The following is a 57454-nucleotide window of genomic DNA, read 5'->3' as shown; positions in this document are numbered from 1 at the left end:
CGAAAACCCGGCGTAGTTTAGGCTCGAGTCTTCGTAGCGTTTGAACTTGTACACCGCATCATTCATCAGACTACTGTTGAAGACATCAAGACTGACCAAAAGCTCGAAATCCTCAACGTTTAACCCGGTCACTTTCTTGAACAAACCTGGTTCAAGTTGTGTGATGACGTCTTTCAGACTGCGCTCACGATAGTCAGTCAGATACATGAAGACGGGGATACGTGTCGCGAATTTAATCAATTTTTCCTGTATCTGTTTCCGCAGGCTTTTGAACTCTTTTTCATCATCGGAGAGCTGCTTTTTCTCTTTTTTTGTAAGATCGCGGTCACTCGCCTCCTTCTTGGCCTTCTTTATGCTTTCGGACTTGTTGATGATTGTTTCAATCTCACTGTTCAGAGACCGAAAGCCCTCGATCCTCATCAGGGCTTCCATAGCCTTTTCGTTTTGCATCAAACGGGACAAGGTACCATTATCGACATTGACCAAGAGCGCGCTTTCCCAACGTCGCGCCAGCAGCGTTGCCGAGGTTCCACTCATTGCAATGTCCAAGATTGCGGTGGCATCGAGCTGCTTCATCGAGCTGCCGTCGTATGCCAGAACCGGCAGAAAGTTGATGAATTCCTCGACCTTTTTCTCTGGATTGCTCTCGCCTACGTTCAATCGGCAGCTATAGTCCGCGATTTGAGATAAAGCGCGATTTGGCGCGAAATCAAATACATAGCATTCTTTCTTGATAATTTCTTGTTGGTTTGGGGAGTTGCCATCTGGGTTCTTAATGGCCCATGGCGTTTGCACACGGAAAGCCGCTTGAAAGTAGGTCTCAGGGCTAGACGAGTTGCGGAGCATGAAGATACCAGTCCAGGGTTTAACTGATACACCAGTGGTAAGCTTTCCGCAGGACAACGTGATGCTTTTGCCCTCAAGCGGATCTTGCATCGCGGCCAAGACGGGGTCGAGTGCTTTCACGCCCATTCCAGCGCCGTTTCCGGCAGCGACAACAACTTTATAGTCGTGATAAAAGGTGTTTTGCCGTTCTTCCAATAGGTTCTTCATGGCCTGACATGATGCGACTGTAGGCAAGAACCAAAACGTGTGATTCAAAACACTTAGCAAGCGTCCATCTGAAAACGGAAGCGGTGGCTTCTTGCCACCCAGCTTTAAGCTGTCAGTTGCGGTCGGAAGATGCGCACCTCGGATCAAATCCAGCCACTTTTGAACTTCATCCTTGTACTTGAAGATAGCACTTGGCCCAGTACCGCTGACGGCGAAGAATGCGTTCAGATCAAAGCCATCAAACTCGCCTCCAGCTGCAACCGCTGAAATGTCGTCAGGCAGCTGATATGTCATCAAGACCATACGCGGCAGGGCAGCGTAGGGGTTGTCTGGCCCCTTCCATTCTGTCTTGGCCCTTTGTTCATCCGAGTACGTCCAGTTGTAAATCTGCTCCTCGATGAACTCACCAGATTCGATTGCCCGAAATGGGGTGCCTGAGAGGTAAAGGTAGGCGTCTGTGGTAATGGGCAGATTGCCTTGATCGAAGTAGTCGATGGCTTCGCCAATTTGTTCTTTCCGCTCTCGCGAGCCCTCACTTTCGAACAGCTCCTTTGCGTTCTCGCGCCATGCGCCATAGTGGTACTCGTCGAAGATCACGCAGTCCCAGTTGGTCGTGTGGACCCATTCATTCTTGGGTTTGATACCCCCCGCGCTGTTCTTGCCGAGGTAGTCCTGAAACGAACCAAAGCACACAAATGGTTGGCTTGTATTGATCTCTTCGAACGGGATGCCGTTGCGTGAGGTGAACTGCCAACCGTCGAAGTCGACGTGAGAAAGTAGATCTTCTTCCCAAGCGTTCTGGACTGCAGGCTTGAAGGTAAGAACAAGGATCTTCGACCAGCCCATCTTCTTGGCAAGCTGGTATGAGGCAAAAGTCTTCCCGAACCGCATCTTGGCGTTCCATAGGAAGTGTGGGGTGTCGCGCGGATTCTCCTGTTTATAGGATGAGAAGTAGGCAATCGTTTTGTCCACGGCGGCCAACTGTTCGGGTCGCATGGCGAAGTTGAGGTCGCGCGCAATAAATTTTTCTTCGCCGTTGGCGATGGAAATGACCGCGGCGGCAACGTCTTTAACCGTACACTTGAACCATTCGCCATCTGGGTTGTGAAAGCCCGCCTTCTTCAAAAACCGATGCACATCTTTGTCCGTAAAGGCGCTGCCATCGTTCCGCATAGCAGTGTCTTCAAAGACGATCTTGTAAGGAGACTTCCCTGGCCGCTTGGTAGGATATTGTTGGGCCACTCGATCCGCGACTTCCTTTGTGGTGAAGCCAATTTTCAGCAATCCGTCATAGGTCGGGTTGCTGTCAGTGTAGGCGTAAATCTTCGGCTGAACATCTGCCTTTTCTGGGAAAAGTTGGTCGGCCATCAAGAGCCGCCCATTGGCTTGACCATTGCTTCAATGAAGTCAATTTCTGCCTTCTCTAGCTTGTATCGCCGATAGAGGTCTTGGTCCGTCCATTCTCTATCTAACGGGACTAGCGGTACGAAAGCATAGACGTCTCTAGAGGCATGCTGTGCAGCTTTGCGCAGTGACACAAAAAACCTTGCGAAACGTGTTCTTAGATAGCTCGCGCAGTGTTCCGCCTCTGCACGGTTATCAAATCTTCCCGCAACGACATAGGTCTCAGTGCAAATTTCGCCGGGACCTGAAATGATTGGATTGCTCAGGAATTTTGTCTCAACTGCTGCGCTAGTTCCTTGAACCGCGCTCATCAGAACTTTCCAGTCATCTATCCAATCAGAATTCTGTGAAATCTCCTCGCGCTCCAACCAAGAAATACGCTGTGACCCATGAAGCTTAATTGGGTTTTTCAGCTTGTCTGGAGCAGATTTTCCATGAAAGTTTGTACGAAAGCCGAATGGCTTTGAGCTGGAAACTTGCGTCTCAAAGGTTTTTTCCGGTTTTCCGCGCTCCCTGTATGCGCGAACCTTGTTGAGGATTGAAACTGCTTCATTGCGGCGCACCAAGACGTCGTATTCGTTCAAGAATCTTTCTACCGGCTCCCCGAGCGGTTCCCCATCCCACATGGTCTGAACTTGGCATCTTCCGTCGTAGTTCTTTTCCCACAAGAAGTAGCAAATTCCGCCGCGAATTTTCACGCCGGGGAAAGCATCATAGAGTTTGGGATAGTCTACAATTTTTCGAATTCGCCGATCCCCTAGCATATCTGCTCTGAAGCCGTCCAAGCCCTTTCCGCCGGAGTACCAGCGGGCTGGGATTACCATCGATAAGTACGAAGGATTGAGTTTCTTGGCCTGCTCTACAAACTTATGATAGATTGGACTGGCGCTAGCTCCATGCCCGCCATCAGACAATTGGTAGGGTGGATTGCCTATGATCACGTCAAATTTCACGTCAAATATTTCCTCAGGTTTGTCATGATGCACAAGCAGATAAGCGTAGTTTTCAAGCTCACTTGAACGTTCATATTCCTTTTGCGAAGCGCTGCAGTATGTACATTTGCCCTTCTTCCAGGTGTGTGTTCGGTTTTCGTAAACAACATTTCCAGTGTCATCGTCGAAGGCCGAGCAAATGGAGTATTGGCCGTCTGCCAACTTCGAGCAATATAGGCTGCGTCTTGCCAGCAGAGCTGTCAATTCTGTCAGAGCGATGCCGAAAATCTGCTTTGAGAGGATGTGGTCCAGACGCTCTTGATCGTCAGGGATCGAGTCTTTCAATCCAACATTCAAGCGTTTGGCAATTTCCCTGAGAAAAACACCGGTCTTGGTGAAAGGGTCAAGGAAAGTTGCATTAGGGTTTGACCATAGAGACGGGGGCAGCTCATCAAGCATTCGGTTTACGAACGAAGGCGGAGTGAAGACCTCATCGTTGCTCAGGTTCGCCAAACAAGTCAGTACATCAGGGTTGTGGCTTTGAGAAAGGATCAATCAACGATCTCCAAAAAATCAATCAATGGGTAGTCTTTGATAGGCTTGGGAATGAATGCCTCATCCCCTAAGTCTGAGAACAAGTTGGCTTCTTCCATCGGCTGGTACGCCAGTAGGTTCGCTAGCGTATATTCGCGGCGCTTGATCTTCCGGCCATTCACTGCTGTCCATTCTGTGAAAACGATCGGCGCACCGCTCCCGTCTGATTTCAGTAGTGAAAGAGCGTCGCCCCAAAGGATGTTCTTTCCAAGGATGACTTGGGCGCTCCTTAAGCACTCAGGCTTAATTTTGTCTGCAAAGCATTCTCGGTAGCAGACTTCAAATATCCCAAACAACCGAGACCGGCACTCTTCGACATTGTCGCTGAGGATATCGACCCCATAGACGCTCGATATGGCTATGATCGCGTTGCGTTCGAAGTCGAACTGGACTCTACCGTACCGCTGTTTGACGACCTCCAGTTTGCGCTCCAAAACAGGCGCCAGAAAATTACCGTCCCCGCAAGCTGGCTCGAGGAAGCGTGAGTCAATGCGTAGCGTTTCGTGCTCAACAAGGTCCAGCATCGCGTTCACTTCGCGACTGGCCGTAAACACCTCGCCGTGGTCTGCTACTCTTCCCTTGTTTTTTATCTGGTTTGTCATCTGATCGAGCCGTTCTGCGCTTCAATCGAAAGCTCGCTAACTGCTTTTAGCTGGCGGAAAAACCTTTGTTCAATGAAAGTCTCGAATGTGTGGTTTTGCAGAAATTTCTCGCTTTCCTGCACTGGCTTATCCATGTGTTTCTCAACAAATGCAGATCCACCACCGATGACGACCCCAGGTATCAACCAAAGGAATGACTTGAGCGTGAAATGTTCTGGCCACAGGCTCAGATAGAGCAAGGGCACCACTAGAAAGAGTATGCTTACAAGAACTATGTAGCGTACGGGCTTCAACTTGCGCGACACAGAATCCGAGAGTTCGATATGGTCCGCTTGTATCTCCTTTTCCCACTCGATGTATTCGTCTTCCAGCTGACCGCGCAGGTAATGGCCACAACGGCAAAAATCGCGAGTTAGATATTCAACGTCACCGCACTCATCGCAGCTCATAGCGTTGATGTTGCTTGCAATTGGGCGTGACCTTCTTGGCTTCGACATAGCAATGGCCGGGGTCAACCTGTGCTCTTCAAGAAATTGATCTAACTTCTCTGAGACTGAGACCGTTCGCGGTTTTAGCACATGAATATTTGTTGAAAAATCAGTGTCAGTCATTATGCAACCAATCCCAATATGCTATCGATCCGCCTTGTGTCCGGCGCGTGATTTTCACCAACCAACGCGTCCGTGTTGAGAAATTCTGCAAACAGGAAATCAATGGCGTCCCACCTCTTTTCGGGCGTTACTGCCAATCTGCGTTCGCTAATGCGGTGTTCAACCGCGAGGCCAATCTTTCGGTAGGCTTGTGTCACCTCATCGTGGCGTCTGCTTTTGCCAGTTTCGGTGTCACCTTCCAGCATCCAGAGAGGGTCAACATCGAACTCTTGGAATATCTTTAGAAGCAGCGAGCCTGTCAGATCCCGCTGACCACGCTCATAGTATTGATAAGCGCTACGGCTGATCTCGAGTCTCTGCGCCATCTCCTCCTGGGAGAGGTGCGCTTGGCTTCTTACCGCCGAAAGACGGTCTCCTAGGCCCATGATAGTCATGCACAACCCTCTTAATGGTTGCATTGACCACAATGCTGGTTATATCTGTAAGAGATAACCACAAATAGTGGCGATGCGTTTGTTTGATCCACCTTCAGCGTACTTTTGTTTGATCCTGAAGGCAAAACAGAATCTTTCGCTTCGTTTTGTGGTCAACATGAACATGAGGTGAAGCATGACCAAACTTCTCGAAACACCCAAAGAGCTAGCAGAGCGAGTTGGCATTCCGGTGACCAACGTTCGTTATCTGATCCGCGAAGACATGTTGGACCACATCTACACGGCACCGGGAAAACGTAACCCGAAGATTCCGAGCGGAGCGTGGGAAAAGTATGTTGCCCTCTTCACCGTTAAGGCCGAGCCCAAATGCGCAAGCAGTGGCAGGAAGGGATGAAGGTAATGCAAAATGTTGAACACGCTGACAGCTCGCAAATCCTCGGGCTTGGAAAGACGCCCGCTCAATGGGTCGAAGTCATGGCGGGCTTAGGCATCGAGATTTCCGAGCGGACGCTTCGCGAACGAGCGAATGATACAGGCGCATTTTATCGGCTTGGGCGGACCATGCTGATCACACCCGCGCAGATCGACACGATTTTTGAAGGAGGTCAGTCATGCCGCTCCAAATCTACAAGAGGGGTCGCTTCTACTGGGCTAAGGGTTGGGTCGAGTACAACGGCAGGCGGATCGCAGGCCCATACCGGCGAAGCACTAAGGCATCTACAGAGGCGGGCGCACGGGACTGGGTAGCGATTGAAACTGAAATGCAGATACGTCGACATGTTGTCGGCGACGAGATCAGCAAAACCTTTTCTGACGCGATCCTGCTCTACAACGCCTCCAAAGAAGACGCTGAGCGACTCATTCCAATTGTTAAAGAGATTGGGGCCATGCCGCTGACGGCCATCACAGGCGCTTTGTTGAAGGGGTTTGGGCCAGAATGGAAGCCGATGGCATCGACCGATACTTGGTGGAGGGAAATTATTGTTCCAGCAAGCGCTGTCATCAATAATGCACACCAGTTGTTGGGGACGCCTCTGATCCGCGTAAAGCCCTATGATAAATTTGAACGTATTTCGCAGGACAAACTGCGCGACAAGCCGAGCCGCGTTGAGCGTACCCCGGCGGACAAGGAGTGGATCGAGGCGTTCTGTAGCGCAGCTGATCCATACAACGCGGCGCTGGTTCGGTTTATGTTCGAGACGGCGGCGCGGATCGATCAGGCTGTTTCGTTAGAGCCTCATGATCTGCGGCCCGCCGAGAACAAGGTAAGGGTAAAGGCCCAGAAGGGACACCCCGAGAGCTGGATCACGGTATCGCCAGAGATGATGGACGAACTGCTGGCCTTGCCACCAAAGCGACCCAAGAACCGCAAGACCGGTAAATTCATGAAGCCGCGCGTTTTTGGCTATGGCAGCTCGACCGGGTACAACACACGCTGGAAGACAATCTGTAAGCGTGCAGGCATCCAATATCTTTCCGCGCACCAAGCAGGGCGTCATGGGTTCTTCACTGAATTAGTTGTCCGGCAGGGTGTCGATCCCGTAACTGCGGCCAAAGCTGGTCGCTGGGCTGACCCCAATTTGCCGATGCGTATTTATGCCCATGCGGAGACGGATGAGGCCGATGTCAGGGCCCGTTTTCGTACAAACCATGTACAGGAAGACCCTGTACAAACACCCAAGCAGCAGAAATCAAAGAAGGAATAATGCTATGAACGGTTCCCTCCTAAGGGGCAGGTTGCTGGTTCGAACCCAGCCGGGATCACCATCTAAAACATGACAGGCAGATGGAAAACGCAAAACCCCGCGCAAGGCGTCGGGGTGCAGTTGTGGTTAGAAATCAACGCTTCGCAGGCGGTTGGTTTGGCGGTCTGCGATGCGTTGGAAAAACCAGTGTAATTTTCATTTTTATCTAAGCCGTTGATAAAAATGGTGAGCCCGTCCGGGTTCGAACCGGAGACCTACTGATTAAAAGTCAGTTGCTCTACCAACTGAGCTACAGGCCCACTAGGCGGCTTACTAGAAAGGTGGGGCGGTGGGGTCAAGCCCTTAACGTACGAAATATTCCGCACATGCTGGATAAGTTTCATTCGCCGCGTTATATGCGCCAAATGTACAGCGATATGACCAACGGTTTGCCCTTTATGAAAATGCATGGGCTGGGAAACGACTTTGTCGTGCTGGACGCACGCGAATCTGTCGTGCCGGCCGCACGCGAATCTGTCGTGCCGGCCGCGCGAGGGGATTTGTTTCAGGTGACCCCCGCTTTGGCCCAGGCGGTCGGGCATCGCCATTTTGGCGTGGGGTTTGACCAACTGGCCGTGATCAGCAACGGGACAGGCGATGCGCATCTGACGTTCTATAACTCTGACGGGTCCCTGTCGGCAGCTTGTGGAAATGCGACCCGCTGCATTGCGCGGTTCCTGATGGACGAAACCGGCAAGTCATCGCTGCACCTGACCACCGATCGCGGTGATCTGGCGGCGCTGGACATGGGCAACGGGCTGACATCGGTCAATATGGGCCAGCCGCAGCTTGAGTGGCAGGACATCCCCCTGGCCCACGCAATGGATACATTGGAATTGCCCATCGACGGCGCACCTACAGCCACCGGAATGGGTAATCCGCATTGCACGTTTTTTGTCGAAGACGTGGCCGCTGTCGATCTGGAACAGTTCGGCCCCGGCACTGAACATCACCCGCTATACCCCGAACGTACCAATGTTCAGGTTGCACAGGTCATTGGCACCGATCACATCCGTATGCGCGTCTGGGAACGTGGTGTGGGCGTCACCCTTGCCTCCGGGTCGTCCAGTTGCGCCACGGCCGTTGCAGCGGCCCGTAGGGGCCTGACAGGGCGCAAGGTGCGCATCGACCTTGACGGGGGTACGTTGCAGATCGACTGGCGCGAGGATGGCGTCTGGATGACCGGACCGACCGCGCATGTTTTCAGCGGCGTGCTGACCCCTGAATTTCTGGATAGCGTAAAATGACCGCGCCGATCTTTTCAAACCACGGCTGCCGCCTGAATGCCTATGAGACCGAGGCGATGAAAGATCTTGCCCAACAGGCAGGGCTGCAAAACGCCGTGATCGTGAACACCTGCGCCGTCACCGCCGAAGCGGTGCGCAAGGCGCGCCAGGACATCCGCAAACTGCGCAAGGCCAATCCGAATGCACGGTTGATCGTGACCGGATGCGCCGCGCAGACCGAACCCGACACATTTGCCAAGATGGCCGAGGTCGACGCCGTCATCGGCAATACCGAAAAAATGGTCGGGGCGACGTGGCAAGGGCTGGCCGCCGATTTCATTGGCGAATCCGAGGCCGTGCAGGTCGATGACATTATGTCGGTCACGGAAACGGCCGGTCACCTGATTGACGGGTTTGGCACGCGCAGCCGGGCCTATGTTCAGGTCCAGAACGGCTGCGACCATCGCTGTACGTTCTGCATCATCCCCTTTGGGCGCGGTAATTCACGGTCTGTGCCAGCCGGTGTGGTGGTGGACCAGATCAAGCGGCTGGTCGACAAGGGCTTTAACGAGGTCGTGCTGACCGGCGTTGACCTGACCAGTTGGGGCGCTGATCTGCCGTCAGAACCAAAACTGGGGGATCTGGTCATGCGCATTTTGCGATTGGTCCCTGATTTGCCACGTTTGCGGATCAGCTCCATTGATTCGATCGAGGTGGACGAAAACCTGATGCAGGCCATCGCCACCGAGCCGCGTTTGATGCCGCATCTGCATCTCAGCCTCCAACACGGGGATGACATGATCCTTAAGCGGATGAAGCGGCGGCATCTGCGCGACGACGCGATCCGCTTTGCCGAAGACGCGCGCAAACTGCGGCCCGACATGACCTTTGGGGCGGATATTATCGCGGGTTTCCCGACCGAAACCGATGCGATGTTCGAAAATTCCCTAAAGCTGGTGGATGAATGCGACCTGACGTGGCTGCATGTCTTTCCCTATTCGGCCCGACAAGGGACGCCTGCGGCACGTATGCCCGCCGTCAATGGTGCCGTGATCAAGGTGCGCGCAGCACAGTTGCGGGATGCCGGAGACCGTCAGGTCGCCAAGCATCTGAACGCGCAAAAGGGCCGGGTTCATCGGATATTGCTGGAAAGCCCGACAATGGGGCGCACGGAACAGTTTACCGAAACCCGTTTTGCCGCCCCCCAGACCGAAGGCAGCATCGTCGAGGCAGAAATTCTGGGCCATTCCGGGTCGCATTTGCTGGTCCGCTAACCGTTTACATTGGTTGGCGGCTTTCACCCCGCGATTGCCTTTCTGCTTGAGTTTCTAGATGGTTACCGAAACTCGGACCTTTTGCAGGAATTGGAACACCACGATTGCCCCATGCCACCTCAAAAGACCTGGCGACATTGATCGAGAACGGCTTTCTGTCCAACGCCTCAGAGGCGCTGAAGGAACTGATGATCGAATTGGCCTCCGAGCAATCATTGACCAAAGGGGAAATCCTCTTTGCGCAGGACGACCCGGGTGAAACGCTCTTTGCCATCGGCAGCGGATCGTTAGAATTCAGCGTGTTGTCATCGGACGGGCGCAGGTTGATCCTGGATGTCATGCACGAAGGTGCCATTTTCGGCGAAATCGCCTTGTTTGATCCCGGCCCAAGGACGGCCACGGTTACGGCCACCGAAAACGCGACCGTCTGGGGGATCAAGAACAGGGATGTCCTGGCGGCGCTGAACAAGCGGCCCGAACTGGGCGTTGATATGATCCAGCTTGCCGGGCGGCGTATGCGGTGGATGGGGCAACAATTGCGGGATCAGGTGTTTTTGCCACTGCCCGCGCGGCTGGCGCAAAAGATACTGTATCTTTCGTCAAATGGCGGGACGCAAACGCACACGATCAAGCTCTCACAGGCAGAACTGGCGGAATTTGTAGGGGCCACGCGTGAATCCGTATCGAAAACGCTGGCAGTGTGGAAACGCAATGGTGTGATCGATCTGGGGCGCGGGTCTTTGCGCATTCTCGAGCAAGAAAATCTCAGAAAAATGGCATATTCTGAACTAATTTGACTCATATGTGACCAAGATCACAGACCCTTGAGCGCCACTTAACTACTTCTAAATACATTGAAGACATCGGGCCGACGACAACAGTCATTCTTCTAGTCAGGATGATGTCTGTCCGTTTTAGAGGCATAGAGGGACAGAGTCGGTCGAGGTAGTTACCCACCTTAGCCATTGGCATTCAATTAATCTGGATGCTTGCTCTTCTCTCTCTTTAACCACCAAATTGTTTGTATTCTTCATGGAGTCTCCCACTTCGCACAAACAAAAAAGCCTTCTGGATCATTACAATCCAGAAGGCTTTATTTGTTGGTAAGCAAAGACTGAGAAATCAGTCTTCCTTGTGTTTAATCGGAGCCCAGAGACGCTTGTTTGTGAGGTACAACAGGACCGACAGAAGCGTCAGAAAGATCACGCCTGCGAAACCTGCCTGTTTGCGTGCCATCATCTTTGGCTCGGCTGTCCACATCAGGAAGGCTGCAACATCCATTGCCTCGTGGTGCAGATCGGCTTCGTGACCGTCCGAATACTCGACATCATCGCCATAAAGCGGCTGCGACATCGAAATCCAGCTGCCCTCGACCATGGAATGGCCATGCTCGTCTTTGCACGAATCAGGGATACCGCCATTTGGGAACGCTTTGTTATAAGACCCCGGGAAATCCTCGGGCGCGCATTCTGGCGCTTCTTCGTAACCAACCATCAGGGACGCGATGTATTCCGGTCCGCCGATGCCTTTGACGAACTGGTTGATCCCCAAACCGTAAGGGCCGTGGAAACCAGCGCGCTTCTTGGCCATCAGGCTAAGGTCGGGCGCGTTCTCAAGTGCTGAAGCGGGGAAGTGGTCAACCGGAGTTGCCGGACGGAAATCGTCAAGCTCGCCGTCGAATACTTCGTAGCGTTCCGAATAGGCCCGTACCTGGTCTTCTGGCAGCTGTGGGCCGCCATCATCACCCAAGGTGCGCAACGGCACGAATTTCAGACCGTGGCACGCCGCACAGACTTCGGTGTAGATATGAAGACCACGCTGAAGCTGGTTGGTGTCGTAGGCCCCAAACGGGCCTTCGAAAGAGAAGTCGAAGTCTTCGACATGCGCTGCACCACCCGCCGCATAAGCGGCAGACCCAGTAAGGCCCAGGGCGACAACAGCCGATATGAGAATTTTCTTGATCATTGTCATGGTCCTTACTCTGCTGGGTTGACCAGCGTCTTGGTGCCGCCAGTTTTCGCGTCATAGTGCGACGAAAAATCGGCTTCGATGGTGTCGGGCTGCGCCAATGGTTTCTCGATCACGCCAAGCAGCGGCATGATGATCAGGAAGTAGCCGAACCAATAGGCAGAAGCGATCAACGAAAAGCTTGCGTAGGGTTCTTCGGCAGGCATGGCACCCAGCCACATCAGCGCAAAGAAGTCGACGACCAGCAGGGCAAACCACCACTTGAACATCGGACGATACCGGCCCGAGCGAACGCTTGATGTGTCCAGCCAAGGTACCAATGCCATCACGATAATCGCACCGAACATTGCCAACACACCAAAGAACTTGGCGTCGATGATACCGCCGGTCACGAAGGACGCGATCTGAACAACCCAGACTTCGGCAGTAAAGGCGCGCAAGATTGCGTAGAACGGCAGGAAGTACCATTCAGGAACGATATGCGCAGGTGTCGAAAGCGGGTTCGCTTCGATGTAGTTGTCGGGGTGACCAAGGTAGTTTGGCATAAAGCCGACGATGGCAAAGAAGATAACCAGGATCACGGCCAGCGCGAACAGGTCTTTCATCACGAAGTAGGGCCAGAAGGGCAGTGTGTCTTTCTCTGCTTCTTCTTTCGAACCACGACGGACTTCAACACCGGTTGGGTTGTTGTTGCCTGTGGTGTGGAACGCCCAGATATGAACGATGACCAGACCCGCGATGACAAACGGGAACAGATAGTGAAGGCTGAAGAAACGGTTCAGCGTTGCGTTATCAACCGCTGGACCACCCAAAAGCAGGGTTTGGATCGCTTCGCCGACGAAGGGCACAGCGCCGAACAGGCCGGTGATAACAGTCGCACCCCAGAAGGACATCTGACCCCATGGAAGCACGTAGCCCATGAACGCAGTACCCATCATCAACAGATAGATCAGCATGCCGATGATCCACGTCACTTCGCGTGGTGCCTTGTATGAACCGTAGTACAGGCCGCGGAAAATGTGGGCATATACAGCAATAAAGAACAGCGAAGCGCCGTTTGCGTGCATGTAGCGCAGCATATAGCCGCCGTTCACGTCACGCATGATGTGTTCAACCGAGGCAAACGCCCGATCGACATGCGGTGTGTAGTGCATCGCCAGAACGATACCGGTAATGATTTGCAGCGCCAGACAGAATGTCAGAACGATGCCCCAGATCCACATCCAGTTCAGGTTCTTGGGTGTCGGGATCATCAATGTGTTATACAGCAGCCCAACAATCGGCAGGCGGCGGTCTAGCCACTTTTCGCCGTTTGATTTTGGCTCGTAATGGTCGTGAGGAATTCCAGCCATTCTAGTTCTCCCTTAACCCAGTTTAATCGTGGTTTCGTCCACGAATTCTGCAATTGGCACCGGCAGGTTGCGTGGTGCTGGCCCTTTGCGGATACGACCCGCGGTGTCATAGTGCGATCCGTGGCACGGGCAGAACCAGCCGCCAAACTCACCGGCGTCGCCCAAAGGCACACAGCCAAGGTGCGTACATACGCCCATCATGACCAGCCAGTCTTCCTTGCCAACCATTGCGCGGTTTTCATCGGTTGCGGGTGCATCCGCTGCGATGTTCGCGTTTTCTGCGCCCTGATCTGGCAGGTCGGACATTTCGACCGCACGACCTTTGGCGATTTCGTCTTCGGTGCGGCGGCGGATAAAGACAGGCTTGCCCAACCACTTGACCGTCAACTGTGTGCCCGGCTCAACCTCGGAAACATCAACGCGAATGGAAGACAAGGCCTTCACATCAGCGGATGGGTTCATTTGATTGACCAAAGGCCAAACAGCCGCGCCAACGGCGACCGCACCTGTACCTGCCGTGGCGTAGTAGAGGAAATCCCTCCGGGTGCCTGCGTGATCTTCTGCTTGGGACACGGGTTAACTCCAAATCGAGGGCCAAAAAGGCCATTAATCCAAGGGGTGGCGAAAACACGCCACCCGCAGTTCTATTGTTTACTAGCCTTATGGACTGCGCACGTCCAGATGCCTTTGACGTGCAAACAGTCGCAGGTAGGGGTTCAATGGTATTTAAACCCAGAAATTTTGTTAATTTATGCAGCCGGCGGGACGGTTGCCTGCATTGAAGGGCGCGAATCAAAAGTTTTCGCCCAGTTCGCCAGCGCATCATTCCCTTTGCGCCAGTTTCGCGCATCGTGTCGGAAATCCAGATAGCCAAGCGCACAAGCCACCGCAATCTGACCCATATCCAGCGGGCCGGACAACTGACTGACCCAGCGGGTGTTCAAGGCCGCAACCGCGCGTTCGATCTTGCCCCACTGGCCTTCGATCCATTCCGGCATCTGTTTGTCTACGGGGCGCATCCGCAGTTCGTAAACCATCGACAACGCGGCATCCAGAATGCCATCCGCGGTCGCCTCAAGCGTCAGGGTATCCCAGCGGCGCGCGCCTGTCGGGTACAGTTTGTTACCTGCCCGATCATCCAGATAGGCGCAGATCACACGGCTGTCATACAGCGTCGGCCCCTCGTTGCGTTCAAGCGCCGGCACTTTGGTCAGCGGGTTTTTCGACAACAATGCCGCATCCGGTGCCAAAGGTGTGGTCGCCATCGTTTCGAGGGTCACATCGTCGATCTGACCGGTTTCGTGCAGCAAAACCATCACTTTGCGAACATAGGGCGAGGTCGGGGAATAATAGAGCTTCATCGTTGTCTCCTCCAAGAGTTGCGCCGACTATCACGGGCAAAGCCATCTGGCGCAATCTCTTGTTTGTCAGCCTCCGATCGCGTCACGCATCATTTCGGCGATGAGAACCGTTTCGGACCCAAATCCATGCGCTGCAACTCCCTCCGCTGCCGCAAGACGCACCTCATCGGTTTTGTTCTGGGACAGTTTCCAGGTGCCATCCACGCCGGTGATCGTCATGCGGCACGGCACAATCATCCGCATCAGCTTGGCCATCGTCTCGTCTTGCATCTTGCCGGTCGTCCAGGGCTTCTTGGGCAGCAGCCTGCCCTCGTAAGCTGCCGACTGACGGTCCAGCAGGTCCAGCAGTTCATCTGCGGGCCGCAATTCCAGAACCCCGGTCAAATGCACCGCGACGTAATTCCAGGTCGGCACTTGATCATCGACCCCGTACCAGTCGGGCGAGATATATGTATCGCCCCCGACAACGGCCAACTTTACCTTGACCGGTTCGGCCAGCGCCCGCGCGATCGGATTTGACCGCACCAGATGCAGGTCAGCGATATCACCCGCATCGTTCAGCAGAAACGGCACATGTGACATCAGCGGACCCGCCTCCGCATTGGCGACAAGCACGCCGAACCCCCGCTCGCGGGCAAAGGCGATGTTTTTGGCGGTGTCGGCATCATGGTAAATCGGGTTGGGGTGCATCGTAGCGAGCCTTTCCATCTAAATCACTTTTGGTATTGCAGACCCGCCCCCACCTTGGCAACTTGTGCATATTCTCAGGGCGGGGTGCAATTCCCCACCGGCGGTATGTGGCCTTGCGCCACCAGCCCGCGAGCGCGACTGCCCCGAAAGGTGCGGTTGGTCAGCAGATCTGGTGAGATGCCAGAGCCGACGGTCATAGTCCGGATGAAAGAGAATGCGTTTGTGCGGACCCAAACCGGGGCCGTTCGCAACCGTGATCGCCTTGGGTGACTTGTGTCGCTGACGAAATAAAGGAGATCACTATGACACACACCCGCTACGCCTTTATCAAAGCCCGTTGGCATGCCGATATCGTTGATCGTGCCTATGACGGGTTTTCCGAAACCATCCCGGCTGCCCAGATCGACGTGGTCGATGTGCCCGGCGCGTTCGAGATGCCCTTGATGGCGCAAACGCTTGCAAAATCAGGGAAATACGATGCCATCATCTGCGCGGCATTTGTCGTGGATGGCGGCATCTATCGTCACGATTTTGTCGCTTCAGCCGTTGTCGATGGCCTGATGCGTGTGGGGCTGGACACCGGCGTGCCGGTTCTGTCCGTATCCCTGACACCGCATCACTATCAGGAAACCGACCACCACAACGCCATCTATCGCGCGCATTTCGTGGAAAAGGGCCGCGAGGCCGCTTCTGCAGCGCTAGGCGTTGTTGCCGCCCGTCAGTTGCTGGACGCCTAAAACTGCGCGGGCCTTTGCGTCAGGCCCGCTGCGCCGCAATGCTGGCAATACCCAGAACGTCCAGCACCTTGGCTTCGATCTGTTCGGCGTTCATGCCAGCAATCGCATACATATCGGCAGGGCTCGCCTGATCGATAAAGATGTCCGGCAAGACCATCGACCGATATTTCAGCCCTTCGTCAAACACGCCCTCATCCGACAAAAGCTGCGCCACGTGACTGCCGAAGCCGCCGACAGCGCCTTCCTCAATGGTGATCAGCGCCTCGTGTTCTGCCGCCAGCGTCAGAATCATGTCGCGGTCCAATGGCTTGGCAAATCGTGCATCTGCGATCGTCGGTGTGATGCCCTTGGCGCGCAACGCTTCGGCGGCCTTTTCGACTTCTGCCAGACGGGTCCCGAAGGACAGCAGCGCCACGCGCTTGCCCTGCGCGATGATCCGGCCCTTGCCGATCTCAAGCGGCACACCGCGTTCTGGCATGTCAACGCCATTGCCCTCGCCGCGCGGAAACCGGAACGCAATCGGCCCGTCATCATGGGCGGCAGCCGTGGCAACCATATGGACCAGCTCTGCCTCGTCAGCGGCGGCCATCACGACCATCCCCGGCAAGTTCGCCAGAAACGCCACATCAAATGCACCGGCATGGGTCGCGCCATCGGCCCCGACCAACCCGGCACGGTCAATCGCGAAACGCACCGGCAACCGCTGGATCGCAACGTCATGAACAACCTGATCATACCCGCGCTGCAAGAACGTCGAATACATCGTGCAAAACGGCTTCATCCCGCCCGCAGCTAGGGCGGCTGAAAACGTCACGCCATGCTGTTCGGCAATACCCACATCAAAGCACCGGCTGGGGTAGCGTTCTGCAAACAGGTTCAGCCCGGTGCCATCGGGCATGGCTGCCGTGACCGCGCAAATCTTGTCGTCCTTCGCGGCCTCGGCGATCAAACTATCCGCAAAGACCCGCGTATAGCTCGGCGCATTCGACGGTGCTTTCTTCTGCTCGCCGGTCAGAACATTGAACCTGGCCGTGGCATGCCCTTTGTCGCGGGCGGCCTCGGCCGGGCCGTAGCCCTTGCCCTTTTTGGTAATCACATGGATCAGCGTCGGCCCTGTCGCCCGTGCCTTGACCGTGCGCAATACCGGCAACAACTGGTTCAGATCATGCCCGTCGATGGGCCCCAAATAGGAAAAGCCCAACTGCTCGAACAATGTCCCGCCAACGGTCATGCCTTTCAGCATATCCTTGGCGCGCTTTGCCCCCTCGCGGAACGGGCCGGGCAAAAGACTGACCGCGCCCTTGGCGGCCGCTTTGAAGTCCTGAAACGGCTCTTCGGCATATAGACGGCTAAGATAGGCAGACATCGCACCCACAGGCGGGGCAATCGACATCTCGTTGTCGTTCAAGATCACGAACATCCGCTTTTTCAAGTGGCCCGCGTTGTTCATCGCCTCATAGGCCATGCCGGCAGACATGGACCCGTCGCCAATCACCGCAATCGCATCGCCAAGGCCTTCGGGGACAACACCGCCCAGATCACGCGCCACGGCAAAACCCAAAGCGGCAGAAATCGAGGTCGAGCTATGCGCCGCGCCAAACGGGTCATAGGGGGATTCGCTGCGCTTGGTGAAACCGCTCAACCCGTCCTTCATCCGCAAGGTACGGATGCGATCGCGCCGCTCGGTCAAAATCTTATGCGGGTAACACTGGTGCCCCACATCCCAAACCAGCTTGTCTCGCGGCGTGTCAAACACCGCATGCAAGGCAACCGTCAGCTCGACAACACCCAGCCCGGCACCCAAATGGCCACCGGTTTCCGAAACCGCCGAAATTGTCTCCGCACGGACTTCATCCGCGAGCTTGACCAACTCGGCATCAGAAAACTGCTTGAGGTCTGCAGGGCGCGCCACACGGTCCAGCAATGGTGTCTTGGGTCTATCGGTCATCTGGCCCTCCGCCGGATCAGCTTTTGCGCGCAATAACGAAGCGTGCCGCTTCTCGCAAGGTTTCTGCGTCGTCGCCGTAAGGTGCCAAGGCATCACAAGCCGATTGCACCAGCTCGCGCGCCCGCGTTTTGGCCGGGCCTAGCCCCAGCAATGATACGAATGTCGCCTTGCCCGCACCCGCATCCTTGCCGACAGCTTTGCCCACGGTCGCCGCGTCACCCTCAACATCCAAGATGTCGTCAGCAATCTGAAAAGCAAGCCCAAGATCACGGGCATATCGCGCCAGCGGGCCGGCATCATCGCCCGCCATAACCGGCCCGGCGGTTGCAGCCCACTCAATCAGCGCGCCGGTCTTGCCCGCTTGCAAATCGGTGATCTGCCCAAGGCTCAACGGCTGACTGGCCGTCTCGGCGGCGATATCCATCGCTTGCCCGCCGACCATCCCGCGCACCCCAGACGCCCGCGCCAACCCTGCGATCAACGCGACACGCGCACCATCCGTGCACCCGGCACTTGCAACCAGTTCAAACGCTAATGCCTGCAAGGCATCCCCGGCCAGAACGGCCGTCGCTTCGTCCCACTTCAGATGAACCGTGGGCTGGCCCCGTCGCAAGGCGTCATCATCCATACAGGGCATATCGTCATGCACCAGCGAATAGGCATGCAGCGCCTCGATTGCACCGGCGCAAGGTGCGGCCTGCGCATCCAAAATACCGTGCAGCCGCGCGCTCTCGATCACAAAAAACGCGCGCAGCCCTTTGCCACCGGTAACAGCATAGCGCATCGCCTCGGCGATGGTGCCATCCACACCGGCAAGCCCGTGCAAAATCTGCCCCGCAGCCAGATCCGCCGCATGGCGCAACGTCACATCAAATGGCCGCGCCGCCAGGTCTTGCTCTGAGTGGATGTCAAACCCCGTCAACAGCCGTCACCCCTGCCGGATTTCCATCCCCGTCCAAGGTGATCTGCGCGACTTTCTCTTCCGCTTCCTTCAGCTTGGTTTCGCACCGCTTCTTCAGCGCGGCACCACGTTCGTACAACGCAATGCTCTCATCCAGCGCCACATCGCCGCGCTCCAGCTGGCCCAATACCTTTTCAAGCTCGGCCATCGCCGCTTCAAAGCTCATTTCTTCTACCGCAGTTTCCGTCATCTCTGCCAAACCCCATCAACCAATTCTGCCACAACCATAGCCCGACAAGCCCGCGCCTTCCAGACATTGCCCGCAACTTCTCTGGCTCAAAAATATCCCACGGGGGTTTGGGGGTGTGAAACCCCCAATCAACTGCCGTTTATCTAGTCAGGTGCCAGCATATAACCTGCACCCCGAACGGTCTGCAGGTATCGCGGCTGCTTGGGATTATCTTCGATCTTGCGACGCAAGCGCGTAATCTGGACATCCACGGCGCGTTCCTGCGCCTGCCCGCGATCACGGCCCAGTTCCTCGACCAGCTTTGACCGGCTTAGCGCCACGCCGGGCTGCGCGGCGAAAATCCGCATCAGCTGGATTTCAGTCGCCGTCAACCGGACCAAATCATCCCCCTGCCACAGCTCGCCCCGCTCGATATCATAGCGGATCGGTCCCATCGACAGAACCTTTGGCGCAGTGTCTGAAACACTCGTATCCGGCATACGTCGCAAAATCGCATTGATGCGCAGCAGCAATTCTTTTGGCTCGAACGGCTTTGCCAGATAATCATCGGCACCCGCCTCAAGCCCCTCGATCCGGTTATCCGTCTCGCCTTTTGCCGTCAGCAACAAAATCGGGGTTGTCATCTTTTCGCGCAGGCCGCGTGTCAGGCTCAGCCCGTCTTCGCCCGGCATCATCACATCCAGCACGATCAAATCGAAATCCAACCCTGCCAGAATGCGCCGTGCATGCGCGGCATCACGGGCAGAGGTCACCAAAAACCCGTGCCGCATCAAAAACTTCTGTAACAATGTCCGTATGCGTTCGTCGTCATCAACGATCAACAGATGCGCATCCATTTCGCTCAACCGCCATTTTCCTTAAGGCGCATATAGCTGTGGCGCATTTCGGGGTCCATCATCGTCTCCAAAACGGTCCGAAAACCGGCAACGGCTTCCGGGCCCGCTTCGCGAAAGGCACTGCGCATCCGCACGCGCTGCGCATCCGACAATGTTTGCTCAAGCGCGCGGCCTGCTTCGGTCAAATGCAAGTGACGCTCCCGCTTGTCTGATTTCCCCACCTGGCTTTGGACAAGACCATCAGCGATCAAAGTGCGCAACACACGATTTAGGGACTGCTTTGTAACACCCAGCAACCCCAGCAAGTTATTCACGGTTGTGCCCGGTGCCCGATTGATAAAGTGGATGGCGCGGTGATGCGCGCGACCATAGGCCATATCCACCAAAATCCGGTCCGGGTCAGCGGTAAAACCCCGATAGGCAAAGAACATGGCCTCGATGGCTTGGCGCAACTGTTCATCTGTCAAAAACAACAGGTTTTCGCCGGAATGAGAAGATGTGCCGCGTCCGTCTGCCATTGGTCTCTCCTGCAGGTTCGGGCCCAAGTTTACGTCAGCGTTGTTGACTTTCCAAGTGTCAAAGGCTAACGAATCCCAGGTTTTGCGTAAGAAAATGTCCGATGCGGGCGTAATTCACGCAACATTCATAAATTCTGATGACGCATCAAGGAAGGATACACCATGGATGGCGCATATGATGATCGCGACGGCAAAATCTGGATGGACGGTAAAATGGTCGATTGGCGTGATGCCAATGTCCATATTCTGACCCACGCCATGCACTATGCCTCGTCTGTGTTCGAAGGCGAACGGTGCTATAACGGCAAAATCTTCAAAGGCCGCGAGCACTCCGAACGCCTGCGCAAATCGGCCCAGTATCTGGATTTCGAAATCCCTTACACTGTGGATGAAATCGAAGCGGCCAAATATGAAATGCTTCAGGCCAACGGCTGGACGGACGCCTATGTGCGCGCTGTTGCATGGCGCGGTGCCGGCCCCGACATGGGCGTTTCTGCGGCACGCAACCCTGTGCGTCTGGCGATTGCCGGTTGGGAATGGGGCAACTATTATGGCGACGCCAAGATGAAGGGCGCAAAGCTCGACATCTCCAAATGGAAGCGCCCCTCGCCCGAGACGATCCCCGTCCATGCCAAGGCTGCGGGTCTGTACATGATCTGCACCACATCCAAGCACGCGGCCGAGGCCAAAGGCTGCTCTGACGCCTTGTTCATGGACTACCGCGGCTATGTCGCCGAAGCGACCGGCGCGAATATCTTTTTCGTCAAAGACGGCGAAGTCCACACGCCTTTGGCCGATTGCTTCCTGAATGGCCTGACACGTCAGACCGTGATCGGGATGCTCAAGGAAAAGGGCCTGACCGTCCACGAGCGCCGCATCATGCCCGAAGAACTGGAAGGCTTCGAGCAGTGCTGGCTGACCGGTACCGCCGCCGAAGTGACGCCCGTTGGCCAGATCGCCGATTACACCTTCGAGGTCGGCGCGCTGACCCGTGAGATTTCGGAAGACTACGAAAAGCTGGTGCGGTCCTGATCCACCAACTTTACCCCAAGAAACGCAAAAAACGGCACGGGTACCCCCCGCGCCGTTTTTCGTTTCAGCTAGATTTTAGTACAGCGCGACGGGGTTGATCATCGCCTGTACCGTGCCTTTGATCAGCGGCTGACCCAGAACGAACATGAATTCCTTGACGCCATCACGCACCAATGGCCCGGTGTTCATGGTCTCTAGAATATAGATGCCGTTGTCTTTCAGCAGCGTCACGTGGCCATAAAAAACCTTATCGCCTTCTTTGGCCGGGATCGCCTCCAACCCCCATGTGTCCGCGCCAACGGCCATCGGGTTCATCGACGCCATGTAAACCGCACCCTCATTGTTCAGGCCCGGCTCGGTTGACCCCCATGCTGCCGGGTCGCTTTCCAACATGCCATCGGTCCAGCCGGTGTGGAACAGAACGATATCGCCTTCGTTCACGGTGACGTCTTGCGCCTCCATCGCGGCCTTGATCTCGGCCTCGCCGAAATGTTCACCGGCGGCCAACGTGTCTTTGCCGAAATGCTTGGCCATATCGATGATAACGGCACGGGCAACCAAGGGCGGTACCGCATGTGTGCCCAGCTTGGTCAGGCCGCCGATTGCGGAAATCTCTTTCTCGTCCAGACAGTTGTAGTATTGGCCGTTTTCGCCCAGATGGCCCAACCCGTCTAATTGCGACCCGATGCCGATCCAGGTCTGGATGATATCGTCGTTATAGTTCCCCTCGTAACCGAACCCCGACAGTTTTTGACCGCCCTGCTGGTTCGGCTGCACGATTTGCAAGCTTAAGGAGCGTGGCGGAAAGGCCGGCGTGTCAGGGCCGATGACGATGCCAAGCGGCATGGACTTGCCCTGCTTGATCAACGTCGCCGCCGCCAAAGTCCGCTCGGCACTGACCAGATTGGCTGATCCGATCTGATCCTCGGCACCCCATTTCGAAGGCGCGCAATCTTGGGCAAAAACGTTGGTCGCAGCAAAACTCAATACAAGACTGGCAATAATAATTGGTCTAAAAGTCATTATCTTTTTCCTCCCAGAAAATAGATGCGGACCATTCTTGATGGATGATTCCGCACGTCTAGGGGGCTAAGATACCACAATTTCCATCATCACGGGCACTTCCCCGGCAAATGACGCTGCGTCTGACGGTCTAGCTGGGCGTGCCCATTGGTGTGCTGCTGGCCTTGGCTTTGGACCGGTCCAGCCCCAATTGGCGTTCACGCCAGATGATCAGCGCACCGCCGGTGATCACCAAGCCGGCACCGATCAGAATGGCAGGCGTCGGGACTTCGCTAAAGATCACCCAGCCGATAATGGTCGCGAAAATCATGGATGCGTAGTCAAACGGTGCCAACATCGACACCGGGCCGAACCTGAATGATGATGTCATCATGATCTGGGCGACACCGCCCACCAACCCTGCGCAAATCAACAATATGCTGATCTCAAGGCCAGGGTTCACCCATGTCAACGGGGCCCAATTCAACAGCAGACCCAAAGGCCAGGTCAGAAAGGAAAGCACCGTCGCTGTCAGGGAAAAGAAGAACACGATGGCAGCTGTGCTGTCGGTCTGAACCAGACGGCGCACATGGATTTGCACCAACCCCCGCATGATCGACGCCCCCAAGACCATAAGCGCGCCCATCGTTGCCATCTGCGAAACGGTGTCACCGCTGAATGTGAAGCGGGGATACAGGACGATCAAAACCCCGATCAGGCCGACGCCGACCGCAGACAAACGAAACAACCGCACCCGTTCTTTTAGAAAAATCGCGGCAAAAATCACGGTAAACAAAGGCGTGGCATAGCCGATTGCCGTGACTTCGGGCAAAGGCAGCAGGCTAAGGCCACCAAAGGTCAACCCCATCGCCGTTGTACCAAATACACCCCGCCAGACATGGCCCATGAGGTTCGACGGCTCTAACCCGTGGCGCAAATCGCCGCGCTGCCAAAGCCACAAAATAATGATCGGAAAGGCAAAAAACGACCGGAAGAAAACAGCCTGCGCTGCCGGAACCGTCTCGGTCGCGATTTTGATAACTGCAGACATCGCCGTGAATAGAAAGATCGCCCCCAGCTTGAGGGCGATGGCCCGTCCAGGGCGGTGTTCGATCATTGCAGCTGCCATTCCGGATGCTTGCGCCCCAGTAGATCAAAGCGCAAGACCCTGCGTCACCTGCGACGGAATTTTCCAAAAATTCCGACCCGGAAAATTTGAAATTTTCCGCTTACCTCAGCCGATGTGACCCTGATTTTCGCCAACCTGCCCCCGGTGCAGCAGCATGTGGTCCAGCAGAACGCAGGCCATCATCGCCTCGCCAACTGGCACCGCGCGGATGCCGACGCAAGGGTCGTGACGCCCTTTGGTGATGATCTCGGTATCTTCGCCCGACTTTGTGATCGTCTTGCGGGTGGTCAGGATGCTTGATGTCGGTTTGACCGCAAAACGCACGACAATATCCTGCCCTGTGCTGATCCCGCCCAAGATACCGCCCGAATGGTTTGACGAATAGACGGGGCCATCTGGGCCCATGCTGATCTCGTCCGCGTTCAATTCTCCGGTCAGCATTGCCGCTGACATGCCTTCGCCGATTTCGACGCCTTTGACGGCATTGATGCTCATCATCGCGGCAGCCAGATCGGTGTCCAGCTTGCCATAGACCGGCGCGCCAAGGCCAGCGGGCACGCCACGTGCAGTCACTTCGATGATCGCGCCGACGGATGATCCGGACTTGCGCAGACCGTCCAGATATTCCGCCCAAACGTTAGCGGCTTTTGCGTCAGGCACCCAGAACGGGTTCTGTTCGATCTGGCCCCAGTCGAACGCATCGCGGTCGATTTTATGCGGGCCCATCTGCACCATATATCCGGTGATCTGCACATTCGGGGCAATCGCCTTGATCGCCTCGCGGGCCAAGCCGCCAGCCGCCACGCGGCTTGCCGTTTCCCGCGCCGAAGACCGCCCGCCACCGCGATAATCGCGGATGCCGTATTTCTGGTAATAGGTGATATCGGCGTGACCGGGGCGGAACTTGTCTTTGATGTCGCCGTAATCCTTCGACCGCTGGTCGGTGTTTTCGATCATCAACTGGATCGGTGTGCCCGTGCTTACCCCTTCGAACACGCCCGACAGAATGCGCACCTCGTCGGCTTCGCGCCGTTGGGTAGTGTATTTGTTCTGGCCGGGTTTGCGCTTGTCCAGCCACTGCTGGATCATGGCTTCGTCGATCGGCACGCCGGGGGGGCAGCCGTCGACTGTCGCACCCAAGGCTGGCCCGTGGCTTTCGCCCCAGGTGGTCACGCGGAAAAGATGGCCAAAGCTGTTGATCGACATATCGGGTGCTCCTTTGGCCGTGATCCATAGCGGGGCTGCCCACGTGCCTCAAGGGATTTCGCCTTGCAAGCGGTTGGCAACCGTTCTACCGATGGGGCACCTCGGGGGGCCATTGGCTGAGATGTGCATTGCACGGACCCGTTGAACCTGAACCGGTTAACACCGGCGGAGGGAAGGTCTGGACATCACTCCAACGCTTTCTGACGCCGCATTTTGGAGGATGCCATGAAGTATCTTACACTTGCTGCCACCACGTTCCTTGCAACCTCGGCCTATGCCGACACGCCTGAACTGGTGGTCTATACCTATGACAGTTTTGTTTCCGATTGGGGCCCCGGCCCGGTGATCGAAAAGGCGTTTGAGCAAACCTGCGCTTGTGATCTGAGGTTCGTCGGCATGGGCGACGGTGCCGCATTGCTCGCACGGCTCAAGCTTGAGGGCGCGCGGTCGGACGCCGATGTGGTGCTGGGCCTTGATACCAGCCTGATCGCCGCGGCCAAGGAAACCGGCCTGTTTGCGCAGACCGCTGTCACCGCCGACTACGACCTGCCGATCGCTTGGAACGACGACAGCTTTGTGCCCTACGACTGGGGCTATTTCGCCTTTGTACATGGCACAGACCTGACACCGCCCGCGAATTTCAAAGCGCTGGCAGACAGCGACCTGAAAATCGTGATCCAGGATCCGCGGTCCTCCACCCCCGGTCTGGGTTTGTTGATGTGGGTCAAGGCCGCTTACGGCGATGAAGCCCCCGCAATCTGGCAAGGGCTGGCCGACAATGTCGTGACCGTGACCAAAGGCTGGTCCGAAGCATACGGTCTGTTCCTTGAGGGCGAGGCGGACATGGTGCTGAGCTATACCACATCGCCCGCCTATCACCTGATCGCCGAGGAGGACGCGACCAAAACCGCCGCAGCCTTTGACGAAGGCCACTACATGCAGATCGAAGTGGTTGGTAAACTGGCGGGCAGCGACCAACCCGATCTGGCCGATGCCTTCATGCAGTTCATGGTGGCAGACGCGGCACAAACGGCGCTGCCGACCACCAACTGGATGTACCCTGCGGTGATGCCGGCAGAGGGCCTGCCAAAAGGGTTCGAGACCCTGATCACCCCGGGAAAGGCGCTGCTGATCCCGAACGAGGACGTTCCCGCCCTTCGTGAAGAGGCGCTGGCTGAATGGCTCTCCGCGCTTTCGCAATAAGCACAAAAACAGGGATCGGCGCGGCTGCTTTGGTGGTCGGGCTGATCCTTGCTGCAGTTTGCGCAGTGCTGACGCGCGCCGAATTTGGCAGCGGCCTTGGTCCGGCTGACTGGTCTGCGATCCGCTTTACCGTTTTTCAGGCCGCGATATCGGCTGTCCTGTCCAGTTTGCTTGCCATACCAATTGCCCGCGCCCTGGCCCGCAGACAGTTTCCGGGGCGCGGTCTGTTGGTGACCTTACTTGGCGCACCGTTCATTCTGCCCGTGATCGTGGCCGTTCTGGGTCTGCTGACGGTTTTCGGCCGCGCAGGGTGGTTGAACATGGCGCTGTCTGCCCTGAACCTGCCAACGCTTTCAATTTACGGGCTGCACGGGGTGGTGCTGGCGCATGTGTTCTTTAACCTGCCGCTTGCCACACGGCTGATGTTGCAGGCGTGGCAGACAATTCCCGCCGAACGGTTTCGTTTGGCCGCCCAGCTTGACCTGACACCTCGTGCCGTCTTCCAAAGCATCGAATGGCCGATGCTGCGCCAGATCGTGCCGGGCACGGCGGCGTTGATCTTTGTGATCTGTTTGACCAGCTTTGCCGTGGCATTAACCCTTGGCGGCGGGCCGCGCGCCACAACCATTGAACTGGCAATCTATCAGGCATTCCGTTTCGATTTCGACCTAAGCCGCGCCGCGATCCTGTCTTTGGTGCAGCTTGCGCTGGCGGGCAGTGCCGCCTTGCTGGCGCTGTGGATCATCCCAAGCGTCAGCATGGGCGGCGGCCAGGACCGCCCGCGCCAGCGTTGGGATGCGCGGGGCGGCGTGCAGCGCATCATCGACATCTTGGCGATCGGCATCGGTGCATTGTTCCTGCTGTTACCCTTGGGGGCAATCGTCACACGCGGGCTTGCGGGTATTCTGCTGACACCGGCAAGCGTCTGGCAGGCGGCAGGTACCTCTGTTGGGGTTGCCATGGTCAGTATCGCCGTTTTGCTGGTGCTTGCCCTACCAATGGCAGGCTGGATCGCCACCGCAAAACGCGGCAGCGTCGAGGCGGTTGGCCTGTTCGGTGTTGCCGCCTCCCCCCTGATGATCGGCACGGGGTGGTTTATCCTGATCAATCCTTTCGCTGATCCTGTTGCGCTGGCCTTGCCTGTGACGGCATTGGTGAATGCCCTGATGGCGCTGCCCTTTGCCCTGCGTATTCTGGTACCGCCCCTGCGCGATACGGTGCAGGTTTACGGGCGCTTGTCCCAGGCACTGTCCCTGACCGGCTGGCCGTTCTGGCGTTGGGTGGCCTTGCCGCGATTGCGCCCGCAGATCGGCTTTGCGATGGGGCTGACGGGGGCGTTGTCCATGGGGGATCTGGGGGTGATCGCGCTGTTTGCGGACCAAGACCGCACAACGCTGCCCTTGCAGATGTATCGCCTGATGGGCAGCTATCAAATGGAGGCCGCAGCCGGTGCCGCGCTGATCCTTTTGGCGCTGTCATTGGGCATATTCTGGATATTCGACAAGGCGGGGCGCATGAATGCTGAAGCTTGAACAAGCGGTAATCACCCAAGACGACTTTTCGCTGCGGGCCGATCTGTCGATTGAACCGCACAAGAAATATGCCGTGATCGGCCCGTCGGGGGCTGGCAAATCAACCCTGCTTGGCGCGCTCTGCGGGTTTGTGCCGCTGGCCCACGGCCGTTTGATCTGGGACGGGCGCGATATCACCGATGCCGCCCCCGGTGCGCGGCCCATGACGATGCTGTTCCAAGACAACAACCTGTTTCCGCATCTCAGCGTCATGCAAAACGTCGGGCTTGGCCTGCGCAGCGACATGCGGCTGACAGCCGATGACAGGGCCGAGGTCGAAAGCGCGCTGTCCCGTGTCAGTCTGGCGGATATGGCCGATCGCAAACCAGGGTCGCTGTCGGGCGGGCAACAAAGCCGTGCCGCCCTTGCGCGGGTTTTGGTTCAGGCGCGGCCATTCGTCTTGCTGGATGAACCCTTTGCCGCCCTTGGGCCCGCCCTGCGCAACGAAATGCTGGATCTGGTGCAACAGCTTGTCACAGAAACGGGTGCCGCCCTGATCATGGTCACCCACGACCCCAAGGATGTGGCCCGTATCGCGGACGAGGTTATCTTTGTCGCCAACGGCATCGCCCACGCCCCCGAACCCGCCAAAGAGCTGATGGATAATCCGCCGCCTGAACTGCGTGAATATCTGGGCTGATCAGCGCCCCTCAAGATCAGCTTTCCAAGGCAAGCATCGCCTTTAGCCCCGCACGATAGGTCGGGTATGTTGGTGACCAGCCCAAGGTGTTCTTGATCAGGTCATTCCGGACCTTTTTGCTTTCTGCATAAAAGCTGCGCGCCATCGGGGTCATAACCGCATCATCAATCGCGATGGCGGGCGGGACGGGCACGCCCAACAATTCGGCGGCATGGGCGATAACATCTTGGGGCGGGGCCGGGTCATCGTCGCATAGATTATAGATCGCGCCGGGGACCGGGCTGTGCAGGGACAGATCCAACGCCAATGCGATGTCATCGACATGGATGCGCGAAAACACCTGACCGTCCTTGATAATACGCCGCGCAGTGCCCGCACGCACCTTGGCAAAGGGACCGCGACCGGGGCCGTAGATGCCCGCCAGCCGGAAGATATGCAGCGGCAGATCGGGAATGCCCTGCCAGCGGGCCTCAGCTTCGACACGCGCCTGGCCCCGTTTGGTTGACGGGGTCAGCGGGGTGTTTTCATCAACCCAGCCGCCGCCATGATCGCCATAAACGCCAGTGGTTGACAGATAACCAAGCCAGCGCAAATCGGGCGCGGCGCGGGCGATGTCATCATAGGTTGCGTTCAAAACCGGATCACCGTCCGGGCCCGGCCCGGCAGACACCAAGATATTCGGAAACGACGCCAACAGCGCACCCAGATCAGCGCCGGGCCAGACAAAAGGCTCTACCCCCGTGGCAGCGATTTCATCCATTTTATCGGCGCTGCGCGTTGTCCCGACGATGCGCCACCCTTGGGGCAGCAACCGTTTTGCCAACGCCTGCGCACTGTACCCGTGGCCAATCGATAACAGCGTCTTGTCCATCGGCTTAGTCCTCTTTCAACGGCAGCCTGATCCGTTTATCTGCGGCCACAAGATCGTTGATCTGGGCGATATGTTCGGGCAGGCATTTGGTCAGGAAATCATAGGTCTGCACCACATGCTTGCGCGCGGCAGGCCCAAGGTGGGCATATTTCGCGGGTGCGGCCAATACGTCGATCACCTGATCCGCCAGGGCTGCAGGATTAAAGAAATCGCACAGCAAACCGGTTTCCCCATGTGTGATCGCCTCGCGCACAGGGGCCACATCAGAGGCCACGATCGTCGCCTCCATCGCCATGGATTCAAGCAAGGACCACGACAACACAAAGGGCATCGTCAAATACAGATGGCAGCGGCTGATCTGGACGATCTTCTGGTAATCCTCATAGGGCAGCTTGCCCAGGAAATGCACCCGGCTCCAATCGACATCCTTGCCGACCTCGGCCTCCATCTCGGCGCGCAGACCGCCAGGGTGCTTGCTTTTTCCGCCATAAGACGTGTCATTGCCGCCCAATATCAGAACCCGCGCATTGGGGCGTTCCTTGAGGATTTTGGGCAAGGACCGCATGAACACATGGAACCCGCGCGTGCGTTCCAGATTGCGGGCAATATAGGTCACGATCTCGTCTTCGCGGGTCAAATCGCGATCCAACCGGCCCAGCTTCAGCCGCACTTTTGGGTTCGGTTTTAGCTGATCCGTGCGAATACCGTCGTGACAGACATAGAGCTTGTCATGAAAGCTTTCCGGAAACCGGTCGCGCTGCCAGAATGTCGGGCTAAGCCCGATGTCGACGGTTTCGATATTCGCCAGCGGAACCGCATTGCGGACGCGCAGCAAAAATGCCGTGTCTTCGGTCACCGGGTCTTCGGGATCAAACCCGACCGGGCCCCCACTATCGCTATAGAAATATTCAAAGAAACCGATAATCGGCACATCCGGCCAAACGTCTTTAAAGAACGTCAATTCACCCCAACCGACATGGCCAATCACGATATCGGGCTTGAACCCTTCGGTCTTTTCGATCCGGCGCGCCGCACGGGCAGCCCCCAAACCGTTGCCGGCAGATTCCTCCCAGTTTTTGGAGAGACCATAGGCATCTTTGGCAGGCTTGTGATGGGTCTTGTAGATCCGCGTTTCGACGCCTTTGAAACTGGGCGGCTTTTGCCGCTGCGTCAGAAAGTAAATCTGATGTTCGCCGGTATCGGCCAACCATTGCACCAACTCGCGGTACTGGCCGGGCATATTTTGGTGAACAAACATGATTTTCATAGGTTTCGCCCGAAAGTGACTGATGCCGGATCAAATAGCCCAAGCCCGCCGCGCATTGCAAACATTGCCGTTATTTACCCTTCCAAACCGGGTCGCGTTTCTCGGCAAAGGCGCGGGCACCTTCCAACTGATCCTCGGATGCATAAAGAATATCAACCGTTTCGAGCTGCCGCCCCGTGATCCGGTTCATCGCATCCTGAAATTTGGAATCCTCGGCATCGCGCACGATTTCCTTGATCGCCGCATAGACCAAGGGCGGTCCCGACGCCAAAAGCCGCGCCAGTTCCCAGGCGCGATCCATCAGCTGATCCGCAGGCAGGATTTCGTTGACCAAGCCCCAGCCCTTCGCCTCGTTCGCGTCAAACCAGCGGCCGGTCAACAACAGCTCCATCGCGATGTGATAGGGAATACGCTTTGGCAGCTTCACACTGGCGGCATCGGCGACCGTACCGGACCGGATTTCAGGCAGCGCAAAGGTCGCGTGATCGGCCGCCAGTATCATATCCGCGCTCAATGCCAGCTCAAGCCCGCCACCGCAGGCGATGCCGTTCACCGCCGCAATCACCGGCTTGTTCATACCGCGCAATTCCTGCAACCCGCCAAAGCCGCCCACGCCATAGTCACCATCCACCGCATCGCCATCAGCGGCCGCTTTCAAATCCCATCCGGGGCAGAAAAACTTGGTACCTCCACCAGTGATAATCGCAACGCGCAGGTCTGGATTATCGCGAAAATCGCGGAATACATCGCCCATTAATTTGGACGTTTCCAGATCAATCGCATTGGCCTTGGGGCGGTCCAGCGTCACCAGCAATACGCTTCCGTCAACTTCGGTTTTCACGACACTCATAAGATTTTCCTTCTGGGTTCAGCGGATCAAGGCATCGACGGCAATGGCGTTGTCCGTGCCACAGATCAACGGGTTAACCTCAACCTCGCTGATCACATCCTGATGCGCAATCACATAGGCCTGAACCGCCATGACCGCTTGCGTGATCGCGCCCAGATCGGCAGCCGGCTTGCCCCGATACCCGTTCAGCAAAGGCGCAATGCGCAAACGCTGCACTGCGCGGGCCACCTGTGGCGGCGTGACTGGCAACAACAATGAAACGGTGTCTTGCCAAAGCTCGGTCAACACTCCACCCGCCCCGATGGTTAACAAAAACCCGTGCGCCGGATCACGCGTAACCCCGATCAACAGCTCCGCCACCGGATCTGCAATCATCTCTTCCACCAAAAAGCTGTCGGCCTGCATAGACATTGCACGGCCTTCAACGGCATCTGGCGCAAGGCCCACAATCACCGCACCGGCCTCTGACTTATGGGCCAACCCCTGCCCCTTCAGCACGACCAGACCGCCAATTTCGGCAGCAACTGCCGCCGCCTCGGCTGGCGTTTTTGCCGCGCGCCCCTTTGGGACCATCAGACCAAATTTACCAAGCATCTCTTTCGCCACCGCCTCGGGTATCAAATCTCCGTTGCGGTCGGTGCCGGGCTGCAAGGGCGGCACTGGGTCGGGTTGCGCATCAAACGCTGCCGCCTCCGCCGCAGTAATCGCTTCGGTCAGGCCGCAGATCGGGGTAACGCCACCTTGAATGAGACGCGCCATCACATCATCCGGCATCAATTCAGGCAATGTCGCAACAACGGCAACCGGTTTCCCAGATCGCGCGCGCAGGTTCAGCGCCGCTTGCGTGGCACATTCCCAATCGCTGGCATCGGTATGGGGGTAATCGACAATCAACAACGTCAGGCCGATATGATCAGCGGCCATTGGCAACCACGCCGCCGTCATCTTTTCAACGTCGCGCCAGACATAGGTGTTGTAATCCAACGGGTTCGAAAGGGCGACCATCGGCCCAAGCGCATCACGCAACGCAGTTTTCTGCGCGCCCGTCAGGTCGGGGAACGAAACGGCACGCCCGTAGGCGGTATCGGCCGCCAGACTTGCCTCTCCTCCGGAACAACTGACCGACGACAACAATGGCGCTTCAAGCGGGCCATTCACATGAAGAAGCTTCAACGTCTCAAGAAAGCTCGGCAAATCGCGCAGCCTTGCTATTCCCAACCGGTCCAGCAACGCGGCAGCCCCGGCATCCCCCCCGGCCAAAGATGCCGTATGCGAAACAGTTGCACGCTGCGCCTGATCCGATAGACCAACCTTGAGCGCGATCAACGGAATGCCTTTTCCCGCAGCCGCGACGGCCAGCTTGTGCCACGCAAGCGTGTCCGAAAACCCCTCGATATGCAGACCGATGGCGGTGACCCTGGGATCATCCAACAAGGCCAAAGCAATGTCAGCTTGCTTGGTTTGGGCCATATTTCCACATGTCACTATATAGGCAATCGGCAACCCACGCCGCTGCATGGTCAGATTGATCGCGATGTTTGACGATTGCGTCAGGATCGCAACGCCGCGGTCGACAGAGCGGCATCCGTGCTGGTCCGGCCACAACAACGCGCCGTCCAAGGCATTGATGAAACCATAGCAGTTGGGCCCCAAGACCGGCATCGATCCTGCCGCCGATACCAGACGGGCCTGCAACGCCTTTGCTGTATCGTCTTCCGCTTCCGCCTCGGAAAACCCGGATGCGAAACAAACAGCGCCGCCCGCTCCCATGGCTGACAACTCGGCCACCACCTCAACCGTGGCCTTCCGGTTCACACCAATAAACGCGGCATCGGGCACTTCAGGCAGTTCGGCGAGTGATCCAAAGGCCGGGACAGCTTCGATGCTCACCGCTTTTGGGTGCACAATATAAAGCGCGCCTTGAAAGCCCATCCTTTTTGATTGCCTAATCACTTGCGCGCCCCAAGCGCCGCCGCCAATCAAGACAATCGATTTAGGTCGCAGCAATCTGTTAAGGTCACGCTTCATACGCGACCACCATGCAAAAAGATTCTATGCCTTCGGCGAGGATATTTATAAGCCAGAGAAGACGGGTCCACCCCCAACCGTACATCGCAGGCAGGGGGCTTCTCCGGCTGCGGTCATCGGCGTCCCCGCCTGTACCGCCTGCATAGGATAGACCTCTCATCCTGAACAAAAGCTTAAAGCCTTCATTTTTGCCCTCATTCTCTGGCTCAAAAATATCCCGGGGGGATGCGCGCAAGCGCAGGGGGGTTGGCCCCCCTGCCCGGCCGATGCCAAATGGCAGCGGAACGTCAGGCCCCCAGCGCACGCAACATCTCGCGGCTGATGATGTGGCGCTGGATTTCGCTGGTGCCGTCCCATATCCGCTCAACCCGCGCATCCCGCCAGAAGCGTTCAATCGGGTAATCATCCATCAGCCCCATGCCGCCGTGCAACTGAAGTGTCGCGTCCGTCACACGGGCCAGCATCTCTGAGGCATAGAGTTTGGCGCTCGCGATCTCGCGGTTTGCGGGCAGGCCTTTGTCCAGACGGTCTGCTGCCGCCAACGTCAGCAAATCAGCCGCGTCGATTTCGGTGATCATATCGGCGAGCTGGAAGCTCACCCCCTGAAACTTGCCGATCTTCTGACCGAACTGTTCGCGTGTTGCGGCATAATCCATCGCATAGTCGAAGACCCGCCGTGCCCGGCCCACCGACATGGTCGCAACCGTAATGCGGGTAGCATAGAGCCATGTGTTCATAACGTCGAAGCCGCTATCGACTTCGCCCAAGACCTGCGCATCCGGCAGGCGACAATCGTCGAACTCGAGGATCATGTTTTTATAGCCCCGATGGCTGACCGATTTGTACCCGTCGCGGATCGTAAAGCCCGGCGTGCCGCGGTCGACCAGAAAGGCGGTAATCCGCTTTTTAGGGCCTTTGGGCGTCATATCTTCGCCCGTCGCGATGAAGACGATGATGAAATCGGCGTGATCCGCGCCCGAAATGAAATGTTTGGTTCCGTTCACCACCCAATCACCGCCATCGCGCCGCGCCATGCATTTCATCCCCCGCACATCCGATCCCGCACCCGGTTCGGTCATTGCAAGCGCGTCCATGCGTTCGCCGCGCACTGCGGGCATCAGATAGCGGTCGATCTGTTCGCCTTCGCAGGCCATCAGGATATTCTGCGGCCGCCCGAAAAAGTGGTTCAGCGCCATTGATCCGCGCCCCAGCTCGCGCTCCACCAATGCAAATTCCAGATGGTTCAGCCCCGCGCAGCCGACGCTTTCGGGAAAGTTGCAGGCGTAGAAGCCCAGCTCGATCGTCTTGCGCTTGATCTCTTCTGCGATCTCTTGCGGGACTTCGCCGGTTTGTTCCACCAATGTCTCGTGGGGGTAGATCTCTTTCTCGACAAAGCTTCGGACGGTGTCGGCGATCATCAGGTTTTCTTCGGTCAGGCCGTAATTCATTGCTGGGCTCCCGAGATACCAAGGTTAATGCGCATAGTTTGATCCTTCTTCGTCCAGGATAGCCTTGAGTTCGGCCAGATGGCGCGCGTCTTGTTCGGGATAGTTTTCCAGCTCTTGCGCGGTTTTTTCTGCGATGTCGTCAGGGATGCGCCGCAGGGGCATGCCGGTTTGCAGGGCACGAATATACGTTTCGGCGGCCCGTTCGAAATAGAACAGGCGGTTAAAGGTATCCGCCACGGTATCACCGATCACCAGCACGCCGTGGCTGCCCATGACCATGACCTTTTGTTTGGGGTCGGTCAGCAGGGTGCCGCAGCGCGCGCCTTCGTCTTCGAATGCCAGCCCGCCGTAATCTTCGTCGATCACGACGCGGTTGAAGAAGGTGCAGCAGTTCTGGTCAATCGGCGGCAGGCGGCTGTCTTGCAGACTGGCCAGCACCGTCGCGTGGATCGAATGCACATGCATCACGCAGCGCGCGTGGGCGCAGGCTCGGTGAACGCCGCCATGCAAGCCCCAAGCAGTCGGGTCGGGTGCATCGGGGCCGTTCAGCGTGTCGGGGTTGTTGGCGTCCACCTCGATCAGGTCGCTGGCTTTGATCCTGCTGAAATGCACCTGATTGGGGTTCATCAGGAACTTGGTGCCATCGTCATTCACGGCAAGGCTAAAGTGGTTCGCCACCCCTTCGTGCATGTTCAGCCGCGCTGTCCAGCGAAACGCGGCGGCCATATCGACCCGTTCCTGCCAGTGGTCCATGTTCTGACGGATTTGCGTCACGGTCATTTGGGTCTCCCTGTTTTGCGCGGGTGATCGGCTTTCCTTGCGTCGCATCACCTTGAACCTCGTGCAATCTTCGTGTCAACGTCAGGCATGACACATACTCCCTTCCCTTCATGGCCCGATGTGGCTGCTTCGTTAGTATCGGTCGCGGCGGGGCGCGCGGCGGCGGATATGATTATCACCGGCGGTGTTTGGGTAAACGTGCATACCCGCGAGCTGTTGCCCGACCATGACATCGCCATTGTCGCGGGACGCATTGCATTTGTTGGCCCTGATGCCAGCCATTGCAAAGGCGACGATACGCAGGTGATCGACGCCAAGGGGCGGTACATGATCCCGGGTCTGTGTGACGGGCACATGCATATTGAAAGCGGCATGCTGACGCCTGCCGAATTTGCCCGCGCCGTGATCCCTCATGGCACCACATCCATGTTCACCGACCCCCACGAGATCGCCAATGTGCTGGGTCTCGAAGGTGTGCGGATGATGCATGACGAAGCGCTTTTGCAGCCGATCAACATCTTCACCCAGATGCCATCCTGCGCGCCTTCGGCACCGGGGATGGAGACGACAGGGTTCGAGATCACCGCCGAAGATGTCGCCGAGGCGATGCAATGGCCCGGCATCATCGGTTTGGGCGAGATGATGAACTTTCCCGGTGTGACCAATGGCGACCCCAAGATGCTGGCCGAGATCGCTGCCACCCAACGTGCAGGCAAGACCGTGGGCGGGCATTATGCGTCGCCTGATCTGGGTCCAGCCTTTGCCGCCTATGTGGCCGGTGGGCCAGCGGACGATCACGAAGGCACCTGCGAGGCGGACGCGATTGCGCGGATGCGTCAAGGGATGCGGTCGATGATCCGGCTGGGGTCGGCGTGGTATGACGTTGAAACCCAGATCACCGCGATCACCGAAAAGGGGCTGGATTCGCGCAATATGATCCTGTGCACCGACGATTGCCATTCCGGCACCTTAGTCAACGACGGGCATATGAACCGCGTCGTGCGTCACGCGATTGACTGCGGCTGCGACCCGCTGGTCGCCTTGCAGATGGCGACGATCAACACCGCCACCCATTTCGGGCTGGAACGCGAGATCGGGTCGCTGACGCCGGGGCGGCGGGCCGATGTGATCCTGACCTCTGACTTGAAAACCCTCCCGATCGAGACTGTGATCGCACGCGGGCAGATCGTGGCGCAGGCGGGCGAATGTGTTGTGGATTGCCCGCATTATGACTGGCCCGAAAAAGCCCGCCAAACGGTGCATATGGGCAAAACGCTGAAAGCGGCTGACTTTCAGATCGACGCCCCCAAGGGCGCGAATGCCGTCACCGCAAACGTGATCGGCGTGGTTGAAAATCAGGCCCCCACCCGCGCGCTGAAGTTCGAGCTGCCCGTGACAGACGGGCGCGTTCAGGCCACGGGCGAAGTTTGCCAGATTGCACTGGTGGAACGGCATCGCGCAACGGGAACAGTGGTAAACGCCTTTGTCTCGGGCTTTGGCTACGAGGGGCCGATGGCGATGGCGTCCACAGTGGCCCATGACAGCCACCACATGATTGTTGTCGGGACCGATGCCGATCACATGGCGATGGCCGCGAACCGGTTGGGCGAGGTCGGCGGCGGCATCACGATCTTTAAAGACGGCAAAGAACTGGCATTGGTCGAACTGCCCATCGCAGGCCTGATGTCCGACAGCCCCGCATCCGAGGTCGCCAAGAAAACCGAAGCCATGATGCAAGCCATGCGCGACTGCGGTTGCACGTTGAACAACGCCTATATGCAACATTCCCTGCTGGCCTTGGTCGTGATCCCCGAATTGCGCATCTCGGACCTTGGCCTTGTCGATGTCCGCAGTTTTGAATTTATCCCTTTGTTCGAGCCAACATCATGAACCGCATTCTAAGCCCAGACAGCCCGCCTGCCGAAAAGTTCACCGATGCGACAAAAGCGGTCGAACATCTGATCATGCTGTACCGCCAAGCGACCGGCTTTTTGACCGAGCATTTTCAAAAATCCATGGATGATGCCCCGCCGGCCACGCGGATCAGGGCGTTTTACCCTGAAATCCGCTTCACGACCTCTAGCTATGCGCAGGTCGATTCCCGCCTTTCCTTTGGCCATGTATCAACCCCCGGCACCTATGCCGCGACGATCACACGGCCCGACCTGTTCAGAAACTATCTGATCCAGCAAATCGACCTGCTGATCGAAAACCACCGCCAGCCTGTTGTTATTGATGTGTCCGACACGCCGATTCCGGTGCATTTTGCCGTGTCGGGGGATGCCGCTATTACGATCCCTCATGATGGTGCGGCAGACTTCACCCTTCGGGATGTGTTCGATGTGCCTGATCTCAGCACCACCAACGACGATATTGTAAATGGCACCTATTCGCCTGCAAATGGTGTGGGTGCCCTGGCCCCCTTTACCGCGCAACGGGTTGATTATTCACTGGCACGACTGGCGCATTATACCGCAACCGATCCCGACCATTTCCAGTGTCATGTGCTGTTCACCAACTACCAGTTCTATGTGACCGAGTTCGAAGAATACGCCCGTGCCATGCTGCGCGACCCGGACAGCGGCTATACTTCGTTTGTGTCCACCGGCAATGCCGAGATCACGGATGGCGACGCGCCTTTGCCCGATACAGGCAAAACGCCGCAAATGCCGACCTATCACCTGAAGCGTGCAAACGGGTCGGGGATCACGCTGGTAAACATCGGTGTCGGTCCGTCGAATGCCAAAACCGCGACCGATCACATCGCCGTACTGCGCCCGCATGCGTGGCTGATGGTCGGCCATTGTGCGGGCCTGCGCAACACCCAACAGCTGGGCGATTTCGTGCTGGCCCACGCCTATCTGCGCGAAGATCACGTGCTGGATGATGACCTGCCGGTCTGGGTGCCGATCCCTGCGCTGGCCGAAATCCAGATCGCGCTGGAAGACGCCGTTGAACAGGTCACCCAGCTTGAGGGGTACGAGCTGAAACGCATCATGCGCACGGGCACGGTTGCGACCATCGACAACAGGAACTGGGAATTGCGCGATCAGTCGGGGCCGGTGCAGCGATTGTCGCAATCTCGCGCCGTTGCGCTGGACATGGAAAGTGCCACAATCGCGGCCAATGGTTACCGGTTCAGAGTACCCTATGGCACGCTTTTATGCGTGTCAGACAAGCCGCTGCACGGCGAATTAAAGCTGCCCGGCATGGCGTCAGGCTTTTACAAAACCCAAGTTGCACGCCATTTGATGATCGGAATTCGCGCCATGGAATTGCTGCGCGACATGCCGCTGGAACGGCTTCACAGCAGAAAACTGCGATCTTTCGACGAAACGGCCTTCCTTTAAAGGGGAAAAAACCAAAAAAGCGCATGTTTTCGCTGTTTTTGGACACCTATTCGTTGTGTTCTCACACAACATACCGTTACATTCTGCCAGTGAGGCCCTAATTCGGGCGGACGAAGGAGAAAAAAAGATGGCTACAAAACCAATGACAAAAACCCAGCTCGTCGCAGCTTTGGCCGATGAAATGGGCACAGACAAAAAAGCAGCAGGTTCTGCACTGGATGCAGTATGTGCTTTGATCACCAAAGAAGTATCCGGCGGCGGTGCTGTCACTCTTCCTGGTATCGGCAAAATCTATTGCCGCGAACGTCCAGAGCGTATGGTTCGCAACCCAGCGACTGGCGAACAGTTCAAGAAAGAAGCGGACAAGGTCGTTAAGATGACCATCGCGAAAGCGTTGAAAGACAGCGTTAACGAATAAGTCTGGCAACAGGTTTATCAAAAGGGTCGCCATAGGGGCGGCCCTTTTTCGTTTCAGGGCAGGGGCAGCCCCTTGCGCATCATACCCATCTGCGAAAAGGTCAAAGCGACCAAGGTTTCGGAAAGGCCCCCATGGATATTCGCGCTGTTTTTGTGGGGCTGGCTTTTGCCTTTATGTGGTCTTCCGCCTTTACCTCGGCCCGTATTATCGTGGCAGACGCATCGCCCCTGATGGCGCTGTCCGCGCGCTATCTGATCTCGGGGCTGCTGGGTGTCGGGATCGCATTGGCGCTAGGGCAAACATGGCGACTGACCCCGGCGCAATGGCGCGCAACGATCATCTTTGGCATTTTGCAAAATGCCGTTTATCTGGGGCTGAACTTTGTTGCGATGCAAACTGTACAGGCGTCGCTGGCTGCGATCATTGCCTCGACGATGCCGCTTTTGGTCGGCTTGGCGACCTGGCTGTTCCTGGGGGAAAAGCTCAAGCCGCTGGGGATTGCGGGCCTAGTTGCCGGTGTGGTCGGCGTGTCGATCATCATGGGCGCACGGATCAGCGGTGGCGTTGATATGATGGGGCTTTTGCTGTGCGGTATCGGGGCGCTTGCGCTGACGGCGGCGACACTTCTGGTGCGCGGGGCCACATCTGGCGGGAACTTTATGATGGTCGTCGGATTGCAGATGCTTGTCGGCTGCATCACCCTGACCATCGCAACCTTGCTGTTCGAAACACCCCGCCTTTCGCCAAGCTGGCCGCTGCTGGCCGCATTTACCTATACCTGTGTGGTGCCGGGCCTGTTGGCAACGGTGGTCTGGTTCTGGCTGGTGAACCGCATAGGGGCGACACGGGCTGCGACCTTCCACTTTCTAAATCCCTTCTTTGGGGTCGCGATTGCATGGTTGCTGCTGAGCGAACCATTGGGGGTTCAGGACATCATCGGGGTGGTGGTGATTGGCTTTGGCATCTTGGCGGTGCAAATTTCACGGCAGCGCGCGGCCTGAGGGCCAGACGTCTTTCTTGAAAGAAATCGGCCGGGAGTTCTCGTAGAATTCCATGGCCGCCTGACCGTCAGCCCCAGACCGTCAACGTTGGAAAGCGCCTTCACGGAAAGGTGCGCAATCGTGACAAACCCTTTGAAAATTTCCTGCCAGCCCCATCTAATGTATCAAGACTGCAAAGGAGACATCCATGCCCACTTACCAGAAATCACCCGAAGCCATCGCGGCCCTGTCGCCAGAAGAATACCGCGTCACCCAGCAAAGCGGGACAGAACGCCCCGGCACCGGCAAGCTGCTTAGCAACAAAGAGCCGGGCATCTACGTTGATATCGTCTCAGGCGAGCCTCTGTTCGCCTCAGCTGACAAATACGATTCAGGCTGTGGCTGGCCCAGCTTTACCAAGGCGATCGAACCCGCCTATGTGAACGAACTGCGCGACGCGACCCTAGGCATGATCCGCACCGAAGTGCGCAGCACCCATGGCGACAGCCATCTCGGGCACGTCTTTCCCGATGGCCCGCCTGACCGTGGCGGCCTGCGCTATTGCATCAATTCGGCCTCGCTTCGTTTCGTCCACCGTGACGATATGGAAGCTGAAGGCTATGGCGAATACATCAACCAAGTGGAGGACGTCGCATGACGCAACAACGCGCAGTACTGGCGGGCGGATGCTTTTGGGGTATGCAGGATTTGATCCGGAAACGTAACGGGGTCATTGCGACCCGCGTCGGGTATTCCGGTGGCGATGTGCCCAATGCAACCTATCGCGATCACGGCACCCATGCCGAAGCGATCGAGGTCATTTTTAACGACGAGGTTCTAAGCTATCGGGATCTGCTGGAACTGTTCTTCCAGATCCATGACCCATCCACCCCGAACCGTCAGGGCAATGATCGCGGCCTCAGCTACCGGTCTGCGATCTATTACGAGGATGATAACCAAAAGGCCGTCGCCCTGGATACGATTGCTGACGTAGACGCCTCCGGCATCTGGCCCGGAAAAGTCGTGACCGAAGTCGAGCCCGTGAGCGATTTCTGGGAGGCCGAGCCCGAGCATCAGGATTATCTGGAGCGGAGTCCCAATGGCTATACCTGCCATTTCCCCCGCCCGGATTGGGTTTTGCCGAAACGTGCCGCTGCCGAATAATGTGAAAACCACAGAAGGCGGGGAATATTGCCCCCGCCTTCTGGGTCTTGGTGCCGCCTCGAAGTGCGGCACCATTTTCACTCGCTAACTCTTTAGGGTCCAAACGCCTGCTTTTCCGCAGAAGGTATCGGAACCAAACTGATTATCAGCGCAACGGTTTTGGAAACCACAACACTGCCATTTACTACTGCACACAGGAATAGAAAAAAATATGGCTATTCGATGTAGATCGCAGAAACAATCTAGGTGCACTATTCATGTCCGGCGTGTCTATCAGCCATCCGCAACCCGAGGGCGCCCTGTTGCTTCGACAGTGATCACCGCCTCGATAAACACTTCGCGGCTCTCGACACCGGCAGTGCGAATGTCCCGCTCGACGCTCACTTGAATATCTGCCGCCCCTGCCGCCTGCGCGTCCGCCACGGCTTTCTCGCGCAAGACCCCCTCAAGCTGTGCCAACGCGCTGGCCTGATTGGTGAAATCCTGTGGCCCGCTTTCCAGATGCACGCGAAACCTGCCCTCGCTGGGTGATGTGACTGTCCCGCTTTCGCGCATCGTCACGCGGCCCACCACTGCGCCAATGGCATTTGCCACACCCGCATGTTCCGGCAGGATCATCTTGGCCCCAAGGGCGATACCGACAGCAGGGTAATAGGCCGGCGCCGAGGCCCCCAACCCGATCACCGGCACATTCAGCGCCGCCTCTATCCGCAAAAGGCCCCGGTGCCCCTTGAGCCCCCTTTGCAGCAGAACATGACGCGCCAGAACCTCGGGCGGGGCGTCAAACGCAGGGTCTTCTTCTGCAAATGCGGTCTCCAGCAAGGCCAACGCAGTTTGGTGGGTCAATTGATCGACAATCATCTGTGCCATCACATCAGGGTCAGGGGCAAGCATCTCACCCGCCCCCGTGCGCCGCCGCCCGAATAGGCGCAAGGCCTTGCGCGCGGCCTCCGCATCCCACGCATCAACACGGCCCAAAGCATGGCTGGCATCAGACGGCGTGACGCCCGCAATCTGTACCAAGCCGCGTTCAACAAGCCGTTTCAGCGCCCCGGTTTCGATCCGTGACCGCAGGATATCACCCAACGGGTGTACGCCCTCGCCAATCCGCTCAAGCAGGGTAACCTCTCTCGGGCCGATGCCTTCGTGCGTTTGACCTGCAACCGCCCGCACAAATCTTGCATCGAATTCACCCGGGGTCGCCGTGCGCAATTGCGCGTCCAACGCGTCATGCACAACGTCGGACGCATCGACCGCCACCAGCGAAACAGGCAACAACCGCCTTGGCCCCAGGGTGATACCGCCTTGCAATCCTTCGGTCAGGAAATGAACCTCACTATCACCACCCAAACCGGTTGTGCGCATCGCCACCGCCTCGACCATGGTGCGATAGGGCCCGACCTGTGCGCCCGCAGGATCAATGGCAGGCCGCCCGCCGCGCAGCAGCGCCACATCGGTCGTCGTCCCGCCAATGTCACTGACCAGCGCATGATCCGCACCGGTCATCCAACGTGCCCCGACAATTGACGCCGCAGGGCCGCTCAGGATCGTCTCGATCGGGCGTTCACGGGCTTGGGCCGATGAAATCAACGCACCATCGCCGCGCACCACCATCAGGGGGGCCGTTACCCCAATCTCGATCAGCACGTTTTCGGCGCGACCGATCAAACGGTCGATCATCCCGATCAGACGGGCGTTCAAAACAGCCGTCAGCGCACGTTTTGGCCCGTTCAGCTTGGCCGACAATTGATGTGACGATGACACGGGCCTGTTGGTGAACTGCCCGACAAGCTCCGCAACACGCAGCTCGTGTGCGGGATTGCGCGTGGCGAACTGGCTGGCGACAGCAAAACCGCTCACGTCATCCTTGTGGCTCTCAAGAAACGCAACCAAAGCGGCTTCGTCCAGCGGCATCACCTCGCCACCTGCGTGATTATGCCCGCCCGACACCACCAGATAGGGGTCACCCTTCAGGGCATCGGCCAAGCCGTGGGCCTGCAAGTCCCGCTCCTTGAAACCGACATAGATCAGCGCGACCCTGCCACCCTGCCCTTCGACTAACGCATTGGTCGCCAATGTCGTGGACAAGGATGCAAGCGACACATCAGCCGCCTTTACATGCGCCTTTTCCAGCACCGCGCGCACCGCGTTGCCAACACCGATCGCAAGGTCATTGCGGGTCGTCAGCGCCTTGGCCGACGCGATCACGTCCTTTTCGTCACGGATCAATACCGCATCGGTATAGGTTCCGCCGGTATCAACACCCAAAAGCAACGCCATCGTCTTCTCCTTGAACTACTGGGACGGGTTTAGACATAACGCCATGCGCGTCCAGCCTGTTTGCGTCATTTCGCAGCCAAGCGGGCAACAGCCCAACGCGCGGCATCGGCTACTGTGGCATCAGGGTCATCCACATGGGCTTGTGCCGCGGGTGCAAGCGCGGCCATGCCCGAATTGCCGATGGCATACAGAACATTGCGAATGAACCGGTCACGCCCGATCCGCTTGACCGGAGATCCTGAAAACCTCAGCCTGAATGCGGCATCATCCAGCGTTGCCAGCTCTGCCAGATCAGGTGCTCCGACCCCACCGTGATAGCGCATGTCGCTGGCCGCGACGGCAAATTTGTTCCACGGGCACGCCGCAAGGCAATCATCACAACCGTAGATCCGGTTGCCCAGCTTGCTGCGCAGTTCCAGATCAACAGGGCCTTTATGCTCGATCGTCAGATAGGAAATGCACCGCCGCGCGTCCAACCGGTAAGGTGCCGGAAAAGCATCAGTCGGGCAGGCCTCCAAACAAGACCGGCACGACCCGCAATGATCACCCTCGGCCCCGTCGACGGGCAACTCAAGCGTCGTGAAAACCGCGCCCAGAAAGGCCCAGTTCCCCCAGTCACGGCTGACCAGATTGGTGTGCTTGCCCTGCCATCCCAACCCGGCCGCTTGGCCCAACGCCTTTTCCGGCACCGGGGCGGTATCCACGAACACCTTTACCTCGCAGGGCTCCTGCTCGATCAACCACCGCGCCAACCGCTTGAGCCGCTTTTTGACGATGTCATGATAATCGCGCCCGTGGGCATAGACGGACACCGCAGCTTTCTGCGGCTGCCCCAATATCGCTGTCGGATCATGTTCGGGGGCATAGCTTTCTGCCAGCATGATCACCGACCGCGCCTCGGGCCACAAAGCCGCCGGATCGCCGCGCCACGCCATGCGCTCCGCCATCCAGGACATCTGACCGTGATACCCCGCCTCTACAAAAGCAGCCAGACGCGCCGGCACCTGCCGAACATCCGAAGGCCGGCACACCCGGCACGCCACAAACCCCTCTTCCAAGGCCCGGGCAACCAAACGATCCTTTAAACCGTCCATGTCTTCTCTGGCTCAGAAATATCCTCGGGGGTTTGGGGGCAGACAGCCCCCAACGCTTTCAGACTAGAAATCAAGGTCATTGTAATGCTTTGGCGGCGGAAACCCCGGTACCTGATCGGCCAACAAAGACCTGAACGCAGGGCGGGATTTGATCTTGGCGTACCAGTCTTTGACCACATCCGACCGGTTCCAATCCACATCCGAGATATAATCAAGCGACGACAGATGCGCAGCAGCCGCAAAATCGGCCAGTGTCATCACATCACCCGCCAGCCAGCGCCGATGGTCCAACAACCACGCCATGTAATCAATGTGGTATTTGATCGCCTTGGCACCGTCCTTGACGTTGCGGCTGTCGGGAAACCCTTGGCCCATGACCTTTTTGTTCACCCGTTCGTACAGCAGCTTTGATGTAACTTCGGAGTGGAATTTGTCATCGAACCAACTGACCAGACGGCGTACTTCAAGACGCTGGACGGGGTCGCTTGGCATCAGCGACGGCTCCGGGCGGGTTTCCTCGATATACTCGCAAATCGCGGCACTTTCCGACATGATAATGCCATCCAGTTGCAAAACCGGTACTTTGCCGGCGGGGTTCTTGCGCATGAAATCGGGGTCTTGTTCCCAATACCGCTCGTCTACCCGCTCGACCTCGATCTTCTTTTCAGCAAGGCTCAGCCGGACCTTTCGGCAGAAAGGGGATAGCGGTACGTGAAAAAGGCGGGCCATGGTAAGGTTCCAAAACTAAGGATAAGCTTCTTCCACTCATGCCTGTGTTGAGTTGTATATTCAACTCTCGAAACAGGCGGCACGCCCATCGTTGCTGATTGTCGCCGCTCCGTCGCGGATTTGCGCGCTGCGTTTTCTGACATAATCGCTGGGCTTTGAAGCCGAACGCGTCTTGGGCGAGGGCAAGATCGCAGCAAGCCGCGCGGCCTGGGTCGCCGACAGTTTTGCAGGGATGACCCCGAAGTAATGTTGGGCCGCCGCGTCAACGCCGAACACGCCTTCGCCAAACTCGGCCACGTTCAGATAGACCTCGACGATCCGGCGCTTGGTCCAGACGGCTTCGACGACCGGGGTGATGGCGGCCTCCAGGACTTTGCGGATCCATGTGCGGCCATGCCACAGATATACGTTCTTTACCGTCTGCTGGCTTAGCGTCGATGCGCCCCGGTTTGACCCTTCGGCAATCGCCTTCTTGATCGCGGCCAGATCAAAGCCCCAGTGGTTGCAGAAATTCGCATCCTCCGCAGCCACCACGGACCGCGCCATAACGGGGGCGATATCCTCGAGCGGAACCCATTGGTGGTCGACACCACCCAGCCTGCGGCTTTCGCTGAACATGTACGGGGTTGTAGGGGGGTTAAACACGGCAAACAGCAATACCAGCGCGAAAACGATGCCGGTGCCGACCAGTGCCACCTTCAGGGCCGCCCGGATGATCCGCGACTTAAGTCCCTTGCGGGGCTTCGGGGCTGTTTTGGTCTTTTTGGATGATGCTCGTTTCGCCATGGAGAACAGCTATACTGCCCCTGCGGCTCATTGTGAACGGGGGTCGCGTTCGGAAATCGCTTTTGCCAGATAGCTGCCGATCAAGGCCGACCCCTTGGGAGACGGATGCGTGTTGTCGCTGGCAAACTGGGTCGGGTCAGCGGGGTCGATCACCATCTCTGAATCCAGAAAAGTCACCCCCGGCGTGCGTGCGGCAAACCGTGCAATGCGCCGTTCAAGCAAAACCAGATCGTCGCGGCATCCTTCGAACGATCCTTTGCCGTTTCCCTTGTAATACCCCATCCAGATAACCTGCGCGCCACTGTCGCGCAGCCCGGCGAGAAATGCGGGAATGGTGCCTGATGTCGTGTCCGGGCCGATCAGTTCATCCACAACCGGGCGGCAGGCTGCGCATTTGCAATCGTCAAACCCCAGGTCATTTGCCCCGCCATCCACAACGACCCAGTTCCAACTGCCGCCGGGATATTGCCGCTGGATGTCGAAACCGATTGCAGAAAACAGGGCAGACCCGTTGTCAAATTTTGCGCCGGGGATGGCCTTGTTCGTCACCTGCCGGCCCAGGGTCTTGGCGATAACATCGGGGATGGCCTGATCGCTCCGGCCGTTCCAGGCCATGACGGAATCGCCAATAACAAGAATATCACCGCCACCTTTCGGGGCCGTATCCGTACAAGCCGCAACGGCTAATCCAAAAAGCAGAACAAGAACGATCCGCGCGCGCGATGTGATGAAACTGGTCATCCGTACAACATAGGACGCGGCGCGCCTTGGTAAAGTCGCTTAAACCGCGACAACGCGGGCTTCGGCCCAATCTACGGTCGGGCGGGCCAATTTACCGCTTGGTGCGGCATTGCTGCGTGGTCGCATGGCATCAATATAGTCACCATTTTCATGGGGCATATCGCTTTCGACCAGCGCCTCTTGGGCAAGAATGACCTGATGTGCGTCAAAGCCAAGGCTCAGATATTCTATTTGATCGCATTCCTGACGTGTGACGGTTGTCCCGTTCACCAACGACCGTGCTTCGATCAATACCTCGTCCTGACCGAAATACAGTTCAGCCTGCCAGCCGTTCAGCAGCACACGGTGCAAGGGGGCCAGCAACAAGGGTTCTGAATTTCCGATGCCGCCAACCGAAATACGGATCGGTGCATCGGCACCCGTGCCGCGCATCTTTTGACGGCTTAGGCTGCGCAAGGGTTGCAGATCGCCATCCGCGGTCTCGATCAGATCACCCAATTTGAGCGTTTCGATCGCGCGCGGGCCCCTGACCGTTTCAATCAGTGTTCCACGAGTCAAACCTGAAGCAAAAGCAACGGGTTCAGCGTCTAGAAATGTATCATGAAAGAACTCGGACATGGGATCACCTCGGTATTTGGTTGAACCGAGAATGCAGGTCGATCGTGTCCTATTTAAGGACATTTGAGGGTCAATTGGGGCAATTACGTGCCGGGCGTGATCAATGATAACGCCCGGCATTGGGTCAAAAGCTACTCTGCTACTCAGCAGGCATCGCTTTCTTTTCGTGGCTCAGCGGTGCCGGAATGTGGATCAGCATCTCTTTTGGGCAAATCTGAAGGAAGTTGGTCTTTTCAGTTTCCCAATGTTGCAAGATGTCAGCGGCCTTGCGGCTGCCTGTCTCGGCCAGATGCCGTTCGATCAGACCTTTCAGCTGGTTTTCCCAGTGATCGACCGTGACCGGGCAGGTCACAAGCGTTTCCATGTTCAGCACGGAATCAGCGCGGCCTTCGGGGTCATAGAGATAGGCCATGCCTCCCGTCATACCCGCACCAAAGTTGGCACCGATGCTGCCCAAAATCACCGCCACACCGCCGGTCATATATTCACAACCGTTGCTGCCGCAGCCTTCGATCACAACATGCGCGCCAGAGTTACGCACGGCAAACCGTTCGCCTGCGCGGCCTGCTGCAAACAGGAAGCCTTTGGTCGCACCATACAGAACGGTGTTGCCGATAATGGTGTTCTCGGCTGCAATGATCGTGCTGGCCATGGATGGGCGCACCACGATCGTGCCCCCCGACAGACCCTTGCCGACATAATCGTTGGCATCGCCGGACACTTCCAGTTTCAAACCCGGTGCGGCAAATGCACCAAGGCTTTGACCGGCGGACCCTGTCAGCTTGACCGTGAGGTGGTCGGGCTGCAACTGGTTGTTCATGCCAAAGCGGCTGATGATATGGCTGGAGGTGCGTGTGCCAACCGTACGGTGCGTGTTCTGCACCGCATAGCTCAGCTGCATCTTCTCGCCATCCTCAAGGAACCGCGCGGCATCGCGCACGATTTCAGCGTCCAGCGTATCCAGCACGGCATTGCGTGGCTTGCTGCGGTCATAAACGATCTCGGACGCGCCATCGACCGTGATCAATAGCGGGTTAAGGTCCAGATCATCCAAGTGGGCAGAACCACGGCTGACCTGCGCCAGCAGATCGGCACGGCCAATCACATCATCCAGACTGCGCGCACCGATGGACGCAAGCAATTCACGTACTTCGGTAGCGTAGAAGGTGATCAGGTTGACGACCTTGTCGGCATTGCCGGTGAACTTGCCGCGCAGTGCTTCGTCTTGGGTACACACGCCCACGGGGCAGGTGTTCGACTGGCACTGACGCACCATAATACAGCCCATCGCGATCAGCGCAGCGGTGCCGATGCCGTATTCTTCGGCACCCATCATCGCGGCCATGACAATGTCACGACCTGTGCGCAAACCACCATCGGTGCGCAGGGTCACGCGGTCACGCAGGTTGTTCATCGACAACACTTGATGTGCCTCGGTCAGACCCATTTCCCATGGCAGACCCGCATATTTGATCGATGTCGCAGGCGACGCGCCGGTGCCACCGTTGTGACCCGAGATCAGGATGATATCCGCCTTGGCCTTGGCCACACCCGCCGCAATCGTCCCAACGCCGGACGATGCCACCAGTTTCACGGTCACCTTGCAGCGCGGGTTGATCTGCTTGAGGTCATAGATCAGCTGCGCAAGGTCTTCGATCGAATAGATGTCGTGGTGCGGTGGCGGGGAAATCAGCGTCACACCCTTGGTGGAATGGCGCAGACGGGCAATCAGGTCGGTGACCTTCATACCGGGCAGCTGGCCACCCTCGCCGGGCTTGGCACCTTGGGCGACTTTGATTTCCAGTTCTTCGCACTGGTTCAGGTATTCGGCGGTCACACCAAAACGGCCCGACGCAACCTGCTTGATCTTGGCAGACGGGTTGTCGCCGTTGGATTCGGGCACAAAATGTGCCGGATCTTCGCCGCCCTCGCCGGAATCCGACTTGGCACCGATGCGGTTCATCGCGACGTTCAGGGTCTTGTGAGCCTCTGGTGACAGCGCACCAAGCGACATGCCGGGGGTCACGAAACGCTTGCGGATCGCGGTGATGCTTTCGACTTCTTCAATCGGGATCGGAGCGCCAAGCGGCTTGATATCCAGCAGATCGCGTAGATGGATCGGCGGATTGCTTTGCATCTTGGCACTGTACTGCTTCCACATCTGATAGGAGGCTTTGTTACACGCCATCTGCAACATGTGCATCGACGATGCTTCCCATGCGTGGGTCTCGCCCGAGGTGCGCGCCTTGTAGAAACCACCGATCGGCATGACGACAGCGTCGCCCTTCCAACCACGATCATGTACGGCTTCGGCCTTGCGCTGGATACCGTTGGTACCGATGCCACTGATGCGGCTGGTCATACCGGGGAAGTATTCGGCACACATGGCGCGTGACAGGCCCACCGCTTCAAAGTTCAGGCCCCCGCGATAGGACGAGATGACGCTGATGCCCATCTTGGCCATGATTTTCAGCAAACCCTGGTCGATTGCCTCGCGGTAGCGCGACATCGCCTGGGTCAGGTTCACGTCCAGCAGGCCGCGATCAATACGGTCGGCCAGCGAGTCTTCGGCAAGATAGGCGTTTACCACGGTCGCACCGCAACCGATCAACACGGCAAAGTAATGCGGATCAACACATTCAGCGGAACGGACGTTCAGCGATGTGAATGTCCGCAGACCTTTGCGGGTCAGTTGGCTGTGCACGGCAGAAGTCGCCAGGATCATCGGCATCGCAACACGGCCCTCGCCGCTGAACTGGTCGGTCAGCACGATGTGCCCCGCGCCGGAACGCACGGCGTCTTCGGCCTCTTCGCGGATGCGGCGCAGACCATCGTTCAGGTTGCTGCCACCGGGTTCAAAGGTACAATCGATGGTCACGGAATCCGCGTTGAATTCACCCATCAGCTGATCGAACTGCGCGTTGGCCAGGAACGGGCTGTCGAGCACCAGAATTTCGGTCTGGGCACTGGATTCGTCCAACACGTTTTTCAGATTACCAAAGCGTGTTTTCAGGCTCATCACGCGGAATTCGCGCAAGCTGTCGATCGGCGGGTTTGTCACCTGGCTAAAGTTCTGGCGGAAGAAGTGGCTGAGCGGGCGGTACTGGTTCGACAGAACTGCCGATGGTGTATCGTCGCCCATCGACGCCAACGGTTCTTTACCGTCCTCGGCCATCGGGGCGAGGATCTGCTCAAGGTCTTCAATGGTATAACCGGCAGCCACCTGACGGCGGCGCAGTTCGTCACCGGCAAACAACGGCTTTTCCTCGATGCCGCTCAGGGCTTCGTCCAGTTCGTTGATCTTGCCGACCCATTCGCCAAACGGACGGGATGCCGCCAGTTTGTCTTTGATCTCGGTATCGCCGAACATCTTGCCTTCTTCGATGTCCACAGCCAGCAACTGACCGGGGCCAAGCGCGCCTTTGTGGATTACGTTTGCTTCGTCCTGGGGGACCATGCCCGCCTCGGAACCGGCGATCAGCATACCGTCAGCGGTGACGACATAGCGCATCGGGCGCAGACCGTTACGGTCAAGGCCTGCGCAAACCCAGCGGCCATCGGTCATGGCAAGGGCGGCAGGGCCATCCCAGGGTTCCATCACAGAGTTGCAATAGGAATACATGTCGCGCCACGCTTCGGGCAGTTCAACCGCCTGCTTGGACCATGATTCAGGCACCAGCATGGTTTTCGCCATCGGGGCGTTGCGACCTGCGCGTACCAGAACCTCGAACACCGCATCCAGCGCAGCAGAGTCAGACGACCCCGCCGCGACGATTGGTTTGATGTCTTCGGCCATGTCACCGAATGTGCCCGACGCCATGCGGATTTCGTGCGACTTCATCCAGTTCAGGTTGCCCTTGAGGGTGTTGATCTCGCCGTTGTGGGCCAACATGCGGAAGGGCTGCGCCAGCCACCACTGCGGGAAGGTGTTGGTGGAATAACGCTGGTGATAGATCGCAAAGGCGGATTCAAAGCGGTCATCCAGCAGATCGGGATAGAAGTTGGCCACATCCTGGGCCAGCATCATGCCTTTGTAGATGATCGACCGGCAGGACATCGACGCGATATAAAGGGTCGGTACCTGCGCGGCGAGCGCGGCTTTCTCGATGCGGCGGCGGATCACATAAAGTTCGCGCTCGAATGTTTCTTCGTCCACGCCTTTGGCATTGGAGATCAGGATTTGTTCGATCTCGGGGCGGGTCGCGTTGGCCTTTTCACCCAGCACAGAGATATCGACCGGCACGTGGCGCCAGCCGTAAATGTAATACCCCATGCGCAGCACTTCGGTTTCGACGATGGTCCGGCAGGTTTCTTGCGCGGCAAAGTTGGTGCGCGGCAAGAACACCTGACCAACGGCAATCAATTCACCTTCGCGCGGGCTGTGGCCGGTGCGGCGGACCTGATCGTAAAAGAAGTTGACCGGAATCTGCACGTGGATACCCGCGCCATCGCCGGTCTTGCCATCCGCATCAACAGCACCGCGGTGCCAGATCGCTTTCAGCGCTTTGATGCCCGACAAAACCACATCGCGGCTGCACGAGCCGTCGATGTTCACAACAAGGCCAACACCACAGGAAGAATGCTCTTCTTCCTCGGAATACAGACCGTTTGCCGCCATATGCGCGCGCTTTGCTTCTTCGCGGGCTACCCAGGCTTCATCATACTTGGTCATTTGCTATCTCCTAATTCGGGCGCGCCTTGGGCGCGAAAATACATTTGTTACAGGCGTGGGGCCGGTTATTCGGCTGCGATGGCCGTTTTCGTGCCCAGCTTCTCAAGGATGGCTTGCGCACAATCGCGGCCGTCCTTGATTGCCCAAACCACCAGTGACGCACCGCGCACGATGTCACCCACGGCATAGACGTCATCAAGATCGGTGGCACCCGTGACGTAATCGGCCTTGATCGTGCCCCAGCGGTTCACGGGCAGTTCAGGTGTGCGCCACAATGTTGGCAGGTCTTCTGGCTCAAAGCCCAAGGCCATAATCACCAGATCGGCTTCTTCGACGTAATCAGCGCCTTCGATCACTTCGGGGGCCTGACGACCTGTGGCATCGGGCGCGCCAAGACGCATCTTTTGCACCATGACACCTGTCACCGGATCACCGACAAACCCCTTGGGGGCAGACAACCATTCGAACACAACGCCTTCTTCCTCGGCGTTTTGCACTTCGCGCTGGCTGCCGGGCATGTTGGCACGGTCACGGCGGTACAGACATTTCACAGATGTCGCACCCTGACGGATCGAGGTACGAACGCAGTCCATCGCGGTATCGCCACCACCGATGACAACGACCTTTTTGCCGTGGGCGTTCAAACGACCGGATTCAAATTCCTCGACAGTGTCGCCAAAGCTTTTGCGGTTGCTGACGGTCAGGAAATCAATCGCGCGCTCAAGGCCGACACCCCCTACACCGGGGGCCTGAATTTCGCGGGTTTTGTAAACGCCGGTCGCGATGATCACTGCGTCATGCTTGGCACGAATATCGGCAAAGCTGATGTCGACGCCGACATTACAGTTCAGTTCAAACTTTACGCCACCTTCGGCAAGCTGGTCATTGCGGCGCATCACCACATCTTTTTCCAGTTTGAAGCCGGGGATGCCGTAGGTCAGCAAACCGCCTGCGCGATCATAGCGGTCATAGATGGTGACTTGCACACCCTGGCGGCGCAGCACGTCGGCGGCGGCCAGACCGCCGGGGCCAGCACCGATGATGCCAACGGATTCAGTACGCTCGGTGTGCGGCTTGATCGCCTGCACCCAGCCGTTTTCCCACGCGGTGTCAGTGATGTATTTTTCGACCGACCCGATGGTCACAGTGCCGTGGCCGGACTGTTCAATCACGCAGTTACCTTCGCACAGGCGATCCTGCGGGCAGATACGGCCACAAATCTCGGGGAAGGTATTGGTGGCTTGCGACACTTCATACGCTTCTTTCAGACGGCCTTCGGCTGTCAGACGCAGCCAGTCGGGGATGTTGTTGTGCAACGGGCAATGGGTCTGACAATACGGCACACCACATTGGCTGCACCGGCTGGCCTGCTCTTTGGCTTTCTCATCCGCGTATTCCGCGTAAATCTCGTGAAAGTCTTCGCGGCGCAGATTCGGCATCCGCTTTTCGGGCATATCCCGTGAAACCGTTGTAAACTTAAGCATTGGCTGCTTTGCCATAATCGAAAACTCCGCCTGAAAAACTTTGTTAGCCTCCCTTACACAAATGCGAAATGATAATAAAGGCAGCAGTGCTGACCTATATGTAAATTTTTTTCGCCCAGTTTTGAGAGTGAGGCGATTTTCTGCGTATTTTAGTTCCGATGCGGACTTAATATAGTTCTTTGCTTTCTTTTGAGCGGGTTTATACGTCGGCCTCAGCATAAGCATCGCAGGCAATCAGACCATGACACTGTTTCAACTATTACTCGTGGCCATCATTCAGGGCCTTACCGAATTCCTGCCTGTGTCATCCTCTGGACATCTAATACTACTGCCATTCGTCACTGGCGGCCCCGATCAAGGGCTGGCGATAGACGTTGCTGTTCATGTCGGCACATTGCTTGCCGTGATCTTGTATTTCCGGTCGCAGGTTATCGAGGCGACGATCGGATTAGGCCGCCTGGCACAGGGCAAGGTCGACACTCGTGGCGCGCGCACTGCGCTTTTGCTCATCATCGCGACGATCCCCGTCTTGGTCGCAGGACTGCTGTTTAAAGCAATGGGCATCGACGAAATGCTGCGGTCCGTCGCCGTGATTGGCTGGACCATGCTGATATTCGGGCTTGTGCTGTATTGGGCAGATAAAACTGGCGGGAACGAGATGTCCGCCGGCGACTGGCGCATGAAAGACGCGGTGTGGATGGGTCTGGCACAGGCAGTCGCGCTGATCCCCGGCACCTCGCGGTCAGGCATCACCATCACTGCGGCCCGCAAGCTGGGCTATGATCGCACCGGGGCTGCGACCCTGTCGATGCTGATGTCGATCCCCACAATCCTTGCCTCGGGTGCGTTGCTATCGCTGGATGTGATCGGAGAGGCCGACTGGCAATTGGCGAAAGACGCCTCCATCGCTGCGGCCTTTGCCTTTGTCGCGGCGATGCTGGCGCTTGTCTTGATGATGCGCCTGCTGCGCAGTGTCAGCTTTACGCCTTACGTAATCTACCGGGTGATATTGGGCATCGCGCTGCTGGCTTACGCTTATTCATAAACGCAAAAGGCCCCGCCGGTATGGCAGGGCCTTTGTAAAAGTCTATCAGGTGATCAGCTGCGCAAGTCTTTGGCAGACGCCATAATGTCGTCGTACTGCCCGGACGGGCGGAACCGCCACAGATAATCCGGCAAGACCGATGACATCGACACAGGCGAAATCCCCAACGCGTCAAAACCCTTTGCATCCGGTGCAACCACATTGTCAGTGCCAAGGTTCTTGACCTGATCACGGGTGACCATAAAATTCCTGACCAGCCCAAGCGTAACCGCCTGCAAAAGATCAAAGGCACCCGCCAGGATCTTGGCCACGAACATAGGCAAGCCAATCACCAAACGACGACGATGCACTACTGCCAGCATCCGCTGCATCAATGCGCGGAAGCTTTCCACGTCAGGGCCGCCCAGCTCGTAGATGCCGGCTGGCGCATCACCGAGAACGGCCATTTCAGCCGCCTTTGCCACGTCATCCACATACACCGGCTGGAACAAGGTATCTGCGCCAACAACAGGCACCACCGGGCTGAGACGTGTCATGCCTGCAAAGCGGTTAAAGAATTCATCCTCCGGGCCGAACACAATCGACGGACGCAGGATAACGGCATCCGGCATATGCTTGAGAACAGCCGCCTCGCCCATTGCCTTGGTCTGTGCATATTCGCTGGCAGAATCAATATCCGCCCCGATAGCCGAGATTTGAACCATCCGGCTGATGCCTTCGTCTGCGGCGATCCGTGCAATCCGCTCCGCCCCGCCAGCCTGAATTTCCTCGAACGTACTCTTGCCGGTTTCCGCCAGAATGCCGACGCAGTTCACAACAGCATCTGCCCCTTGCATCGCCGCACGCACCGATGCGTCATCGCGGATATTGCAGAAAACAGGCTCAACCTGACCAACAGCACCATAGGGGCGCACAAAAATCGCCTCGTTCGGGCGGCGTACTGCCACGCGAACCCGCCATCCTGCTTTGGCCATGCGGCGCACAATATAACGCCCGACAAACCCCGAGCCGCCATAGATCGTCACCAGCTTTGACATGATGATGCTCCTGTTCAGAAAAACTGAGCGATAGATACCGTTTTGACCGTTTGGGAACAAGCCGCAAATCAGCCCAGTTTGCCCCAACCCTTCGCGGCACATCACCCGCAAGGGTCAATGAAGCAAACAAGATGCAAGAATGTCAGCGAATCCAATTGACACCCCCGCCCCGCATGATTAGAGCAGCCCTCACAACCCCCCTGTGCCCAGGTGGCGGAATGGTAGACGCGCTAGCTTCAGGTGCTAGTACTGGCAACGGTGTGGAGGTTCGAGTCCTCTTCTGGGCACCAATATCAAGCAAAAAAACCCAGCAATGCTGGGTTTTTTGCGTTTATGCAGGGTTTCCTTCCCAAACTTGCCCCACAAGCTGCCCCACAGAACCCTCGGGACCCGTCGCAGAACCCGCTGCAGGACGACCAAAGCTGGCTCACTCTCGGCGATTTATGTGCTGAAGACATCGGACCGATATTCTCTCCGACCCTAAATTGGAGGACGGAGCAGATGGACGAGAAAGTGGAGAAGTTCAAGGCCGCGCGACGAGTGATGGTGCGCATCGTGAAGGCGAGAGAGGATAGGGCTAAGTTCATCCCGATCATACTTGAACTCGAGCGACAGATTGCTGCTCAGGCAAACTTGGACGACGAGCTTACGCGCATCATGAGCGAGGCAGCATGAACTTTGCAGTTGCCGACAACGCAAATTTGAGTGGTCGCCCGTTGGGGACTTCCACAAGCTTCCGAAACCTCATTAAATCTGGGATCAAGTTGTCCCATGACTTGGCCTATGCGGTAGAATAGAAACTAACGTGTTGGGAAATAGGTGTCCCACTCCAATCGAGACCTTCAAACTCAGAAAAGACCTGACTAACGCGGCAGATCTCAGGCGCGCTATCGCTCATTCTTACATGCAGACGAGCAGCGCATTGAGGAGCGGCACCAGCGCATGCGCCAGAGCTTCGTCCATTTCGATCTTGGATCGGACGATGGCCTCGAAGCTGCCATATTTCACCCTCTTGGGCAGGCGGATCCCGAAGATCTTCAGCAGCCCCCATACCTCATCGGCAAGGTCAATTAAGAACTGGCCCGGTATTGTCACCGAGATTTGACCTGGTCCGAAACTACGCAACTGACCTACGTGTGCAATGTCCGGCTCCAGTGAAGCGAACAGGTTGCAGACAAGGTCGGGGTTGACCTCTTATTTCCAGAAATCGATCAGCCGAATTCTTGATGGCGAACGGATTTGTCGCGAATGAATGCCGCGATCTCCTCAATCACGTCGGCATCTCGCTTCTTCCCGATGGCGCATTCCCAAACGATTGCCGTCCGCCATCCTAACCTTTGCTGTTGGATGTCACTTAAAACTGACCCGGTGTTGTCACCGAGATTTGACCCGCTCAGTCGTTATGCTTTGTTCGTCATGATGTGGTCAATGGTGGTGTCTCCTTTCGTTTCTGTTTCGCCGTTTCGGAGCTGGCTTTGAAGCGGTAGCTGTCATTACCGGTCTCGAGGATGTGGCAGCGATGGGTAAGGCGGTCGAGCAAAGCAGTGGTCATTTTGGCGTCACCAAAGACCATTGCCCATTCGCTGAAGCTCA

General features: G+C 57.2%; 53 protein-coding genes, 2 tRNA genes and 2 riboswitches (1 of these 57 cut by a window edge). Of the genes, 19 read left to right on the top strand and 36 right to left on the bottom strand.

The features are described from left to right. The 5 genes in view from HGT1_RS10025 to HGT1_RS10005 are tightly spaced (each overlapping or abutting the next) and all read right to left on the bottom strand, a layout consistent with a single transcriptional unit that may run on beyond the window. Positions 1–2421 carry the 5' portion of a GIY-YIG nuclease family protein gene (locus HGT1_RS10025; protein ID WP_176249806.1) on the bottom strand. 69 nt of this gene lie to the left of the window's left edge, so 2421 of the gene's 2490 nt are visible here — the first part of the coding sequence; the start codon lies at positions 2419–2421; its stop codon lies off the left edge, out of view. Further along, the gene (locus HGT1_RS10020) at positions 2421–3944 is read right to left on the bottom strand and encodes an Eco57I restriction-modification methylase domain-containing protein (protein WP_217902981.1); all 1524 of its coding nucleotides are present in this window, start codon (positions 3942–3944) and stop codon (positions 2421–2423) included. The genes HGT1_RS10025 and HGT1_RS10020 overlap by 1 nt, the downstream gene beginning before the upstream one ends. Beyond that, positions 3941–4585 (bottom strand): SAM-dependent DNA methyltransferase, encoded by a 645-nt coding sequence (locus HGT1_RS10015; RefSeq protein WP_176249805.1) that lies wholly within the window; start codon positions 4583–4585, stop codon positions 3941–3943. The genes HGT1_RS10020 and HGT1_RS10015 overlap by 4 nt, the downstream gene beginning before the upstream one ends. Next, entirely contained in the window at positions 4582–5196 is a 615-nt protein-coding gene (locus tag HGT1_RS10010) for a hypothetical protein (protein ID WP_176249804.1), read from the bottom strand. The genes HGT1_RS10015 and HGT1_RS10010 overlap by 4 nt, the downstream gene beginning before the upstream one ends. Continuing rightward, positions 5196–5630, bottom strand: coding sequence for a helix-turn-helix domain-containing protein (locus tag HGT1_RS10005; protein WP_176249803.1), 435 nt, complete (start codon positions 5628–5630; stop codon positions 5196–5198). The genes HGT1_RS10010 and HGT1_RS10005 overlap by 1 nt, the downstream gene beginning before the upstream one ends. Positions 5631–5805: 175 nt before the next feature. Between HGT1_RS10005 and HGT1_RS10000 the strand changes: the two genes are divergently transcribed. Both HGT1_RS10000 and HGT1_RS09995 read left to right on the top strand, forming a co-directional pair. Beyond that, the gene (locus HGT1_RS10000) at positions 5806–6024 is read left to right on the top strand and encodes a hypothetical protein (protein ID WP_176249802.1); all 219 of its coding nucleotides are present in this window, start codon (positions 5806–5808) and stop codon (positions 6022–6024) included. Between the two features lie 217 nt (positions 6025–6241). Beyond that, positions 6242–7336: a tyrosine-type recombinase/integrase gene (locus HGT1_RS09995; RefSeq protein WP_176249801.1), complete on the top strand. Its 1095-nt coding sequence runs from the start codon at positions 6242–6244 to the stop codon at positions 7334–7336. Between the two features lie 223 nt (positions 7337–7559). Here the strand turns inward: HGT1_RS09995 and HGT1_RS09990 are convergent. Then, positions 7560–7635 (bottom strand) — tRNA-Lys (locus tag HGT1_RS09990). 117 nt (positions 7636–7752) lie between these two features. On the opposite strand from HGT1_RS09990, the gene dapF reads away from it, so the two are divergent. From dapF to HGT1_RS09975, 3 genes are all read left to right on the top strand, one after another. Then, positions 7753–8622: a diaminopimelate epimerase gene (gene dapF, locus HGT1_RS09985; protein ID WP_176249800.1), complete on the top strand. Its 870-nt coding sequence runs from the start codon at positions 7753–7755 to the stop codon at positions 8620–8622. After that, positions 8619–9875: a tRNA (N(6)-L-threonylcarbamoyladenosine(37)-C(2))-methylthiotransferase MtaB gene (gene mtaB, locus HGT1_RS09980; protein WP_176249799.1), complete on the top strand. Its 1257-nt coding sequence runs from the start codon at positions 8619–8621 to the stop codon at positions 9873–9875. The genes dapF and mtaB overlap by 4 nt, the downstream gene beginning before the upstream one ends. 188 nt (positions 9876–10063) lie before the next feature. After that, positions 10064–10672 carry a Crp/Fnr family transcriptional regulator gene (locus HGT1_RS09975; RefSeq protein ID WP_176249808.1) on the top strand — a complete coding sequence of 203 codons (609 nt, stop codon included), beginning with the start codon at positions 10064–10066 and terminating at the stop codon, positions 10670–10672. Positions 10673–10997: 325 nt separating this feature from the next. On the opposite strand, the gene HGT1_RS09970 is transcribed toward HGT1_RS09975, so the two are convergent. The 5 genes from HGT1_RS09970 to HGT1_RS09950 form a co-directional block, all read right to left on the bottom strand. Beyond that, complete coding sequence (locus HGT1_RS09970) at positions 10998–11846, bottom strand: cytochrome c1 (RefSeq protein ID WP_176249798.1); 849 nt, start codon at positions 11844–11846, stop codon at positions 10998–11000. A 5-nt stretch (positions 11847–11851) separates the two neighbouring features. Beyond that, a complete protein-coding gene (gene petB, locus HGT1_RS09965) occupies positions 11852–13195 on the bottom strand; it encodes a cytochrome b (protein WP_176249797.1) in 1344 nt (447 codons plus the stop codon). A 12-nt stretch (positions 13196–13207) separates the two neighbouring features. Next, the gene (petA, locus tag HGT1_RS09960; protein ID WP_176249796.1) at positions 13208–13768 is read right to left on the bottom strand and encodes a ubiquinol-cytochrome c reductase iron-sulfur subunit; all 561 of its coding nucleotides are present in this window, start codon (positions 13766–13768) and stop codon (positions 13208–13210) included. A gap of 176 nt (positions 13769–13944) precedes the next feature. Next, positions 13945–14556, bottom strand: a complete 612-nt coding sequence (locus HGT1_RS09955) for a glutathione S-transferase (protein WP_176249795.1) — start codon at positions 14554–14556, stop codon at positions 13945–13947. 66 nt (positions 14557–14622) lie between these two features. Beyond that, a complete protein-coding gene (locus HGT1_RS09950) occupies positions 14623–15246 on the bottom strand; it encodes an FMN-binding negative transcriptional regulator (protein ID WP_176249807.1) in 624 nt (207 codons plus the stop codon). 66 nt (positions 15247–15312) lie between these two features. Next, a riboswitch (FMN riboswitch) is annotated at positions 15313–15466 on the top strand. A gap of 82 nt (positions 15467–15548) precedes the next feature. On the opposite strand from HGT1_RS09950, the gene HGT1_RS09945 reads away from it, so the two are divergent. Further along, positions 15549–15983 carry a 6,7-dimethyl-8-ribityllumazine synthase gene (locus tag HGT1_RS09945; RefSeq protein WP_176249794.1) on the top strand — a complete coding sequence of 145 codons (435 nt, stop codon included), beginning with the start codon at positions 15549–15551 and terminating at the stop codon, positions 15981–15983. A 19-nt stretch (positions 15984–16002) separates the two neighbouring features. On the opposite strand, the gene dxs is transcribed toward HGT1_RS09945, so the two are convergent. From dxs to HGT1_RS09920, 5 genes are all read right to left on the bottom strand, one after another. Further along, complete coding sequence (dxs, locus tag HGT1_RS09940; protein WP_176249793.1) at positions 16003–17931, bottom strand: 1-deoxy-D-xylulose-5-phosphate synthase; 1929 nt, start codon at positions 17929–17931, stop codon at positions 16003–16005. Between the two features lie 16 nt (positions 17932–17947). Further along, positions 17948–18853, bottom strand: a complete 906-nt coding sequence (locus HGT1_RS09935; protein ID WP_176249792.1) for a polyprenyl synthetase family protein — start codon at positions 18851–18853, stop codon at positions 17948–17950. Beyond that, entirely contained in the window at positions 18840–19082 is a 243-nt protein-coding gene (locus tag HGT1_RS09930; protein WP_176249791.1) for an exodeoxyribonuclease VII small subunit, read from the bottom strand. Before HGT1_RS09930 ends, HGT1_RS09935 begins: the two co-directional genes overlap by 14 nt. A 143-nt stretch (positions 19083–19225) precedes the next feature. Next, a complete protein-coding gene (locus tag HGT1_RS09925; RefSeq protein WP_176249790.1) occupies positions 19226–19927 on the bottom strand; it encodes a response regulator in 702 nt (233 codons plus the stop codon). After that, on the bottom strand, positions 19924–20436 hold the full coding sequence (locus HGT1_RS09920) for a MarR family winged helix-turn-helix transcriptional regulator (RefSeq protein WP_176249789.1): 513 nt from the start codon (positions 20434–20436) through the stop codon (positions 19924–19926). The genes HGT1_RS09925 and HGT1_RS09920 overlap by 4 nt, the downstream gene beginning before the upstream one ends. Before the next feature lie 162 nt (positions 20437–20598). Between HGT1_RS09920 and HGT1_RS09915 the strand changes: the two genes are divergently transcribed. After that, positions 20599–21468, top strand: a complete 870-nt coding sequence (locus HGT1_RS09915; protein WP_176249788.1) for a branched-chain amino acid aminotransferase — start codon at positions 20599–20601, stop codon at positions 21466–21468. 75 nt (positions 21469–21543) lie between these two features. Here the strand turns inward: HGT1_RS09915 and HGT1_RS09910 are convergent, their stop codons facing one another. From HGT1_RS09910 to aroC, 3 genes are all read right to left on the bottom strand, one after another. Continuing rightward, positions 21544–22491, bottom strand: a complete 948-nt coding sequence (locus HGT1_RS09910) for a cyclase family protein (protein ID WP_176249787.1) — start codon at positions 22489–22491, stop codon at positions 21544–21546. Positions 22492–22621: 130 nt separating this feature from the next. Further along, on the bottom strand, positions 22622–23599 hold the full coding sequence (locus HGT1_RS09905; RefSeq protein ID WP_176249786.1) for a DMT family transporter: 978 nt from the start codon (positions 23597–23599) through the stop codon (positions 22622–22624). A gap of 105 nt (positions 23600–23704) precedes the next feature. Continuing rightward, positions 23705–24805: a chorismate synthase gene (gene aroC, locus HGT1_RS09900; RefSeq protein ID WP_176249785.1), complete on the bottom strand. Its 1101-nt coding sequence runs from the start codon at positions 24803–24805 to the stop codon at positions 23705–23707. 92 nt (positions 24806–24897) lie between these two features. Beyond that, positions 24898–24996: riboswitch (TPP riboswitch) on the top strand. Between the two features lie 34 nt (positions 24997–25030). Here aroC and thiB point away from each other — a divergent pair. Genes thiB through HGT1_RS09885 form a run of 3 tightly spaced genes read left to right on the top strand, consistent with a single transcriptional unit; the run spans position 25031 to position 28219 of the window. Beyond that, a complete protein-coding gene (gene thiB / locus HGT1_RS09895; protein ID WP_176249784.1) occupies positions 25031–26008 on the top strand; it encodes a thiamine ABC transporter substrate binding subunit in 978 nt (325 codons plus the stop codon). Next, positions 25984–27540 carry a thiamine/thiamine pyrophosphate ABC transporter permease ThiP gene (locus HGT1_RS09890; protein ID WP_176249783.1) on the top strand — a complete coding sequence of 519 codons (1557 nt, stop codon included), beginning with the start codon at positions 25984–25986 and terminating at the stop codon, positions 27538–27540. Before thiB ends, HGT1_RS09890 begins: the two co-directional genes overlap by 25 nt. Further along, positions 27527–28219: an ATP-binding cassette domain-containing protein gene (locus HGT1_RS09885; RefSeq protein ID WP_176249782.1), complete on the top strand. Its 693-nt coding sequence runs from the start codon at positions 27527–27529 to the stop codon at positions 28217–28219. Before HGT1_RS09890 ends, HGT1_RS09885 begins: the two co-directional genes overlap by 14 nt. Positions 28220–28235: 16 nt before the next feature. Here the strand turns inward: HGT1_RS09885 and HGT1_RS09880 are convergent, their stop codons facing one another. The 6 genes from HGT1_RS09880 to HGT1_RS09855 form a co-directional block, all read right to left on the bottom strand. After that, positions 28236–29090, bottom strand: a complete 855-nt coding sequence (locus tag HGT1_RS09880) for an SDR family oxidoreductase (protein ID WP_176249781.1) — start codon at positions 29088–29090, stop codon at positions 28236–28238. 4 nt (positions 29091–29094) lie between these two features. Beyond that, a complete protein-coding gene (locus HGT1_RS09875) occupies positions 29095–30357 on the bottom strand; it encodes a glycosyltransferase family 4 protein (RefSeq protein WP_176249780.1) in 1263 nt (420 codons plus the stop codon). Positions 30358–30427: 70 nt separating this feature from the next. Beyond that, entirely contained in the window at positions 30428–31207 is a 780-nt protein-coding gene (locus HGT1_RS09870; protein ID WP_176249779.1) for a carnitinyl-CoA dehydratase, read from the bottom strand. An 18-nt stretch (positions 31208–31225) separates the two neighbouring features. Then, positions 31226–33235: an acetate--CoA ligase family protein gene (locus HGT1_RS09865; protein WP_176249778.1), complete on the bottom strand. Its 2010-nt coding sequence runs from the start codon at positions 33233–33235 to the stop codon at positions 31226–31228. Positions 33236–33522: 287 nt separating this feature from the next. Continuing rightward, on the bottom strand, positions 33523–34683 hold the full coding sequence (locus HGT1_RS09860; RefSeq protein WP_176249777.1) for an acyl-CoA dehydrogenase family protein: 1161 nt from the start codon (positions 34681–34683) through the stop codon (positions 33523–33525). 24 nt (positions 34684–34707) lie between these two features. Continuing rightward, positions 34708–35463 carry a class II aldolase and adducin N-terminal domain-containing protein gene (locus HGT1_RS09855; protein ID WP_176249776.1) on the bottom strand — a complete coding sequence of 252 codons (756 nt, stop codon included), beginning with the start codon at positions 35461–35463 and terminating at the stop codon, positions 34708–34710. An 87-nt stretch (positions 35464–35550) separates the two neighbouring features. Between HGT1_RS09855 and ade the strand changes: the two genes are divergently transcribed. From ade to msrA, 6 genes are all read left to right on the top strand, one after another. Beyond that, positions 35551–37353, top strand: coding sequence for an adenine deaminase (ade, locus tag HGT1_RS09850; RefSeq protein ID WP_176249775.1), 1803 nt, complete (start codon positions 35551–35553; stop codon positions 37351–37353). Further along, positions 37350–38813, top strand: coding sequence for an AMP nucleosidase (locus tag HGT1_RS09845; RefSeq protein WP_176249774.1), 1464 nt, complete (start codon positions 37350–37352; stop codon positions 38811–38813). The genes ade and HGT1_RS09845 overlap by 4 nt, the downstream gene beginning before the upstream one ends. Before the next feature lie 127 nt (positions 38814–38940). Then, positions 38941–39231 (top strand): HU family DNA-binding protein, encoded by a 291-nt coding sequence (locus HGT1_RS09840; RefSeq protein WP_176249773.1) that lies wholly within the window; start codon positions 38941–38943, stop codon positions 39229–39231. A 131-nt stretch (positions 39232–39362) separates the two neighbouring features. Then, the gene (locus HGT1_RS09835) at positions 39363–40232 is read left to right on the top strand and encodes a DMT family transporter (RefSeq protein ID WP_176249772.1); all 870 of its coding nucleotides are present in this window, start codon (positions 39363–39365) and stop codon (positions 40230–40232) included. 187 nt (positions 40233–40419) lie between these two features. After that, positions 40420–40869: a peptide-methionine (R)-S-oxide reductase MsrB gene (gene msrB, locus HGT1_RS09830; RefSeq protein ID WP_176249771.1), complete on the top strand. Its 450-nt coding sequence runs from the start codon at positions 40420–40422 to the stop codon at positions 40867–40869. Then, the gene (gene msrA / locus HGT1_RS09825) at positions 40866–41375 is read left to right on the top strand and encodes a peptide-methionine (S)-S-oxide reductase MsrA (RefSeq protein WP_176249770.1); all 510 of its coding nucleotides are present in this window, start codon (positions 40866–40868) and stop codon (positions 41373–41375) included. Before msrB ends, msrA begins: the two co-directional genes overlap by 4 nt. Before the next feature lie 273 nt (positions 41376–41648). On the opposite strand, the gene HGT1_RS09820 is transcribed toward msrA, so the two are convergent. The 8 genes from HGT1_RS09820 to HGT1_RS09785 all read right to left on the bottom strand — a co-directional run bounded on the left by HGT1_RS09820 (position 41649) and on the right by HGT1_RS09785 (position 53794). Next, positions 41649–43655 (bottom strand): hydantoinase/oxoprolinase N-terminal domain-containing protein, encoded by a 2007-nt coding sequence (locus tag HGT1_RS09820; protein WP_176249769.1) that lies wholly within the window; start codon positions 43653–43655, stop codon positions 41649–41651. 65 nt (positions 43656–43720) lie between these two features. Beyond that, entirely contained in the window at positions 43721–44749 is a 1029-nt protein-coding gene (gene queG / locus HGT1_RS09815) for a tRNA epoxyqueuosine(34) reductase QueG (protein ID WP_176249768.1), read from the bottom strand. Positions 44750–44812: 63 nt separating this feature from the next. Continuing rightward, a complete protein-coding gene (locus HGT1_RS09810; protein ID WP_176249767.1) occupies positions 44813–45478 on the bottom strand; it encodes a glutathione S-transferase family protein in 666 nt (221 codons plus the stop codon). Positions 45479–45538: 60 nt separating this feature from the next. Next, entirely contained in the window at positions 45539–46264 is a 726-nt protein-coding gene (gene mtgA / locus HGT1_RS09805; protein ID WP_176249766.1) for a monofunctional biosynthetic peptidoglycan transglycosylase, read from the bottom strand. 27 nt (positions 46265–46291) lie between these two features. After that, positions 46292–47005 (bottom strand): SGNH/GDSL hydrolase family protein, encoded by a 714-nt coding sequence (locus HGT1_RS09800; RefSeq protein WP_176249765.1) that lies wholly within the window; start codon positions 47003–47005, stop codon positions 46292–46294. Between the two features lie 39 nt (positions 47006–47044). Further along, a complete protein-coding gene (locus HGT1_RS09795) occupies positions 47045–47623 on the bottom strand; it encodes a Hint domain-containing protein (protein WP_176249764.1) in 579 nt (192 codons plus the stop codon). A 139-nt stretch (positions 47624–47762) separates the two neighbouring features. Next, positions 47763–52295, bottom strand: a complete 4533-nt coding sequence (gltB, locus tag HGT1_RS09790) for a glutamate synthase large subunit (RefSeq protein WP_176249763.1) — start codon at positions 52293–52295, stop codon at positions 47763–47765. A gap of 65 nt (positions 52296–52360) precedes the next feature. Beyond that, a complete protein-coding gene (locus tag HGT1_RS09785) occupies positions 52361–53794 on the bottom strand; it encodes an NAD(P)-dependent oxidoreductase (protein WP_176249762.1) in 1434 nt (477 codons plus the stop codon). 226 nt (positions 53795–54020) lie between these two features. On the opposite strand from HGT1_RS09785, the gene HGT1_RS09780 reads away from it, so the two are divergent. Then, positions 54021–54824 carry an undecaprenyl-diphosphate phosphatase gene (locus tag HGT1_RS09780; protein WP_176249761.1) on the top strand — a complete coding sequence of 268 codons (804 nt, stop codon included), beginning with the start codon at positions 54021–54023 and terminating at the stop codon, positions 54822–54824. A gap of 53 nt (positions 54825–54877) precedes the next feature. Here the strand turns inward: HGT1_RS09780 and HGT1_RS09775 are convergent, their stop codons facing one another. After that, positions 54878–55861, bottom strand: a complete 984-nt coding sequence (locus HGT1_RS09775; protein WP_176249760.1) for a complex I NDUFA9 subunit family protein — start codon at positions 55859–55861, stop codon at positions 54878–54880. 204 nt (positions 55862–56065) lie between these two features. Between HGT1_RS09775 and HGT1_RS09770 the strand changes: the two genes are divergently transcribed. Further along, positions 56066–56151, top strand: a tRNA-Leu gene (locus HGT1_RS09770). Positions 56152–56362: 211 nt separating this feature from the next. Further along, on the top strand, positions 56363–56536 hold the full coding sequence (locus HGT1_RS09765) for a hypothetical protein (protein WP_176249759.1): 174 nt from the start codon (positions 56363–56365) through the stop codon (positions 56534–56536). 225 nt (positions 56537–56761) lie between these two features. On the opposite strand, the gene HGT1_RS09760 is transcribed toward HGT1_RS09765, so the two are convergent. Then, positions 56762–56956, bottom strand: a complete 195-nt coding sequence (locus HGT1_RS09760; RefSeq protein WP_255200162.1) for a hypothetical protein — start codon at positions 56954–56956, stop codon at positions 56762–56764. Positions 56957–57275: 319 nt separating this feature from the next. Next, the coding region (locus HGT1_RS09755; RefSeq protein WP_176249758.1) for an ATP-binding protein at positions 57276–57454 on the bottom strand (179 nt) is incomplete at its 5' end.

The organism is Sulfitobacter sp. HGT1, from assembly GCF_013282155.1.
GTDB lineage: Bacteria > Pseudomonadota > Alphaproteobacteria > Rhodobacterales > Rhodobacteraceae > Sulfitobacter.
This window is presented reverse-complemented; position numbering and strand designations above follow the sequence as displayed.

What these genes read in the sequence shown, in the direction of transcription:
- HGT1_RS10015 (WP_176249805.1), bottom strand. Translation starts at nt 4,585, where the DNA reads ATGACAAACCAGATAAAAAACAAGGGAAGAGTAGCAGACCACGGCGAG.
- HGT1_RS10010 (WP_176249804.1), bottom strand. Translation starts at nt 5,196, where the DNA reads ATGACTGACACTGATTTTTCAACAAATATTCATGTGCTAAAACCGCGA.
- HGT1_RS10005 (WP_176249803.1), bottom strand. Translation starts at nt 5,630, where the DNA reads ATGACTATCATGGGCCTAGGAGACCGTCTTTCGGCGGTAAGAAGCCAA.
- HGT1_RS10000 (WP_176249802.1), top strand. Translation starts at nt 5,806, where the DNA reads ATGACCAAACTTCTCGAAACACCCAAAGAGCTAGCAGAGCGAGTTGGC.
- HGT1_RS09995 (WP_176249801.1), top strand. Translation starts at nt 6,242, where the DNA reads ATGCCGCTCCAAATCTACAAGAGGGGTCGCTTCTACTGGGCTAAGGGT.
- dapF (WP_176249800.1), top strand. Translation starts at nt 7,753, where the DNA reads ATGACCAACGGTTTGCCCTTTATGAAAATGCATGGGCTGGGAAACGAC.
- mtaB (WP_176249799.1), top strand. Translation starts at nt 8,619, where the DNA reads ATGACCGCGCCGATCTTTTCAAACCACGGCTGCCGCCTGAATGCCTAT.
- HGT1_RS09975 (WP_176249808.1), top strand. Translation starts at nt 10,064, where the DNA reads ATGATCGAATTGGCCTCCGAGCAATCATTGACCAAAGGGGAAATCCTC.
- HGT1_RS09970 (WP_176249798.1), bottom strand. Translation starts at nt 11,846, where the DNA reads ATGACAATGATCAAGAAAATTCTCATATCGGCTGTTGTCGCCCTGGGC.
- petB (WP_176249797.1), bottom strand. Translation starts at nt 13,195, where the DNA reads ATGGCTGGAATTCCTCACGACCATTACGAGCCAAAATCAAACGGCGAA.
- HGT1_RS09955 (WP_176249795.1), bottom strand. Translation starts at nt 14,556, where the DNA reads ATGAAGCTCTATTATTCCCCGACCTCGCCCTATGTTCGCAAAGTGATG.
- HGT1_RS09950 (WP_176249807.1), bottom strand. Translation starts at nt 15,246, where the DNA reads ATGCACCCCAACCCGATTTACCATGATGCCGACACCGCCAAAAACATC.
- HGT1_RS09945 (WP_176249794.1), top strand. Translation starts at nt 15,549, where the DNA reads ATGACACACACCCGCTACGCCTTTATCAAAGCCCGTTGGCATGCCGAT.
- dxs (WP_176249793.1), bottom strand. Translation starts at nt 17,931, where the DNA reads ATGACCGATAGACCCAAGACACCATTGCTGGACCGTGTGGCGCGCCCT.
- HGT1_RS09930 (WP_176249791.1), bottom strand. Translation starts at nt 19,082, where the DNA reads ATGACGGAAACTGCGGTAGAAGAAATGAGCTTTGAAGCGGCGATGGCC.
- HGT1_RS09920 (WP_176249789.1), bottom strand. Translation starts at nt 20,436, where the DNA reads ATGGCAGACGGACGCGGCACATCTTCTCATTCCGGCGAAAACCTGTTG.
- HGT1_RS09915 (WP_176249788.1), top strand. Translation starts at nt 20,599, where the DNA reads ATGGATGGCGCATATGATGATCGCGACGGCAAAATCTGGATGGACGGT.
- HGT1_RS09910 (WP_176249787.1), bottom strand. Translation starts at nt 22,491, where the DNA reads ATGACTTTTAGACCAATTATTATTGCCAGTCTTGTATTGAGTTTTGCT.
- HGT1_RS09905 (WP_176249786.1), bottom strand. Translation starts at nt 23,599, where the DNA reads ATGGCAGCTGCAATGATCGAACACCGCCCTGGACGGGCCATCGCCCTC.
- aroC (WP_176249785.1), bottom strand. Translation starts at nt 24,805, where the DNA reads ATGTCGATCAACAGCTTTGGCCATCTTTTCCGCGTGACCACCTGGGGC.
- thiB (WP_176249784.1), top strand. Translation starts at nt 25,031, where the DNA reads ATGAAGTATCTTACACTTGCTGCCACCACGTTCCTTGCAACCTCGGCC.
- HGT1_RS09890 (WP_176249783.1), top strand. Translation starts at nt 25,984, where the DNA reads ATGGCTCTCCGCGCTTTCGCAATAAGCACAAAAACAGGGATCGGCGCG.
- HGT1_RS09885 (WP_176249782.1), top strand. Translation starts at nt 27,527, where the DNA reads ATGCTGAAGCTTGAACAAGCGGTAATCACCCAAGACGACTTTTCGCTG.
- HGT1_RS09880 (WP_176249781.1), bottom strand. Translation starts at nt 29,090, where the DNA reads ATGGACAAGACGCTGTTATCGATTGGCCACGGGTACAGTGCGCAGGCG.
- HGT1_RS09875 (WP_176249780.1), bottom strand. Translation starts at nt 30,357, where the DNA reads ATGAAAATCATGTTTGTTCACCAAAATATGCCCGGCCAGTACCGCGAG.
- HGT1_RS09870 (WP_176249779.1), bottom strand. Translation starts at nt 31,207, where the DNA reads ATGAGTGTCGTGAAAACCGAAGTTGACGGAAGCGTATTGCTGGTGACG.
- HGT1_RS09865 (WP_176249778.1), bottom strand. Translation starts at nt 33,235, where the DNA reads ATGAAGCGTGACCTTAACAGATTGCTGCGACCTAAATCGATTGTCTTG.
- HGT1_RS09860 (WP_176249777.1), bottom strand. Translation starts at nt 34,683, where the DNA reads ATGAATTACGGCCTGACCGAAGAAAACCTGATGATCGCCGACACCGTC.
- HGT1_RS09855 (WP_176249776.1), bottom strand. Translation starts at nt 35,463, where the DNA reads ATGACCGTGACGCAAATCCGTCAGAACATGGACCACTGGCAGGAACGG.
- ade (WP_176249775.1), top strand. Translation starts at nt 35,551, where the DNA reads ATGACACATACTCCCTTCCCTTCATGGCCCGATGTGGCTGCTTCGTTA.
- HGT1_RS09845 (WP_176249774.1), top strand. Translation starts at nt 37,350, where the DNA reads ATGAACCGCATTCTAAGCCCAGACAGCCCGCCTGCCGAAAAGTTCACC.
- HGT1_RS09840 (WP_176249773.1), top strand. Translation starts at nt 38,941, where the DNA reads ATGGCTACAAAACCAATGACAAAAACCCAGCTCGTCGCAGCTTTGGCC.
- HGT1_RS09835 (WP_176249772.1), top strand. Translation starts at nt 39,363, where the DNA reads ATGGATATTCGCGCTGTTTTTGTGGGGCTGGCTTTTGCCTTTATGTGG.
- msrB (WP_176249771.1), top strand. Translation starts at nt 40,420, where the DNA reads ATGCCCACTTACCAGAAATCACCCGAAGCCATCGCGGCCCTGTCGCCA.
- msrA (WP_176249770.1), top strand. Translation starts at nt 40,866, where the DNA reads ATGACGCAACAACGCGCAGTACTGGCGGGCGGATGCTTTTGGGGTATG.
- HGT1_RS09820 (WP_176249769.1), bottom strand. Translation starts at nt 43,655, where the DNA reads ATGGCGTTGCTTTTGGGTGTTGATACCGGCGGAACCTATACCGATGCG.
- queG (WP_176249768.1), bottom strand. Translation starts at nt 44,749, where the DNA reads ATGGACGGTTTAAAGGATCGTTTGGTTGCCCGGGCCTTGGAAGAGGGG.
- HGT1_RS09810 (WP_176249767.1), bottom strand. Translation starts at nt 45,478, where the DNA reads ATGGCCCGCCTTTTTCACGTACCGCTATCCCCTTTCTGCCGAAAGGTC.
- mtgA (WP_176249766.1), bottom strand. Translation starts at nt 46,264, where the DNA reads ATGGCGAAACGAGCATCATCCAAAAAGACCAAAACAGCCCCGAAGCCC.
- HGT1_RS09800 (WP_176249765.1), bottom strand. Translation starts at nt 47,005, where the DNA reads ATGACCAGTTTCATCACATCGCGCGCGCGGATCGTTCTTGTTCTGCTT.
- HGT1_RS09795 (WP_176249764.1), bottom strand. Translation starts at nt 47,623, where the DNA reads ATGTCCGAGTTCTTTCATGATACATTTCTAGACGCTGAACCCGTTGCT.
- gltB (WP_176249763.1), bottom strand. Translation starts at nt 52,295, where the DNA reads ATGACCAAGTATGATGAAGCCTGGGTAGCCCGCGAAGAAGCAAAGCGC.
- HGT1_RS09785 (WP_176249762.1), bottom strand. Translation starts at nt 53,794, where the DNA reads ATGGCAAAGCAGCCAATGCTTAAGTTTACAACGGTTTCACGGGATATG.
- HGT1_RS09780 (WP_176249761.1), top strand. Translation starts at nt 54,021, where the DNA reads ATGACACTGTTTCAACTATTACTCGTGGCCATCATTCAGGGCCTTACC.
- HGT1_RS09775 (WP_176249760.1), bottom strand. Translation starts at nt 55,861, where the DNA reads ATGTCAAAGCTGGTGACGATCTATGGCGGCTCGGGGTTTGTCGGGCGT.
- HGT1_RS09765 (WP_176249759.1), top strand. Translation starts at nt 56,363, where the DNA reads ATGGACGAGAAAGTGGAGAAGTTCAAGGCCGCGCGACGAGTGATGGTG.